The sequence below is a fragment of the Brevibacillus sp. HD3.3A genome (assembly GCF_013284375.2).
GTDB lineage: Bacteria > Bacillota > Bacilli > Brevibacillales > Brevibacillaceae > Brevibacillus > Brevibacillus parabrevis.
Genome location: NZ_CP085874.1, coordinates 4,469,827 through 4,527,497, shown reverse-complemented (window position 1 = coordinate 4,527,497; position 57,671 = coordinate 4,469,827). Strand labels below are relative to the sequence as shown.

Here is a 57,671-nt window from a genome sequence, read left to right as displayed (position 1 = left end):
AAAACGTTGAAAGACCGCGGCAAACCAGTGTATCTGGTCGTGAACATGATCGACAAGCACATTGACTTTGAGCTTGATTTCGAGAGCTACAAGGAAAGTGTGGAGGAAGCGTTTGCGACCTGGAACATTCATCCGGACGGCATTTTTTACACGTCCCTGGCTGAGCCTGACCACCCGGAAAATCAGTACGTGGAGCTGAAGCAAAAGCTGCTCTCGCTGATTGCCGGACGCGAAGAACTGGTAGCAAAAAGCGTGCGCAGTGCCGCCGAGCATCTGATCGAGGAGCACGTGCAGGCAGTGAAGGCAAGCCATGCGCAAACGCGCCAGGAGCTTGAGAACAAGCTGGACAGCCTGAATGTGGCGGATGTAGACAGCCGCGATGCACATGCTGTCGCCGCTGCGCTTGAACAGGCGCAGGCGATCATGCAGTCGCTCGGCAACCGTGCGGCAGAAGCGCGTGCCCAGATGGAAAAAGAGTTGGGTGTTTTGCTCGACAACGCCCGCTTGACCTACTACAGCACGAGCGAAGCAGCGGCAAGCTACCTGGAAAGCCGCAAGCCAGGCTTCAAAATGGGCTTTTTGTTCGCAGGGAAAAAGACGGAGGAAGAGCGTCAGCGCCGCGAGGAAGCACTTCTGGCCGAGTTCCGCGAAAAGGTGGCGGGCAATCTCGACTTCCATTTCAAGGAATTGATGAGCAAACAATTGCAAGCGTACGAGCTGCGCGACGAAGATTACCACGCACGCGTCCATGCGACCGAGATTGTGATTACGGGCGAGTTTCTTGCCAAGCACATCAAGGATGGAGCGGCTTCCCGCGAATATGTGATGAACTACTGTACAGATGTCGCAAGCGCGATCAAACTGGAGTACAGACGCGCTGGCCTTGCGTTCATCGAGGAAGTCACCGCGCGCCTTGCGACCAACATGCAGGCGGAGAGCGCTTCGCAGCAGGAGCGTCTCGACGTGCTGCGCGAGATGGCCGCGGTGCACGGGCAGTTGGCCAGCTTTACTGCAAGCGAGGAAAACATAAGAGAGCGATTGCAGGCAATCATGCGTGAAGGAGAACAAGAATCATGAATCAGCTACGAGACAAATTAGTTGCGGCAGCAGAACGTCTGCGGCGCGCGAGTCACGAAATCGTTTCCGTACCAGGGATGCAAGCACAGGCGCAGGCGATGCTGGATCGCGCAGACCGTCTGACAGCGAACCGCTTCACTGTTGCGCTGTTCGGCGCGTTCAGCGCGGGTAAATCTTCTTTTGCCAATGCCTTGATGGGCGATCTCGTCCTGCCTGTATCCCCGAATCCGACTACGGCAGCGATCAACAAAATCATGCCGCCGAGTGAGGAGCATCCGCACGGCACAGTCCGCGTGGTGCTGAAAAGCAGGGAAGCGATCGAGCAGGATGTGCTGCGCTCGCTCGCTGTTTTCGGATTGCACGCTTCCAGTCTGGAAAGCGCTTTGGCCGAGCTGGACAAGATCGATGTGGCGCAAATTCCGCCGACAGCGAAGCCGCACTATACGTTCCTGAAAGCCGTCACAAAAGGGCTGGGCGAGATGAACGCTCACCTGGGCGGAGAGCTGATTGTCGATATGCAGGCGTTCAAAGGCTTTGTTGCCAAAGAAGAAAAAGCTTGCTTCGCCGAATACATCGAGCTGTTTTATTCCTGCCCGCTGACTGACCAGGGCATCGTGCTGGTCGATACGCCTGGGGCGGATTCGATCAATGCCCGCCATACGGGCGTGGCGTTTGAATACATGAAAAACGCGGACGCTGTTCTGTTCGTCACTTATTACAACCATGCGTTTTCCCAGGCAGACCGCGAATTTTTGCTGCAAATGGGCCGGGTCAAGGACACCTTCGAGATGGACAAGATGTTCTTCATCGTCAATGCAGCCGATCTCGCCGCTTCCCAGGAAGAGTTGCAGGGCGTGATTACGCACGTAGAGAAAAACTTGCTCACTTGTGGCATCCGTTTGCCGCGCATTTATCCGGTATCCAGCCAGACTGCGCTGTTGGCGCGCATGCACGAAAAAGGCAAGCTGGCTGCCTCGGCGGAAAAAGTATACCGTCAACGCACGCAAACAGCAGAAGGCGAGCCGCTCATGGCAGCAGACGAAGCGTTCAAGCTGTCCGGCATGGCTTCGTTTGAGGCAGAGTTCCTGCGTTTTACTATCGAGGAACTGACGCAAATTGCCGTGAACGCAGCGACAGGCGAAATTCGCCGCGCTTTCGACACGCTGAACGAGTTCATGCGCATGGCTCAATCTGGCGAAGACGAGCGCCTCGCGCGCAAAGAAGCGGCGAGCAAGGCCCAATCCGGGGCACTGGCTGCGGTTTCCGCGCTGGCGACCGCTTCGTACGAGCGCGACTTGGCAAAAGAACGCGAAGAGCTGCTCTACTACGTCAAGCAGCGACTGTTCTTCCGTTTTAACGAGTTGTTCAATGTGGCGTTCAACCCGGCTGTTCTGAAAGAAGACGGACGCAACATGAAGCAAGCCCTCCAAGGCTGCATGACCGATCTGTTGCGCTCGATCAGCTACGATCTGGCGCAGGAGCTGCGTGCGACCACGCTGCGCCTGGAGAAGTTTTTGAGCAAGCAGGGAACAGCGCTCGTTTCCGCTTGGCAAAAAGATGTGCATGCTTTCGCGGCAGGCTTGACACTGGCGCCGTACCAGCAGCGCCAGGTAGAGACGTTGAATTTTGCCGAGGAATTGCCTGTAGCGGAAGGGGCATTCCAGCCAGCGCTCGGACTGTTCAAAAACACGAAAGACTTTTTCGAACTGGACGGCAAGCTGAAGCTGCGCGAAGAACTGGAAAAGCGCATGCAGGAGCCTGTAACGGCTTACGTGGCGACCGGAAGCGAACAGTTGAATCAGCAGTTTACGGCTTTGTTCAACGAGCTTGTCACCACGGAGCGCAACCGGGTAGTCGAGCAAATCAACGAATACTTCACAGGATTGTTCGCCGCGCTGGATATGACGGTCGATCTGGACGAGCTGGGAGCGAAAGTAGACCGCGTAGCGGCAGAGCTTTCCTAACATCTCATCAAGTCAAAAGGATAAGGCAAAAGACAAAAGGCAGTTCGCGCTCTCGTCAGGCAAATGACGGGCGTGACTGCCTTTTGTTGTTGGCTGTGCCTGAGCATGGGGGGCGCAGCCTGCTTTCTTTTGGCGATGTGGCTATTGTTTCCGCGCAAGCTGCTCCCATTCCTCGCGCAAAATGCCCATCTTGATCGCATCGTAGTATTCGCCGCGAACGATCCGCGCTTTTCGCACTCTGGCTTCTTCCTGCATGCCGAGTCGAGCGGCGAGCTTGATCATGCGCTCATTGCCCGACCAGGTGCCGATTCCCAGCCGCACCGTATCCATATGGGTGAACAGGTAATCCATCCACATCGCGAACGCTTCCTGCCCGTAGCCATTTGACCAGTAGCGCGAATCGTAAATGACAATGCCGATTTCAAACCAGTTCGTCTCCTGGGATACCCAATATCGGCCGACACTGCCGCGCAGCTCTCCGTCGATCTCGATGATCAGCTGTGTGCGTGGAGCATCTGTGCCGGCCAGCGCGAGTGATTCCGCGTGGCGAGGCAGGGTGCGGTACTCGTCCAGCGTCATTGGATCGAGCGGCTTGTACGGGCCGTTCCAGTTGAGATGCTCCCGGTCTTTCGCTTCGTAGTTCCAGTAGTAGAGCGTATCGATATCCTCATGGCGGATGTCGCGCAACAAAACTTTTTTTCCTTGCAAATGGACGTGCATGATTTTTCTCCTCTCTGCTTGAACAATCTGTTACCATTACTGTACGGGAAAATGTTCTGCATACATAGGGACAGAGTGCGTGTTTTTAATAGGGACAAAAAGGAGGCGAAGCACATGGAGTTTACGCCCACTTTACATAACGATGCCAGTGAGCCGCTCTATCGGCAGTTATACAGGCAAATCAGCAAGCAAATCGTGTCGGGCGAGATTGCGGCGGGCACGCGGATGCCATCGATCCGCCAGATGGCAGAGGCGAGCGGTGTAGCGAAAAATACGGTAGAAGCCGCCTATCAGCAACTGCTTGCCGAAGGTTATTTGACGAGCCGGGAGCGCAGCGGTTTTTTTGCCGCACAGGTGGAAGTGTGGGGGGAGCCGGAGCAGGGAGGGGCGGACATTCGGCAAAAAGCATGGAGCCTGAAAAAGAAAAAGGGCGATCATTTGAGCTGCCGCTTTAATTTTCACGGCTCCGTCGTGGATACGAAGCATTTTCCGTATGCAGCCTGGCGGTCGTGCATGCTGGAAGCACTGGACCGCTATCCGGACGATTTCGCTTTTTACGGAGACGATCAGGGGGAGTGGGAGCTGCGGGAACAGCTGGCGAGCTATTTGCGCAGGGCGCGCACGCTCGCTTGTACGCCTGAGCAAATATGGATCGGAACGGGACTGCAGCAATCGCTCAGCTTCTTGTGCCTGTTGCTTGCGGATCGGCATCGCGTGATCGCGGTAGAAGAACCCGGCTATGCCGATGCGCGGATTGTGTTTTCGCAGCACGGGTATGAGGTAGTTCCGATTCCGCTGGACGCTGACGGGCTATCTATCCAATGCCTTGCGCAGAGCGGGGCAACGGTTGTCTATACGACACCTTCGCACCAGTATCCGTACGGAATGGTCATGCCGATTGCGCAGCGGCAGCGGCTGTTGCAATGGGCGGAGCGCACAAACGGGATCATCATCGAAAACGACTACGATGGGGAATTTCGCTATAACGTGCAGCCGACGCCCTCTTTGCAAGGACTGGATCGGGAGGGACGAGTCGTTTATATCGGCAATTTTTCCAAAGCGTTCTCCCCGGCTCTGCGAATGGACTATATGGTGCTGCCAGCGGAACTGCTTGAGCGCTATTTGCAATCGTTTCAAGCCTATCCCGCTGTGGTGTCGCGCCACCTGCAACGGACGATGCAGCTATTCATGCAAAAAGGGCACTGGGAGAAGCATGTGCGGAAAATGCGCACGATCTATCAGCGCAAGCATGCGATCCTGCTGCAAGCAATCCGCGACTATATGCCACCTACCGTCACGGTGCTCGGCCATTCTGCCGGGCTGCACATTTTGCTTGCGGTACATACGAAGCAGTGCGAGGCAGAGCTGATCGCAGCGGCTTGGGAAGCGGGAATCCGCGTGTATTCGAGCGGGCGCAACTGGATGACGGCCCCGGACATGGAGCTGCCGCGCATCATCGTCGGCTTTGGCGGGATGGAGGAGGACGATATACGGGAAGGGATTCGCCTGCTGGCAAAAGCGTGGTCGGACGCGTAGCGGGCGATTGTGCCCGGAGAATCAGGAATCATCACGATGGGAAGCGGAAAAGCAAGCGCAGGCTGCGCTCGCGACAGCAAAACGCCCAAGCACTTGCACAATCGGCAAGGCTCGGGCGTTTCTTTCATTCACTCGTCCAGCTTATTCCGTTACTTTTTTGTACTGATCGAACTGATCGGTTACTGCTTTGGATGGAGAGCTGGTCAGCTTGCTGACGATCACGATGGCAAGCAGGCTCATCGCAAAGCCTGGAACCATTTCGTACAGGAAGTCTTTCAGCACATCGAAACGCGTCCAGATGATGACGGTCAAGGCGCCGGCGATCATGCCGGAGAGTGCGCCCCACTTGTTCATCCGTTTCCAGTACAGGGAGAGCAGGATTACAGGGCCGAACGAAGCGCCGAATCCGGCCCAAGCGTAACCGACGAGATCGAGAATCGTGTCATTTTTGTCCAATGCGAGCAAAAAGGCGATGACAGCGACGAGCAGGACGGAGAGGCGGCCAACGGTCACAAGCTCCTTGTCGCTTGCAGAGCGTTTGAGAAACGTCTTGAAAATGTCTTCTGTCAGTGAGCTGGACGTCACGAGCAACTGGGACGAAATCGTACTCATGATCGCAGCCAAAATCGCAGCGAGCAAGAATCCGGTGATAATCGGGTGGAACAACACGGTGCCGAGCTGAATGAAGATCGTCTCAGGGTCGGCAATCGTCCAGCCTTGTTTCGAGTACAGGGCGATACCGATCAGACCCGTCAGCATGGCTCCGGCAACCGAGAAGATCATCCAGCCCATTCCGATTGAACGCGCTTTCTTGATTTCTTTTGTAGAAGTAATCGCCATAAAGCGGACGATGATGTGCGGCTGCCCGAAGTAACCAAGCCCCCAGGCGAACAGGGAGATGATGCCGAGCAAGCTTGTCCCTTTGAAAATATCAAGCAGGGACGGGTCCACCGCCTGGATCGTTGTAAAAGTTTCACCCACACCGCCAACGGTCAAAATCGTCACCAGCGGAACGAGGATGAGCGCGATGACCATGATCAGCCCTTGCACGGCATCGGTCCAGCTTACGGCGAGGAAGCCGCCAAACAGCGTGTACGCGATGGTAACGAGGCCGACAATCCACAAACCAGTGTGGTAGTCCATGTGGAACGTATTTTCAAACAGGACGCCGCCAGAAACGAGACCGGACGAGACGTAAAACGTAAAAAAGATCATGATGACGAGAGCAGAGACGAGACGCAGCATGCGGGAGCTATCCCCGAAGCGGTTTTCCAGGTAGGCCGGAATCGTGATGGAGTTGTTGGCTACCTCTGTGTACGTTCGCAGGCGCGGCGCTACATACAGCCAGTTTGCATACGCACCGAGAGTCAGTCCGATGGCAATCCACGATGCGCTTAAACCAGAGGCGAACATCGCACCGGGCAAGCCCATCATCAGCCAGCCGCTCATGTCGGAGGCTCCCGCGCTCAGGGCGGTGACGGTTGGGCCGAGTGACCGACCGCCGAGCATGTAGTCAGTCAGATTGGAGGTACGCTTGTAGGCATAGTAGCCGATGAGCAGCATGCCTAGCATGTACACAATAATGGACGCGAGCAGCATATTCATGGATAGCACCTCTTGTTGTGTTGTATATTTATAAAAATTATAGTAACGTCTTACACATTATCATGCCCAGATATGAAAATCTAGAACAAAACACAGAAAATTGTGTAGAGAAGCAATAAAAAGTTTTTAATTGAACTAAAAAACCCGCGATATCGCTATCACAGGTTCGTTTGCTAATTATTTACTTTTTTATTGGACTTGAATTTGTCCATTGCTGTCGAGACTGACTTTAAACTCCTTCACGACGGTAGGCTCTGCACTTGGATTGTTCAGGTCGTGCTTCAGCACCTGAAACGATCCGTTTGCGGCAAGCTTGCCTGTGTATTCCACTCCGAACGTGTCGGATTTGTAAAAGCTGAAGGTAGCGAGTTCGGTCTTTTGCAACTCGTCGACAAGCAGCTGACCGTCGCCGCTGAACATCGCATTGCGCAGCGACTCAGACGATTCGTACTTTTGCTGGAGGTACGTTTGCAATTGCTGGGCAACTTCCGATTCTGCCAGTTGCTTCCCTGCTTCCACGGCTTGTTTGCCGACTTCAATCGCTTGCTTGCCTGTCTCTACTGCCTGCTGTGCCGTCTGCACCCCTTCGGAAATTTCCGAGCATGCTGTAAGCATCAGCGCGCAGCCAATGATCCATGCTTTTTTCATATAGTGTTGCTCCACTCCTTTCACGCGCTCTTATAGCGTACTTTATTTATTTTACTGTATATCCACTTTCGGCGCATCCGCATATGATGAGGTAAGCGTAAGAGCTGCACTGATTACAGGGAGGAAACGCAATGATTCAAGGGAAAGTGAAATGGTTCAGCAAGGAAAAAGGATACGGTTTCATTGAGCGGGATGGAGGACCTGACGTGTTCGTGCACTATTCAGCGATCACCGGCACAGGCTACCGGAATTTGGAGGAAGGCGAGCAGGTTGTCTTCGAGATTGTGAATGGGCAGCGAGGATTGCAAGCAGCCAACGTAGCGCGCAAAAGCTAGGGCACAACTTTTTCAGTCACTTACAAACAGCAGATGACCTAAGCCGTCATCTTTCCATTCTGGACGCCGTCATACCCAGCCAGGGCAGACGGCGTCTTTGTTGATCATCCATTCGATTCCATTCGCAACAGATTGGCGTTGTCAGACTTATACATTGTATAGAAATACAGCCAAAGCAATGACAAGCATCGACGTAATACATCCGTATATGAGCAAAAGGTTGCGCGAACGTTGCTTGAAGCTCAGTTGCTTGCCTTCCGTCGGTTTCAAACCGATCAGGAACGTGGCGACAAAAGCGATGACCACGAGGATGATGACGGCAATAATAAAGGGATAAATACTCATGACGGTCAATCGTCCTTTCTGTATCACTCTGCTTTGATCATATACCGTCAGTCAAAAAAAGGGGCCATCCACTTGGCTGTTTTTTTGCTCATCCACTTGCGGCAAAAGCTTCCGCAAACCGTTCCACAGCAGCAGGAATTTGCGCAAGGGAAGCTCTGCCAAAAGTAAAGCGTACGTGGCCCGGCTCTGCTCCGAACAAGTGGCCGGGTACGAAGACCACGCCGCGCTTGACCGCTTCCGTCAAAAGCTGCTGCTCACTCCATGTTCCGGCAAAGCGGCACCACAGATGAATGCCGCCTTGTGCACCTGCCATGGCGACTTGCTCGCCGAACTTGTCCTCTAGGGAAAACAGCAGCTGATCGTGGCGCAAAGCCAGTTGGGTGCGCAACCGATCGACGTGCTGGGCAAAGTCAGGCGAAGCCAAAAAACGGTCCGCCAGCCACTGCGGGAAAATGCTGTGTCCAAAATCAAACTGCTGCTTCGCATCCGCCAGCCGCTCGATAACCGTCTGCGGCCCGACGATCCAGCCGATGCGCAAGCCGGAAGCGACGATTTTGGTCAGCGAGCTGATATACAAAACCGTGCCGTGTTTATCCAACGATTTGAGGGTAGGGATCGGCTCTTTGGAAAACGAAGTCAAGCTGTACGGATCGTCCTCGATGATCGGGATGCCGTTTTCGGCGGAAAAAGCGAGCAGCTGTTGCCGCCGGGCCAGCGACAGCAAAGTGCCTGTCGGATTTTGAAAGTTCGGGTTGAGAAACACCATTTTGATCCGGTGCTTGCGATGCAGTTCAGCCAAATGGTTCGGATCGATGCCGTTTTGCTCTACGGGCAGCGAAAAGGTGCGCAGTCCTGCTGAATGAAACAACGGCAGGGAGTGACAATACGATGGCGCCTCGATCGCCACGGCGTCACCTGGCTTGAGCAGGCATTGCACGACGAGGTGGAGGGCTTGCTGCGCTCCCGATGTAATCATGATCGACGTGGCAGGCGCTTCGATGTTTCGCCATTCTTTCATGTGTTTGCCGAGCGTTTCGCGCAGCGACCAGTTGCCCTGCGGATGCTCATAGCCGAGGTGATCGGGAAAATCGTCCGGGCTGATCAAGTGCGACAGCGTGTGGCGGGGAACGAGGTCAGGCGAAAGCTCGCCGCTCGCCAGATCGATCAGTTCATTTTCCTGCGTCTCCCTGCGGATTTTGCGGATGAGCGGCAAATTGGGCCTGAACGACCCGGTTTCCGTCAAATGCCGCCAGTTCGGCACACGCGTGCGAGCCAGCCCCCAGATGTCCTGACTGACGAGTGTTCCACTCCCTTGCTTGCGCTCTACGATCCCGGCGGCCTGCAATTCATCATAGACGGCGACGATCGTCGAACGGTTGACCCCGAGTTCTTTTGCTAGTGAGCGCTCCGAGGGCAGACTGCTGCCCGGGCCGAACTCGCCGCTGCTGATGCGCTGCTCGATCTGTTCGGCAATTTGTTTATATAAAGGCTTGTTTTTTGGCCCTGCTGTCTTGTCATCCATGCCAATCCTGCTTTCTGTACGTGGTCGTTTCCGGTTTTCAAAAGGTTTCCAAACGGTTCCAAAACCAAAATCATCCAGCCTATTATACCACGCAATGGAAGGCTTTCCTTTTCGAGCAGCTTTGTTTAGTATAGAGAACGGAAGGAGTGGTGGGGATGAAACAATATTTAGACTTGTGCCAGCGCATTTTGACAGAAGGCGTGACGAAAGAGGATCGGACAGGCACAGGAACGATTAGCATTTTTGGACACCAGATGCGTTTTGACCTGAGCGAGGGCTTCCCGCTGGTCACGACGAAAAAACTACATATGAAATCGATCATTCACGAGTTGCTGTGGTTTTTGGCCGGAGACACGAATGTGCGCTACCTGCAGGAAAATGGGGTGCGGATTTGGAATGAGTGGGCGGATGAAAACGGCGACTTGGGACCCGTCTACGGAAAGCAGTGGCGTTCTTTTGTCGGGCGCGACGGCAAGACGGTCGACCAAATCCAGTGGGTGATCGACGAAATCAAAAAAAATCCCGACTCAAGACGCCTGATCGTCAGTGCGTGGAATCCGGCTGATCTCGCGGAGATGGCCTTGCCGCCGTGTCATTTGCTGTTCCAGTTTTATGTGGCAGACGGCAAGCTGTCGTGCCAGTTGTACCAGCGCAGTGCCGACACGTTTTTGGGGGTGCCGTTCAACATCGCTTCCTATGCGCTTTTGACGCATATGGTTGCCCATGTGACAGGACTTGAGGTGGGCGACTTCGTTCACACGCTGGGAGACGCGCACTTGTATACAAACCATATCGAACAAGTGAAGCTGCAACTCACTCGCGAGCCGAAGCCGTTGCCTAAGCTGCAGCTCAATCCAGAAGTGACGTCCATTTTTGACTTCACGTATGACGACATTGAAATCGTCGATTACGAGGCCCATCCGCACATCAAAGGCGAGGTGGCTGTATGATCAGTCTGATTGTGGCCTACGCGAAAAATCAGGTGATCGGCAAAGATGGCGACATGCCGTGGAGCCTGCCCGCCGATTTGAAAAACGTCAAGGAAATCACGACAGGGAACACGATTGTGATGGGCCGCAAGACGTTCGAATCGATCGGCAGACCGCTGCCGAACAGACGAAATGTCGTGCTGACGAGAAGCCGCGACTTTCATCCGGAAGGTGTCGATGTCGTCCATACGAAGGAAGAAGTGCTCGCTCTGGGCGACGTCATCATTTTTGGCGGCGCCAACATTTACGGGCAGTTCCTGGACGTGGTAGATCGCATGTACATTACCGAAATCGAGCTGGAAACAGAGGGCGACACGTTTTTCCCTGCGTGGGACAAAGACGCGTTTGTGCTTGTGGACAAGCGCGAAGGTGTTGTCGATGAAAAGAATGCCTACCCGCATACGTTTTACGTGTATGAACGCAAAAATGGTTAGCCCTTCCCGTTGAAACCGGGCAAACTGCCTCCTGAACATCAGGGGGTTTTTTTGTGCAAAACGTCTCGGCGTTTTTCATGAAATTGGATGTGACCGTCTTGTTGTATCCAGATCGAAAAGTCCCGGACAAGCGGCTCGCAGCCTGGGAGGAACGACACAGAGCCTTCATACATATCCCGGCGGTTTCGCGCATACAAACAGTAGAAAACGGTTGGACAAACCGCAGGGGGGATGGGATGAAAGTCGACTTTCATGTGCATCTGGAAGAGGGACCGTATTCGCTGGACTGGTTGGTCGGGCAAGCGTGCGCACTGCGGCCGCTTCTGGACGAAAAGCAAGAGAGCGGAAGCAGGGGCTGGGCACACGAGCTGGTCAAGGGGCTTGCCCACAGGCTCCAAAGAGGGCCTTACTCCAGGGAGTGGCTGGATTTGTACCGGGCGCGGGCGAAACAAGCTGGCATCTCGCAAGTGTGCGTCGTCGAGCATTTGTATCGCTTTGCCGATTTTCGTCCTTATTATGAGCAATTTATTCACGTGGGGCACGACCGTTTAGGCAAAGCGCAGCGGCAGTGGCTTGGACAGATGGCGAACGACTCTTTGCCAGCTTATGTGGCGTTTCTTGCAGAGGAGCGCGAGCGGTGGGCGGAAGATGGGGTGGCGCTTCGCATCGGGATCGAGCTGGATTATTTTCCGGGCGGGGAAGGCGAGCTGCGCGAGGTGATCGAAAAATATCCGTGGGACGTATGCATGGGAGCCGTCCATTTCCCTGGCGGAAAAGGCTATCTCGTTCGCAATCTCCAGGAGCAGCTGGAAGTGCATGCATCACCCGGATGGTTCGTGCGTTATTTTGATGTGGTGGAGCAGGCGATTGACAGTGGCCTGTTCGATGTTTTGACGCATCTGGACGGGGTCAGGGCGTTTGACCCGAAAGCGGATGAAATGACGCTGTTGCCGTACTATCAGCGGATCGCCCGGGCATTGCGGCGGATGGATACGGCAACCGAACTGAACACAGCGTGCGTGCGCGGACAGACGCAGCGGGAGTTTTCGCCGAGCTATCGCTTTTTGCAAATATTGGCGCAGCATGAAGTGCCGATTACGCTGTCCTCCCATGCGACAGCTCCTGATCAGGTCGGGCAGCATCTCGCAGAAGCGCGAATGCAGCTGAGGCGCGCAGGATATGCCAGCTTAGCCGTTTTTGCTGACAGAAAAAGGAGCCTGATGGAGATTGAATAGCAGACTTCCCCGCTAGGTGCGCTTTTTTGCTATGATAGAGACAAGCGTATAAATATGCATCCAGCGGGAGGAGAACACAGCATGTCGTTGCAGGAACGTTTGAAATCGTTGCTCAAAGAGGTGGAGCCGCAAATGATCGCGTGGCGCCGCCATCTTCACCAATATCCGGAACTGTCCTTTCAAGAGGAAAAAACTCCGGCGATGATCGCGGAAATTTTGCGTGGCCTGGAGTTTGACGAAGTAAAGACAGGAGTGGGCGGCCGCGGGGTCATCGGAGTGCTCAAGGGCAGCCGTCCGGGCAAAGTCGTCGCTTTGCGGGCTGATTTCGACGCGTTGCCGATTCAGGATCAAAAAGATGTTCCGTACAAATCGACGGTTCCTGGTGTCATGCACGCCTGTGGCCACGATGCGCATACCTCCGAACTGTTGGGCTTGGCGAGTGTGCTGGCGGCGCATCGCGACCAGTTTGCCGGGGAAATCCGTTTTTTGTTCCAGCACGCGGAAGAAGAATCGCCAGGCGGAGCGATCCAGATGACAGCGGATGGCGCAGTCGACGGCGTAGACGCTGTATTTGGCGTCCATCTCTGGTCCATGCTGCCAGTAGGCAAAGTGTTCATCAGCGGTGGCCCGATCATGGCGAATACAGATGACTTCGTGATCGAAATCAAGGGCCGCGGCGGTCATGGCGCTGTTCCTGAGGAGACAGTCGATTCGATCGTGGTCGGCTCGCAAATCGTAGGAAATTTGCAGACGATCGCCAGTCGCAACGTCAGTCCGTTGGAAAGCGTCGTTGTGACGGTCGGTACGTTCAACGGCGGTGACAACAACAACATCATCGCAGACAGCTGTCGCCTGACGGGAACGGTGCGTTCGTTCCTGCCGGAAGTGCGTGATCGCGCAGAGCTTCGCCTCACGGAAATCGCTGTCGGCACGGCTGCCATGATGGGCGCAGAGGCGAAAGTGTCGTACGAGCGCGGCTATCCTGCGGTCATCAATCATGAAGCGGAAGCGCAAATCGCCCGTGAAGCGGCGCTGGCTGCCTTTGGTCCGGAGCGCGTGGAACCGATGAAGCCGCTCATGGGAGGAGAAGACTTCTCTTACTATTTGGAAAAGGTTCCCGGGGCGTATTTGTTTGTCGGGGCCGGCAACCCGGAGAAGCTGGCGAAGTATCCGCACCACCACCCGCATTTTGACATCGACGAAGACTCCATGCTCATCGCCGGAGAACTGCTCGGACGAACAGCCCTGCTCTATCTGGAAAAAAACGAGGGGTAGTATAAACCTTTCCCTTGCAAAGATGCGCTTTTGCCTAGCAGTGGCAATGGCGCTTTTTTGGCGTCTTGCCATAAACTGTTGAAATGAGGCATCGCATACCGCACACGGCAATCAGATGAGCAAAGGAGGGGGCTGCCTCCAGTGAGAAAACGGATCGGCATACTGACCTACCGGGGAGAATCCGGCTTTATCGAACCGGGATTTTTTCGCCGTCTGGTCAAGGAAGGGAGAGAGCTGGGCGCCGACGTCTTTGTTTTCGGGCCGCAGGATGTGCATGTGTCCGAGCGGAAAATCAAAGGCTTCATCCCTGCCGAAAAAGGCTGGAAGAGCGAATGGTTTGAGTGGCCGGACATTGTCATAGACCGTTATCGGTATTATCCGTTGGCGAAGCATAGCCACTATCCGCCGTTTCGCAAGCAAAACTTGTTCCGCTATGCCAACAGCCGTTTTACGAATAAATTCAATCTCCATCAAATTTTGCTGGAAGACCCGTTTTTGACGAAATGGCTGCCCGAGACGTTCGCTTACGCAAGAAGCACGCTGGTTTCGATGCTGAAACGCCATCGCCAGGTGTATCTCAAGCCGACAAACGGCTCGGGCGGGCGAAGCATTTTGCGCGTGGAAAAAACAGAAGAGGGCTATTTGCTGCATGGCAGAACCAAACAGCAGGCGAAAAGCAGGGAAAAGCTGTCCTCGATCAGCAAAGTATGCGAGCGGCTCGAAGCGTGGATGGAAAAAGAAAAGAACGGAAAAGAGCAGTTTTTTCTCCAGCAAGGTTTGCAATTGGCTCTGGTGCCTGGGCGAACCGTCGATGCCAGGGTGCTTGCGCAAAAAGACGGAGAAGGCATCTGGCGGCTGACAGGTATGGGCATACGCATCGGTTCGACGCGCTCTTCGACGTCCAATTTGCACGGCGGCGGGACGGCGATGCCAGCCATTCCTTTTTTGGCGAGCCGCTTCGGACAAGAAGCCGCCAAAAGAATCGTGCTCGAATGCAAAGAGCTTGTCATGCTGACTATCGGCAGAATCGAGCAGCACTTCGGGCAGATGATGGAGTTCGGGTTTGACTTAGGCATCGATGTGCACGGCCATGTGTGGATTATCGAGATCAATCCGAAGCCTGGCAGGGAAATATTCCGGCAGCTCGGGGAGCATCGGCGCTATCGGCAGGCCGTGCGCAGGCCGTTGGAATACGCCTTGTATTTGATCGAAAAAAATGAGCGGATGAAAGACCAGCGATTCGGACTCGGGTGAAAAGGCTCTCCACAGCTTGGAGGGTCTTTTTCATTTCTTTTGCGCAAGGCATGCGGCATAATAATAGCCAGGTGGATGCGTGCTCCTTGACGGCGTGCAAGGTTCACAAACAAAGGAATGGAGGAGATGAGCATGAGACAGGAAGCTTTTTCGATTGAGTTGGGCGAAGGCTTGACGCTTCGGGGGAATGTACATACAGACGAGGCAGCGGGTGCCGACCAGCCGCTGTTGCTGTTTTGCCACGGGTTCAAAGGCTTCAAGGATTGGGGCAGCTTCCCCTATGTGGCAGACGAGCTGGCGAAGCGAGGCGTGACGACGATCCGCTTTAATTTTAGCTGCAACGGTGTGGGCGAGAGCTTGACCGAATTTGACGAGCTGGAAAAGTTCGGCCGCAACACGTACGCGCGTGAGCTTGCCGACCTGCAAGCGCTGGTCGAATGGATCGATTCCGGTGAGTTTGTCTGGCCAGACTATGTGGACAAATCCAGACTGTACGTGCTTGGACACAGCAAAGGCGGCGGGGATGCCATCCTGTTCGGAGCGGGCAATCCGCGCGTGGCGGGAATCGTGACCTGGAATGGAATTGCCGATGTCAATTTGTTTGATGCGGGACTGCGCAAGCAAATCGCGGAAACGGGCGTCGGCTATATCGCCAATGCGCGCACTGGGCAAGATATGCCGATTACGCGGACGGTGATCGAGGATGTGGATCAAAACCGGGAAGCGTATGACATTTTGGCGAAAGTGTCTTCGATGGAAACACCTTTGTGCATCTTGAGCGGAGAAAAAGATTTTGTCCGTCTGGTAGAGGGTGCCAAACGGATTCATCAGGCGGCGAAGCACAGCGAACTGCACTGGATAGAAGGCGGCGACCATACGTGGAACACGCGTCATCCGTTTGCAGGAACTTCTCCGCAACTGGAAGCGGTCATTGAGCAAACGGCGGCTTTTGTCCGTACCCCGCGGACATAGAAAAAGCCTGGATTTTCCTGCGTTTTCAATCCATTTGGGCTATGGTATACTGGGTAACGTCAAAAGATTCAAATGATGTGACTATTCAGAAAATACCAGAGATAGGTGGAGAAGAAACATGAACAGCAAGGTGTATCTGTACGATACCACCCTGCGAGATGGTACGCAGGGAGAGGGGATCAGCCTGTCGGTGGAAGACAAGATAAAGATCGCACTGCGGCTGGATCAGTTCGGAATTGATTTTATCGAGGGCGGTTGGCCTGGAAGCAATCCAAAGGATATGGCGTTTTTTGAGCGCATCCGCGAGATTCCGCTACAGCACGCCAAAGTGACGGCTTTTGGCAGCACCTGTCGTCCGAATGTGGCAGTAGCAGCAGACGACAACTTGCTGGCGCTGATCGCCAGCGGTGCCGAAGCTGCGGCGATTTTCGGGAAGTCATGGGACTTGCACGTGACGGACGCCTTGAAGACGACTTTGGAAGAAAACGTGCGCATGGTCGCTGATTCGGTGGCCTTTTTGAAACAGAACGGTTTGACGACACTCTTTTTGGCGGAGCATTTCTTCGACGGCTACAAAGCAAACCCGCTGTATGCCCTGCGGGTGCTTGCGGCTGCCGAAGAGGCGGGTGCCGACTGGATTGTCCTTTGCGATACAAACGGAGGAAGTCTGCCACACGAAGTATACGAGATCGTCAAGGCGGCTGCCGGACAACTTCGTACGCCGCTGGGGATTCATCCGCACAACGACAGCGGCGTAGCTGTGGCGAACGCTTTGGCCGCGATTCAGGCGGGAGCCAAGCAAGTGCAAGGAACGATCAACGGGATCGGGGAGCGCTGCGGCAACGTCAACCTTATTTCCGTTGTGCCCAATTTGCAGCTCAAGCTCGGCTACGAGTGCGTGAGCAGCGAGCAGTTGCAAGAGCTGACGCAGCTTTCGCGCTATGTGGCGGAGATCGCCAACATGACGCTGCCGAACAACCAGCCTTTTGTCGGACACAGCGCTTTTGCCCACAAAGGCGGAATCCACGTCAGCGCCGTATTGCGCGATCCGAAAACGTACGAGCACATCGAACCGGAAAACATCGGCAACAAGCGCCGCGTGCTCGTCTCCGAGCTGGCCGGACAGAGCAATCTGCTCGCCAAAATGGAAGAGCTGGAGATCGATCTGTCGCTGGATCGGGAAAAGACCCGCGAGATTATCACGCGCATCAAAGAGCGCGAGTTCCAGGGCTACCAGTACGAGGGCGCGGAAGCTTCGCTCACGCTCATGCTGCTTGAGGCTGCCGGCAAGCTGAAAAATTTGTTCACGCTCGATTCTTTCAAGATTTTGATGGAAAAGGCGGCCATTCAGTCGATCACGTCCGAGGCGACAGTCAAGCTGCGGGTAAACGGGGAGAGCGTACATACAGCCGCGGATGGCAACGGTCCTGTCAACGCGCTGGACAACGCCATGCGCAAAGCGCTGGAGAGCTACTACCCCTGTATCGCCAACATGCACCTGGCCGACTACAAGGTGCGTGTTCTGGATGAAAACGGAGCGACAGCGGCAAAAGTCCGCGTGCTGATCGAGTCGGCAAGCAACGGGGAGAAGTGGAGCACGGTCGGGGTGTCTACCAACGTAATCGAAGCAAGCTGGGAGGCGCTCGCAGACAGTATTCGCTACTTGTTGTGGCGGGAAGGCTGCGAGGAAGCGGGACATTTGTCCGCAGCAGAGGCGCGGGTCGGAATCGTCAATCATTAGTTGGAAACACCCCATGTAAAGGGAACAAAAATGCAAGGAAGCGTGGCATGTTTGCACACACGCACGCTTAAAAATGACCAGCTACAGTTCAGCGAATTGGCCCTCCTGTTGTGAGACAGAGCGAACAGGAGGGGCTGTCCGAATGAGCGTGGGCTGGTCTTTTTTGCGTTGCGCGTGCCAGCTCAGTCTGGCGTCTCCGCAGCGGGGCGGTCCATCAGCTGGCGCAGCTTTGTTTCGGTCGACGATTGGGGGTCCGGGGTATAAATGCTGCAACGCAAGTCAGCGCTGCCCTGTACTTGCAGGGAGGTGAGGTGAAACTGCATTTTTCCGGCTCTGGCATGGCGAAACTCCAGCAGCACCTCAGGAGCCGTGCTGACGTCGCTCTGTTCCCACAGCCGATGAAAGTCGGGGTGGACGTCTCTCATTTCGCGCAAAAAGTGCTCATACCATTCGTCTTCCACGTACTGTCCGTAGTACGCGCGAAAAATCGCGAGAAAGCCGCTGACGAAGTGCTCCCAGTTGACGGCGAGCCGCCGCAGCTCTTTTCGCGTGAACAACAATCGGATCAGATTGCGCTCTTCCACTGGTATTTGCTCGAAATCGAGAAAGACGTGCGCCGCCGCTTTGTTCCAACCGACGATGTGGAGTCGTCTGTCCGAGATGATGGCAGGACAGGAGTGCAGCTCGTTCACAATTCGCTCCAGGGCTGGACTGATCTGGGGCGACTCGTCTTTGTGCAGCGTGGTGCCGACAGTTGTGCCGCTTTCCAAGGCGAGCGCGTACAAATACTTGCGCTCGTCGACAGTCAGTTGCAGTGCTTTGGATACGGCATCGAGAACGGAGGGGGATACTTTGATATCCCGGCCTTGTTCCAGCCACGTGTACCAGGTGGAGCTTACCCCTGCCAATTGTGCCACTTCTTCCCGGCGCAGGCCAGGCGTCCGCCGCCTTGTGCCAGGAGCAAGCCCGACGGACTGAGGCAAAATTTTTGCTCGCTGCGCTTTTAAAAAGGACGAGAGTGCTTGCAGGCGTGTCTGATTGTTCATGCGGACTTCCTTTCCAAGTCGAAATGGGTAAAACTGTTACTTATTATACTAGGATAAACAACAACTTGTAATAGGATAAATCATGTGACAAGATGGTTTCCATAAGGGCTTGTAAAGGAGGATAATGATGGAGAAAGTAGTGGTTACGGGGATGGGCGTCATTTCCCCTATCGGAAGCAATGTCGAGCAATTTTGGAGCAGCCTGGTTGAAGGAAAGCCAGGCATCTCCCACATTGACATATTTGATACATCCCGATTTAAAACGAAAATCGCGGGTCTTGTCCGGGATTTTGACCCGGAGGCGCGATTCGGGCGCAAAGAGGCGAGAAGAATGGACCGCTTTTGCCAGTTTGCGATTGCAGCGGCGGACGAAGCGCTGGCAGATGCAGGACTCCGGCTCGACGATTGCGATCGCGAACGGATAGGCGTCTATGTCGGCTCTGGAATTGGCGGCGTGCAGACGTTATTGGACCAGTACGACACGCTGAGAAGCCGCGGGCCGGAGCGGGTCAGCCCTACGCTGGTGCCGATGCTGATCTCCAATATAGCAGCAGCAATGATCAGCATCAAATACGGCATATACGGCCCGACGATGTCGCCTGTCACGGCCTGCTCGATTGGCAATACTTCGATCGGCGAAGCGTATCGGCTGATCCAATCGGGCAAAGCTGACGTAGTGATTGCCGGAGGAACGGAAGCCGCGATTAACGAGGTATCGCTGGCGAGCTTCAGCAATGCGACTGCCTTGTCCACGCGAAACGACGATCCGGCTGCGGCGAGCCGCCCTTTTGATGCCAAGCGTGACGGGTTTGTCATGGCGGAGGGAGCGGGTATCCTGATTGTGGAGTCTTACTCGCATGCAAGGAAGCGTGACGCTCGGATTTACGCGGAAGTAATCGGCTACGGAGCAAGCTCCGACGCCTACCATATGGTTGCTACCCATCCGGAAGGGCTTGGCCCATACCGGGCGATGAAATGGGCGCTGGAGGAAGCGGGAATCGAGCCTGCGGAGCTGGATGTGATCAGCGCTCACGCTACAGGTACGGAAGTCGGTGACCGTTCGGAGACGCTGGCGATCAAACGTCTGTTGGGCGACCACGCCGGGCGCATCCCGATCACGGCCAACAAGTCGATGACAGGGCATATGTTCGGGGCGGCAGGCGGCGCGGAGGCGATTGCGCTGATCAAGAGCCTTCAGGAGGGAGTCGTACCGCCGACGATCAACCAGGACGAGCGCGATCCCGTCTGTGATCTGGACTATGTGCCAAATACAGCCCGGCGCATGGCGCTGAACGTGGGGATGTCCAATTCCTTTGGCTTTGGTGGACACAATGCGGTGATTGTGCTGCGGAAGTACGAGGGGTAAGGAAGTCAGAAAGTTAGAGTGAGGGAGTCTTCCGGGGTGTTTGGGGAGGCTCTTTTTTTTTGCTTGATTAGAGATCAGGGAAGCGGACGCACGTTGCCGCCTGAAAGCGTGTTTTCCTTTTTCGCCTGCGTCTCGGTAAGAGTCCCAAAGCCCTTTCGCTTGTTCCCCTGTTTCCTCGGCCGACGTGTAGCTTTGGTTGGATAGTGCTTTTTGAAAGTTGATCAGGGATGAGAAATCTCTTTTTTGGCGTGTTTTCGCTTTTCCCCGGAGCCGTGCAGTGAAGTCAACAGGGGGTATCCCAAGAAGCTACAGCGATTCGTCTCTTTCCTCGCCACGCCTAAAGTACCGACGAAGCAGACTACGAAGCGCCATCTCAAACAAAGCTTTCAATCATTCAGCCTTTTCTTTAAAACCTCCGCCGACCACAACCAGCCCCAGACGAGAAAGAGACGAAATCCGCGAAAGCTCTTTGGGATACCGACCGAGGCTGCGAGGAAAAAGCGAAACACGGTTTTAAGCGTCAACGTGCCCTCGCTTCTGTGAGATGCTGCTTTTGACGCGGTTTCGCTTTTTCCCCGGAGCCGTGCAGTCTAAGTCCACAGGGGGTATCCCAAGAAGCTACAGCGATTCGTCTCTTTCCTCGCCACGCCAAAAGTACCGACGAAGCAGACTACGAAGCGCCCCCCCAAACCAATCTTTCAATCCTTCATCCTTTTCTTCGCGATCTCCGAAGTTTCGAAATAAAGCAGACTCCAAAGCACGATCCCAAGCAATCTTTCAGTCATTCACCATTCCGCCTAGAACCCCCCGCCAACTCCAAGAATGCCCCTAGGAAAAAGGCAGCATACTAACAAAAACCAGAACCAAAAAAGGGGAATCATTCATGACGAACGAGCAGGGAGCGACAGAAACAAACATCCAGCGGGCACCGATTCTCGGCGTCATTATTGCCGGAGCGATAGCGGCCCTGCTGAACCAGACACTCCTCAACGTAGCCCTCCCCAAGCTGATGGAGCAATTCCACATCACTACCTCCACAGCCCAATGGGTCATCACCATTTACATGCTGGTCAACGGCGTCCTGATCCCGACGACGGCTTTTCTGATGGAAAAATATACGACCAGACAGCTGTTTATTTCCGCAATGAGCCTTTTTGCCGCAGGAACGCTCATCTGCGGCATTGCCCCCAGCTTCTCGATCATGTTGATCGGACGCGTGGTGCAAGCAGCGGGGGCAGGGATTCTCATGCCGCTCATGACCAATGTCATTTTCAACATGTTCCCCGCTGATCGGCGCGGTTCCGCGATGGGCATCGTCGGGATTGCCATGGTCTTTGCCCCGGCGATCGGGCCGACCTTGTCCGGGTGGATTGTCGAGCATTACTCGTGGCGCTTGCTGTTTTTCGTCGTCCTGCCGATTGCGCTGATCGTGCTGGTCACGTCCTTTTTCGTCCTGAAAAATGTGACCGAGACGCAAAATCCGAAGCTGGACTCATGGGGAGTCGTCTTGTCGACGATCGGCTTCGGCGGGCTGCTCTACGGCTTCAGCTCCGCAGGCGCGGCGGGCTGGAGGAGTGCAGAAGTCATCGGCATGCTGCTCGTGGGCTGTATCAGCTTGGGGGCGTTTGTCTGGCGGCAGTTGTCGATTGACCATGCGATGCTGGAGTTTCGCATCTTTCAAACTCCGGCCTACACGTTGGCCGTCCTGATCAGCCTGATGGTCAACATGTCGCTCTACTCGGGGATGATTCTCCTGCCTGTCTACGTGCAAAACATCCTGCACTTCACACCTGTGCAATCAGGCTTGCTGCTTTTGCCGGGGAGCATCATCATGGGCATCATGTCTCCGATCACAGGCAAGCTGTTTGACAAGTTTGGCGCAAAATGGCTCGCCCTGATCGGACTCATTATCACGATCGTCACGACTTACGGCTTCACGAAGCTGAGCCTCTCGACAAGCTACAGCTACTTGGTGACGCTTTACACCGTGCGCATGTTCGGACTGTCGATGCTGATGATGCCCGTCATGACGTCAGGCTTGAACGCCCTGCCATTGCAGCTCAATCCGCACGGGACGGCGATGTCCAACACGATCAACGCGATAGGGGGAGCGCTCGGCACAGCGTTGTTCGTCACGATCATGACGACGAAAAGCGCAGCCCACACGGCGGATATCGTCCGAAGCCAGCACCTCAACCCGGCTGACCTCGCCCAGATGCAGCTGGCGACGAAGCAAGGAATTGCCATGGGCACAAACGATGCCTTTATGATCGCCACGCTGTTTACCGTCATCGCGCTCGTTTTAGCGCTGTTCCTCGGCAACAAAACGCCGCGAAGACAAGAGGCTGCCGCACAAAAAAGAGTACCCCAGCCGTCGTAAGCAAGCGCAGTCCGCCAAAAGCCATAAAAAAACCAAAAACCATAACATAAAAAAAAGCGCCGCTTCCGCAAAAGGGAGGCGCCGCTTTTTGACGCGTGCTGCGTACTAGCCTTGTTTTCTCATAGCCCCTAATTCTTCGACGATCGCCGTCATCTCATTGATGCCAAACGCCGTTTTTTTCTGCACCATGTTGTACAGGTACAAAAGGTCTTCGTAGTGGGCGAGGTCAAAATCTTCCGGGCGCATAACCGCTGTGTTCGCCATGTTGAGCTTGGCTTTGATGCCCTCGATCAGAACCGCCAAATTTTCCTGGGTTGCCTCTTTCAAATCTGCCATTGCTTGGTCTCCTCTCCAAAAACGCTGCTTGTTATTTGGTCAGCTGTCCACGCGTGACGCCGAGCTGGTTGGTCGCTTTCAGCGTGCGCCATACGTGTGTGCCGCTAACTTCTCCGCGCAGAGCCTTACGATACAGGCTGATGACTTCACGCACGCGCTCCGGTTCTTCTTCCAGAAACTCGATGCGGTAGCTGCCTACATTCAGGGAGCGGAACTCTTTCAAATACTCCGCGCCAGACTGGTCGATGGCGTTGTACACCGTGTTGCGGCAGCCGGTATCTACCCGCACCGGATGCGAGAAGCCGACGCGATCCTTGAGCGAGATGCGAGAGGTTTCGCATGGGGTTCCGCAGTTGGTATGGTCGGTTCCCTCACTCATGAACGTGCAGTATACGCAGTGCTCGGTATGGAACATCGGCATATGCTGATGGATGACCAGCTCCATGTTTGCTGCGTTGGAGCGGCTGAGCAAGTCCACCATTTGCTGGATGTTCAGATCATACGAAGGCGTGACCCGTGTCAGGCCAGCTTCGAGGAACAGCTCGACCGCTTTATGGTTGGCCACGTTCAGGGAGAAATCGCCGATCAGCGGGATGTCGATCTCATCCTTGCGGGACAGGTAGTAGTAGAGTGCCCCTGTATTGCGCACCAAAATCGCGTCCGGCTTGCTTTTGGCAATCAGGGCGAGCACGCCGTTTTCATCCGGCATGTGGATGCGCATCGTGGCAATCCCGATTTTCTTGCCGTATTTGTGCGCCAGCTTGACGCCTTCCGGATACTGTTTGACAAATTCGAAGTCCGCGTAAAGGAAATCGACGTCCGTCTGCGCCGCAGCTTCCAGTTGTTCCAGCGAGCGGCACAAAGCCGTCAACAGCGGCTTTTCCACCGGCTGCGAACGAGGCACGTCCGCATACACATTCACATCGCGATGCTGGTAGACAGGCGGCTTGGAACGCAAGTACACAAGCTGCTCTACCGCTTCACGGCGCATCCGGTTCAGCTCGCTGACCGGAACGATCAAGTCTCCGGCAAGGTCAACCGTCAAATCGTGAGCGTCCAGATGGTAAACCGTTCCGCCCAGACGGCTGAGCTGATCATGCAAAAGCTCGTGCGTCAGCGGTCGCTTCACGGCAGATTCCAGCAGCTTCTCCGACGGAACGGTGACAGCGTGGTTCGCCTGTTTGTCCACCCAGGTGATGCAGAGTTTATCGCCCAGCTTGCCGCTGACATGCACCGACAGTGGGAACGTGCGGTACGGCTTTTCCGTTTCAAACGTTTTGCGCAGGCGGCGGTCAAGCTCGGGATCGCTTGTTTTCCAGACGCGGTCGCCTACGTGGAGTCGTTTCAGGTTGACGTCGTTTCGGCCCATCACGATCTCGTACACGCCTTTTTCCACTTCGCCCTCGATCTTTTTGCCGCGGGACAAAATATCGTAGACGCGTCCGCCTTCTTCTTTTTGCGTCGGGTCGCCCGCGTCGAATACGATGCCGTCACCGCGTTTGACAGGAGCAGCAATTTCCACGAGCACGCTTGTGCCCAACAATTTTTTCACTGTGCCTAAAAAGACGCCGCGGCTTTTCGGGAACGATCCATCTATGAGCTGCTTGTTGTTCGTTCCTTCCAAAAATCCGTGGGTGAAACCACGGGAAAAGCTTTGCTGCAACTCGCGAATTTCTATTTCCGACGGGCCTGTGTCTTGTCCGGCAAAATAGCGCTCGATTGCCGCGTTGTATTTGCTGACCACGTTGGCTACGTACTCCGGAGATTTCAGACGCCCTTCGATTTTAAAAGAAGTGACGCCTGCCTCGATCAGCTCGGGAACCAGGTCGACGGCAGCCAGATCTTTTGGCGAGAGGACGTAGGCGATGTTGCCCATATCCTTTTGCACGCCGTCCACGATCAAATCGTACGGCAGTCGGCAAGCCTGGGCGCACTCGCCGCGGTTGGCAGAGCGTCCGCCCCACATTTCCGAAGTCAGACACTGACCGGAGTAGGAGACGCACAAAGCGCCGTGGACAAAAACTTCCATCGGCAGCTTCGCTTTTTCGCCGATCTTTTTGATTTCCTTCAAGGAATTTTCCCGGCCCAAAACGACGCGTTCCATGTCGAATGGTTTCGTAAATTCGACAGCTTCCGGGGAAGTGATCGTCATCTGCGTGGAGCCGTGGATCGGGAAGTCAGGGGAGATTTCGCGAATCAGCTTCACCAGACCGAGGTCCTGGACGATAACCGCGTCCACCCCGGCGTGAATACAGGCGTCAATCAGCTCGCGGGCATCCTCCAGCTCGTTTTCGAATACGAGAATATTAAAGGTAAGAAAACCTTTTACACCGTACATATGCAAGTAAGCCATAATCTCAGGCAGCTCAGCCATTTGAAAGTTCTCCGCGCGTGCGCGTGCGTTGAACTTTTCTACACCGAAAAAGATGGCGTTGGCACCATTCGCGACGGCGGCTTTCAAACAGTCCCAGTTGCCTGCGGGGGCCAACAGCTCAATATCTTCACGCTTTATGTTGTTTCGCATGTGTATGTCATTACCTCCAAGGTCTTTAAAAAAAGCTCTTCTTCATCATAGGGAAATGTCCTTGCTCCCGCAACAAAAACCTCCACTTCTCCAAATGTTGAAAATTGTCGCTTCCAGTAAGTGTGAGTTTGATGGTATTCTGTAAGAAAAATCAAAAGATTCCACAATGGAATGATCAGCCAAATCGACAAAATTCGTGGATTTTTTTGAGCAACAAGCTTCCCCACCATTATAGCCATCGTTTGCACAGCTTATAGCTCGGCTCGTGATCTAGCCGAATGACAACTGGCAACAGCAGCGCAGAAAGGAGGCGAACATGGCACAGGACCAGGAAATGTGGGACAAGCTGTTTCATGAGCTTGCCTGCATCAAAAGCGAGTTAAAAGCGTTTAAGCTTGAAACCCGGGCAGAACTATACCAAATCAAAGACGAGCTGAAAGAATGGCAACAGCAGAATGGACAACAACGGCTCCCTAAAAAAGGGGAATAAACGATGATGACAGCAAACAAGAACAGCAACTGGTGGAATAAAACGGTCAAAGCGGTACTCGCGACAGGCTTGACCGTATCTCTGGCGGCGTGCGGACAGGCACCGGAAGCCGCAAAACCAGCCCAGCCATCGCAACAGGCGACAACTCAGCCGGCACCAGCGAAGGAAACCAAACAGCCTGAGCAGGTGCTCCGACTGAACAACTTTACGGAGCCGCTTTCTCTGCATCCGGGAATGATTACAGATGTATGGTCTTCCAATGTCATTTTCCAGACGTTTGAGGGACTGACACGAATCGACAAAGACGGCGTGCCACAACCGGCGATTGCCCAAGAAATCAAAGCGTCCGACGATCTGCTCACCTATACCTTTACACTGCGGGACAACGCCAAATGGTCAAACGGTGATCCGGTAACGGCACACGACTTCGAGAACGCCTGGAAATGGGTATTGGACGCGAAAAACGGTTCCGAATACGCCTACCAGCTCTTTTATGTGAAAAATGCAGAAGCGGCATTCAGCGGAAAAGCAAAGCCGGAAGAGATCGGGGTAAAAGCGACGGATGACAAGACACTGGTCGTCCAGTTGGAAAACCCGACGCCGTTTTTCCTGGAGCTGACCGCTTTCTACAGCTACTTCCCGGTTAACACAAAAGTAGCGAAAGAGCACCCGGATTGGGCGAAGGACGCAGGTCCGAACTACACTTCGAACGGACCGTTCAAGCTGACTTCCTGGGATCACAAAAACAAGCTGGTGCTGGAGAAAAACGAGAACTACTGGGATGCTGGCACAGTCAAGCTGACGAAAATCGAAATGAACATCATCAATGACGCCAATACCGAGTTGTCCATGCTGGAGAACGGCGATCTGGACTGGGCAGGAGCGCCTACCGGAAACTTGCCGCTCGACGCGATGCAGACGCTGAAAGAAAAAGGTCTTCTGGAGATTACGCCGAAAGCAGGAACGTACTGGTACGAGTTCAATACGCAACAAAAACCGTTCAATAACAAAAAAATTCGCCAAGCGTTCGCACTGGCGATCAGCCGCCAAGACATCGTCGACAACGTGACGCAAGGCGGCGAACTGGTTGCGACAGCCGTAGTGCCTCCGACCATGTTTGCAGAAAACACGCAAGGCTTGTTCAAGGACAACGATGTGGAAAAAGCGAAACAGCTTCTGGCAGAAGGCATGAAGGAAGAAGGATACGCGAGCGCCGACAAGCTGCCGCCAATCACGCTCTCCTACAACACAGAAGAAGCGCAGACCAAAATCGCGCAAGCCGTGCAAGACATGTGGCAAAAAAATCTCGGAGTACAAGTGAAGCTGGAGAACCAAGAGTGGAACGTGTACTACGAAAACGTGAAAAACGGCAAGTTCCAGGTAGCCCGCATGGGTTGGACAGGCGATTTCAACGATCCGATCAACTTCCTGGAAATTTTCCGCACGAAAGAAGGCAACAACCACACCGGATGGGAAAGCAAGGCATACGCCGAGCTGCTCGCCAAGTCTTCCAAGGAAAAGGATGCTGCCAAACGCAAGGCGATCTTGCAGGATGCAGAAAAGCTGCTGGTGGATGAAATGCCAGTAATTCCGTTCTACTTCAAATCCACAGTTTACGCGAAAAATCCGAACCTGAAAGATGTCGTCATTTCCGGGCTGGGCAATGCACAGTACAAATGGGCCTATTTTGAATAATCGTTCCTAACAAAAATGTGAAGGGCTGGTCGCTTGGATTAATCCACGACCAGCCCTTCGAATACAATCGAGACCTTCTCTTCCATTATTTCTTCCAGCGCCCAGGCGCCTTCGCTGCGCACCCAGTCATACAGCGCGTTGTAGTAGATGTTTTCCAACATGTTTGCCGCCACGAGCGGATTGAACTTGGCCTTTAGCTGTTGCCGATCCTGCGCTTCTTCGATCAGGTCTGCAAAAAGCTGGCGCAGCTCAAAGTACATGTTCTTTTCGTTCTCCAGCACTTTGCGATGCTTCATGGACGATTCCACGACGACTTTGATGAAATCAAAATTGGTGATCGTCACTTCGTTCATGATTTTGTAAATCCGCAGAACCTTGGATTTGCAATCGTCCCCGTAGTCCCACTCCGCACGGCGTTCTTCGATTTCGTGAAGCCGTTCATATCCCCAGTTGGCGAGGATTGCTTCCTTTGACGTGAAATGCAGAAAAATGGTGCCGCGAGCGACATCTGCTTCTTCCGAGATCATGTCGATGGTCGTTGCTTCAAAGCCGTGCTGCTTGAACAGCTTGATGGCAGCGTTGAAGATTTTTTCGCGTGTTTCCCGCTTTTTTCTCTCCCGTCTCGTCGTCAAAAAGGTAGTACCTCCTCTGCTCGTTTGTATGATTATAACATAACACTTACTTACAAAAGAATTTTCCGTACATTTCAGGAGCAAAAGGGCAAAAAAAGGGATAGACTTCTGTGCGAGTCGAATGTATATTTATATACTATAATGAATAAATATTTAATCATACCGAGCTGTTAGAGCATGGGGTGGAGGAGAGTAAAATGAGCGTTGCAAAAGCGCTGACAGTACGTCAGGCAATGATGAAGGACGTCGATGCCATGTTGGAAATCATTAATGAATATGCACAACAGGGATTGATGTTGCCGCGAACGAAACTTTCTGTCTGTGAAAATTTGCAGTCATTTATCGTCGCTCATGATGGAGATACAGTGGTTGGCGTTGCCGGACTGCATATTTTATGGGAGGACCTGGCGGAAATCCGCTCCCTGGCGATATCGGAAAAAGCAAAAGGGATGGGCGTGGGCAAGCATCTCGTCCTTCATCTCGTAGACCAGTGCCGCAACCTGGGCATTAACCGTGTGCTTGCGCTAACCTATCAAAAAGTGTTCTTTGAAAAGTGCGGATTTTGGATCGTAGCGAAGGAAACGTTGCCGCAAAAAGTGTGGAAAGACTGCATTAACTGTTCCAAGCTGCCCATGTGCGACGAAATCGCAATGATTTTCGAGACTGCCTGATACATTTGGTATAGCCTTCCTTTTTTCTTTTCTGGTACTATATTCGTAACAATAATAAAAATATAGAGAATATTGAATCAGAAAAGATGTTCGAATTGGGGGGCTTTCCATGAAGCTGGGCGCGCGCGTACTGATCGTGCTCCTGGTCGCGAGTATCGTACCATTGACCGCGGCAGGAGTGTTTGCTTACCAAGAGACGAAACAGGAATTGCTGAATGGCAGTGCAGCCAAGCTGGAAGCGTTGCGAATCAGCAACAAGGAGCAGGTGGAGAATTACTTGCGGGAGCGCACGAAAAACGTCGATACGCTGGCGGCCTCCGGAACAGTAATCTCTGCCGTTTCTGTCTTTTCCGAGTTGTGGCAAGGAGGCAGGGAATCTGCCGCCTACAAAGAGGCAGAGCTGTCCTACGCCAAAGAGTTGAAGATGGAAGTCGCGCGCTACGGGTTTTCCAACGCCTTTTTGCTCAGTGAAACAGGCGAGATCGTGTACGAGACAAAGCCGCAAGCGGATTTTGGCACCAATTTGCTGACAGGCCCGCATGCAAGCTCCGTATTGGGCAAGACTGTTCAGCAGGTCGTGAAGGGACAGAGCGCCGAGGTGTCTGATCTGGGCAGGTATGAACCGTCAGGCAATGTGCCAGGTGTCTACATTGCGGCTCCGATTTACGAAAAAGGCTATATGATGGGGCAGCTCGCGGTCGAAGTGCCGCTCGATTACATCTCCCGCCTCTTGAACCAGAGAGAGGGCTTGGGCGAAACCGGAAAAATTTATCTCGTCGGGCCGGACAAGCTGATGCGTTCGCAGTTGGGAAGCGGCGAGGAGACGATTCTCAAGCAGGTCGTAGACACGCCGATCATCGGGCAGGCTTTCCAGTCCGAAGGGTTTTCAGGGACGCAGGAGAGCGTCGATTATCGCGGACAGCCCGTTCTCGTTTCCTATGACCAGATCAAAGTAGCGAAGCATACATGGGTCATTCTCGCCGAGATGGACATGACGGAAATTTTGGCGGGGCCAAGCCGGATTCAAACGGCGATGGTCGTTTTCAACGGGGCGGTTCTCTTGCTCATCGTGGCGATTTCGCTCTACACGGCAGGCTGGCTGCGCCGTTCTTTCAGCGGAATGCTCCTGGCCGCAGAACGGATCGGAAAAGGCGACTTCACGACCTCGTTTCCAAGCAAACTTTTGAAGCGCAAAGACGAGCTGGGCGAGCTTGCCCGTTCGCTGTCGGCGATGCAAAAGCAGCTGCAAGGCATTCTTTTGCAAGTCGGACAAGCGGCAGCATCTGTGGCACACGCCGTGCGGGAAATTCACGGGAATACGAACGAGATTGCCGCATCGAGCCAGCAAATTGTGCAGGTGGTCGATCAGGTGGCAGCTTCGAGTGAGAACCAGATGGAGAAAATGGGGCAAACGCTGAATCTGGCCGTGGACTTGACGAATGACGTAGCGGGGGTCACGCAAAATGTGCAGCAAGTCACGCTGTCCTCGACCGAGATGAAGCAGCACGCAGAGGAAGGCAGGGAAGCAGTGACTGCGGTCATTCTCAGCATGGAGGAAATCAACCGCTCGGTAGAAGCTGCCACCTCTGTGATCCACGTCCTGGAGCAGCGCTCGCAAGATATATCGCGCATCATTGCGGTCATTACGGAAATTGCCAGACAGACGAACTTGCTGGCTTTGAATGCGGCGATCGAGGCAGCGCGTGCCGGAGAGCACGGCAAAGGCTTTGCAGTCGTCGCCGGAGAAGTCCGCAAGCTGTCCGAAGGCACGAACGAGGCTGCGCAGCAAATCGTGCGCATGATCAATGACGTACAAAACGACACGGCGATCGCGGTGGCAAAAATGGCCGAGGGAGCCGAGACGACGGCGCACGGCATGAAAACCGCCCGCCAGTCGGGGGAAATGTTCCAGCATATCGAGCAAAACATTTTGCGCGTGTCGGAGGAAATCCGGCGGGTCAGCGACGCCTTCGCGCGGATGGCCCCGGATGCGCAGCAAGTCGTCGTCGTCGCCAAAGAAGTTTCGGCTGCTTCCGTACAAGCTACGGCAGGCGTGCAAAGCATCTCTGCTGCGGTGGAGGAGCAAAGCGCAGCGATGGAACTGATCGCGCAATCTGCCGATCAGCTGGCGAAGCTGGCCGACGATTTGCGCGGCTCGCTGGCCGCATTTGTCCTCAAGTAACCAGGCGGGGAAAATCGCATAACGTTGCCGGGAAATGTTCGTTTTCCCGGCTCTTTTTGCATTTTGGAAGGATATCTCACACAAAATGTTGAATGATAAGGACGATGGAGAGTTTCGGGCCGGAGGGACGTAAGCGTGCACAAACTAGATTGGGAACTTTATTTGCTGCCGTTCGAGCAAGCTGTAGAAGAGATCAAAGTCAAAATTAAAAATATCCGCAACGAGCTGCGCAAGCGCAAGGAGCATTCGCCTATCGAGTTCGCCGTGGGCCGGGTCAAATCGATTCCGAGCATCTACAACAAAGCAAACCGCCTGCAATTTCCGATTGATGAAAATATATGCTGGGAGATCAGGGACATCGCGGGCGTGCGCGTCATCTGTCAGTTTATCGACGACATTCCCGCGGTGGTGGAGATGATCCGCAAGCGCGGCGACATGCGCGTCTATTTGGAAAAAGACTACGTGTCCACGCCAAAAGAAAGCGGTTATCGCGGCTATCACCTGGCGGTCGAATACCCGATCATGATGGCGGGCGGACAAGTGACGATCCCGGTGGAAATCCAAATTCGTACACTCGGAATGAACTTTTGGGCAACGATTGAACACTCGCTGAATTACAAATACGAAGGAATCATTCCGTCGAACATTCGCCAGCGGCTGTTTGAGGCCGCCAAAGCTTCGTACAAGCTGGACAGCGAGATGAACAACATCCGCGACGAGATCAAGGAAGCACAGGCCGAGTTCACGAAAAAGGAAGTGCCGATGGAATCGCTGCTCTCGCTGGTGGAGCTGGACCTGGACATTGACGCTGGAATGATGGAAAGCAGCGCACACGAAAGGAAAGAAAACGAAAATGACGACCATTAATTGGCTGGAAGAAACGAATAAACTCAAGGATGAGCTGATCGCGACGACGCAGGACTTTTTGCGGATCAAAAGCGTGCTCGACCCTGCTACGGCTGGCGAAGGAGCGCCTTTTGGCAAGGGCATTCGCGAAGCGCTGGACTTTGCCCTGGACGTATGCAAGCAAGCCGGAATGACGACCAAGGATGTTCGCGGGTATGCCGCTCACGCCGAGTTCGGGCAAGGGGAAGAGCTGGTCGGCATTTTGAGCCACGTCGATGTCGTGCCGGAAGGGGATGGCTGGAGCACTCCGCCGTACGCCGCCGAAATCGTAGACGGGAAGCTGGTCGCGCGCGGAGCGATTGACGACAAGGGGCCGACCATGGCGGCGATTTTTGCAGCCAAAGTGGTGCTCGGACTGGGACTGCCTCTTTCCAAGCGCGTCCGCTTCATTTTCGGGACGGACGAAGAGTCCAGCTGGCAATGCGTGAAAACGTATTTTGAAACGGAAGAAATGCCGACGATGGGCTTCACGCCTGACGCCGATTTTCCGCTGATCTATGCCGAAAAAGGTTTGACTGACTTGACGCTGTCCCAATCGTATGAAGCGTTCCAAAAGCTCGGCGCTTCGGCTGTCGAGCAGGCAGACGCCAAGCTCGTGTCCTTCCAATCCGGCCTGCGCATGAACATGGTGCCGGACAGAGGAACAGCGAAGCTGGCGCCACAGGGACTGGACAGTCAGGCGATTGTGGAGCGTTACGAGAAGCATTTGGCACAAACAGGCTTGAAGGGGCAGGCGGAAGCAAAAGACGGCTTGGTCGTGCTGCATATGGAAGGCGTCTCTGTCCACGGCATGGACCCGAAAAAAGGGGTCAACGCAGGTACGGAGCTGCTCCACTTCCTGCACACACTGACATTGGACGCGCGTGCGGCTGTGTACGTTGCCGCAGCAGATCGCTACTTGCACAAGCAGCATGACGGACAAGCGATCGGCATCGCCCATGACGACGAGGAGATGGGCGCGCTCACATTGAACACGGGCGTGCTGGAGTATGAAGCGGAAGGAGACGCGCTGTTCCGCTTGAACATTCGCTATCCGCACTCGATCTCGTTCGAGAAGTGGTCGACGACTCTCGCAGACCGATTCGCTGCGGCTGCTTTTGACTTGCAAGTCGTGGAGCACCTGACTCCGCACCGCGTCGACCCGAATCACCCGCTGGTCACTACCCTGCAAAAGGTGTACACGGAACAGACAGGGGAAGAGGCAGGCATTATCGCCATTGGCGGTGCCACCTACGGCCGCTCCCTGGATGTGGGCGTAGCGTTTGGCCCGCTGTTCCCGGGACGCCCGGACAGTGCCCATCAGCGCGATGAGTACATTTTGGTCGACGATCTGGTCAAGGCGACAGCGATCTACGCTCAGGCGATTTACGAGCTGGCAAAATAATCGACAGGATGATCCGGGGATGCGGCGATTGGCTGCATCCCCTTTACAATTTGTGGGAGCGCGGTTTATACTTTGGAAGTACGATTGATTGAGTAATCATCCATGAGGAGACGTGTTTGCATGGCCCTGTCCGATTCGCAAGTCCAAAAAATGAAACAGAAGCGCGAGACGATATTGGAGCAAGCCACTCTGATGTTTGCCGAGCACGGCTATAACGATACGACGATTGCGAAAGTAGCGAAGGCGTCAGGCGTCAGCTTTGGCAGTGTGTTTACGTATTTTGAAAACAAAGACCAGCTCTTTTTCGCGGCAGTCGTGGAGCCGCTGCAAGTGTACGCACCTAAGCTGCTCGACTTTGATCCGAACGCCAGGCAGCCGACGCAAGAGCTTTGGAACATGGTGGCAAAGCATATCAAAATCTTTTCGAGCTTCGGCCCGTACTTGCGGCTGGTCGTGCAGGTCATCGGCTATCACAACCGCTTTGCCGAAGCGTTTGCCGAGCTGGACGCTTTTCACAATACGTTTCGGGCGAAAATCGGCGAGCTTGTGAAAAGCGGCCAGGAGCGGGGCGAGCTGCAAATCCAGGATGCCAAGTACGCTGCGACTGCCTACACCAGCTTTTTGATCGGCCTGCGGGTGAATCTCATCGACTCGCCAGACAGCCAGATGTGGGAACAATTTGTGCCGTTTGCCATGCAGCTTTTTGGAGCGAAGACCGACTAACCGTGTTCGCTCTTTTTATGACCAATAAATGATTGATTGATCAATCGTAAAAAGGAGGAATCGCGCGTGGGCATTTTCGCGTTTGACCGAACGATTCGCATTCGGATGGTCTTGCAATTTTGGACGAATCTGGCGGTGATGTCTGTTGTGCCGTACTTGATCGTCTTTTTCTCCAGCCAACTGGGGACGGCCGTCACGGGAATGATGTTCATCGGGGTCATGGCGGCGAGCATTCTCGGGACGTTTGCCGGGGGATATGCAGCGGACCGGATCGGCCGGAAAAAAGTGATCGTCACATGTGAAGCGGTTATTTTTGCAGGTTTTAGTGCGGTTGCCTGGGTAAATGCGCCGGGGTATCAGCTGCCGTATGTGACGTTTGGCTTGTTTGTGTTCATTCAGCTGTGCACAGGCGCGGCGGGACCTGTTTACCAGGCGTTGATTATCGATGTCAGCCGTCCCGACAATCGGCGCGCGATCTTTACGGCTTTGTACTGGCTCAACAATCTCGCGGGTGCGGCTGGCGGCATGATCGGAGCCTTTTTGTTCAAGGAGCATCACTTTTGGCTGTTTGTCGGAGTCGCTTGCAGCACGGCTATTTCTTTGCTCATCACGATTTTGTACATTGGCGAGACGTATGCGCCGAAAAGCCAAAGCCAGCCCGGCAAAAAGGAAGCGCAGACAAGAGGCGGCGAAGGGCGGAAGTTCAGTCGGATGTTGACGGCGTACGCGAGCGTTTTTCGCCATAAATGGTTCATGCGGTTCGCCCTGGCAAGCTTGCTGATCATCTCGGTGGAAGAACAATTGACGAACGCCATCGGGATTCGCCTGGTGAAGGAGCTGGCGGAACCGCAAGCGCTCCTGCCGTTTCTCGCCTTTCAGGTAGACGGAATGAACATGCTGGGGATACTGAGATCGGAGAATACGCTCCTGGTTGTATGCCTGACCGGACTCGTCTCCCTGCTGATGAAAAAGGTCAAGGAGCGCGCCAGCTTGCTGTGGGGTCTTGTGCTTTTTTTCAGCGGCTACACGGTGATCAGCTACAGCGCCTCGCCATGGCTGCTGCTGTTCGCGATGCTTGTAGCGACGATCGGCGAGTTGATGCACATTCCCACAAAGCAAACGATGCTGGCGAACATGGTGCCAGATGATGCGCGAAGCACGTACATGGCGGTTTATTCCTTGCTCAACATCGTGGGAGTCAGCAGCGCCGGCGTGTTTATTCTCATCAGCGCCTGGGTGCCGCCGCTGCTTCTCAGTGCCGGATTTGCCTGCATGGGAGCTGTCAGCGTGGGCATGTTCGCAGTTATCACCAAACGGCTTGCGCAAGAACCCGAGACTTCTGCCGCCCCGATCCAGACCGGAGCCTGAGCTTGCTTTCTCTCTGTCTAGCGTTCAAGGGAATTAGCTGGGCTGTCGCGAAAAAGAATAAAGAAAAAATTGATTTTCCAATAGGAGGAATTTTTCTGATGGATGACATCACCAAATTGATCAAGGAACTGACAGAGGTGGACGGCGTTCCCGGACACGAGCGCGAAGTGAGAAAAAAGATGGAGGAGCATTTGGCGCCGCTTAGCGAGCAGCTCGTAAAAGATCGGCTGGGCGGAGTTCTCGGTGCGAAAACGGGGGATGCGGGCGGCCCGAAAATTTTGCTGGCGGGACACCTCGACGAAATCGGCTTCATGATTACGCAGATTACGCCAAAAGGCTACTTGCGCTTCATGCAGCTTGGCGGCTGGTGGCCGCACAATTTGCTCTCGCAGCGAGTGAAGGTCAAGACGCGAAAAGGCGAATACGTGGGGATCATCGGCTCGAAACCGCCGCACTCTCTGGAAAAAGAGGAGCGGGAAAAAGTGATGAAGCTCAAAGATTTGTACATCGACATCGGGGCTAAAAACGAGGAAGAGGCGAAAGCGATGGGCGTCCGCCCCGGCGATTGGGCTGTTCCGGCAAGCGAGTTTACGACGATGCGCGACGGAGAGTTGTGGGTAGCCAAAGCGCTGGACAATCGGGCAGGGTGCGCGCTCGCGATTGAGGTTCTCAAGCGTTTGCAAACAGAGGAACACCCCAATGTCGTATACGCCGGGGCAACCGTGCAGGAAGAGGTCGGCTCTCGCGGAGCAGGTACGGTCGCCCATTTGGTGCAGCCAGACATTGCCTTTGCCCTGGATGTAGGGGTCGCCTACGATACGCCGGGAAGCGAGTCGCATCCGTTCACGTGCAATATGGGCGACGGCCCGCTGATTTTCCTCTACGACGCGACGATGATTCCGCATACCGGACTGCGCGATCTCGTCATGGATACGGCGGAGGAGCTGGGAATCCACGTGCAAGTCGATGCGATGGCAGGCGGGGGAACGGACGCCGACAAGTTCCATACGAGCGGTGTCGGCTGCCCGTCCTTGGTCGTCGGTTTTGCCACCAGGTACATCCACAGCCATAATTCGATCATGTCCAAAAAAGATTTTGAACAGGCTGCCGAGCTGTTGACGTCGGTGATCAAAAAGCTCGATCATGATACGGTAGCGCGATTGATCGACTAATTTCCAGCAGAAATCACCTTCCTGACCACGGCAAAAAGCGAAGGCGTGTCGAATGGTTTGGTTGTATTTTTCAAGCGACTCCTATAGTATAGGTAGGATAGGATTTCGCAAGGGTACAACCTGCCTGGGATGATTCACACCCGCTGTCCATGCAGCCAAGGGTGTACAGAACGGGACCGCGTGTGATGTGAAAGGAAGTGGATATGATGGCAAAATCGTTTGCGTCTTTTGGCTTTCGACCGGAGCTGATGCAAGGGATTCAAGACCTGTATTATAAAGAACCGACGCCGATCCAGGAGGAAGCGATTCCGCTGATTCTGGAAGGGAAAGATGTGATTGGACAAGCGCAGACCGGAACCGGAAAAACAGCAGCGTTCATGCTGCCGATCCTGAACCGTCTGGAGGAAGGAAAGCGCGACATTCAAGCGCTGATTTTGACCCCGACGCGCGAGCTGTCCATTCAGATTGCCAAAGAAGTGGAGAAGCTGGGCAAGCACCTCGATGTGAATGTGCTGTCTTTGCACGGCGGAGCGGATATTGACAAACAGCTGAGCAAGCTGAAAGCGACGGTACATGTGGTCGTCGGGACGCCAGGCCGCGTACTCGATCACATGAAGCGCGGTTCGCTGCATTTCGGACGGATTTCCACGCTTGTCTTGGACGAAGCGGACAAGATGATGGAGATGGGCTTTTTGGAGGATGTCGAGCAAGTGATCGTCCACACGCCATCGCAGCGTCAAGTGCTGCTCTTCTCCGCGACCATGCCCGATTTGGTCAAGCGGCTCGCTCATCGCTTCATGAAGCAGCCGCCGCATCTTAAAATCGAGGGCAAGCAAAAGACCGTAGAGAAAATCGAGCAATTTTACTACGTCGTCAACCAAAGTGACAAAACAGATGCGCTCGTCGATGTCGTGGAGCAGGAACAGCCGTTTTTGACGATTGTGTTCGCGAACACGCAAGTCCGCGTGCAGCAGCTCACGGCTCGTTTGCAGGAAAACGGACTGTCCGCGCAAGCGCTGTACGGAGATTTGTCGCAAAGCAAGCGCGAGCAGCTGATGAGACAGTTCCGCGAGATGCGCTTCCAGTACCTGGTTGCCACCGATATCGCGGCGCGCGGGCTGGACGTCGAAGGCATCACGCATGTCATCAACTACGATTTGCCCAACGACGTCGACAGCTACATTCACCGCGTAGGCCGTACAGGACGTGCGGGACAGAGCGGAAAAGCGATCTCGCTCATTTCCCCGCGCCAGAAAAACTTGATGGGCCGCTTTGCCAAAGCGACGAAGGCGTCGATTGAAGAGCGCATTCTGGAGCCAGGCCGCCATCTGGATGCAGGCCGTCGCGAACGTGCGCAGGAGCGTGAGGCCCACTTCATCGAGCTGCGCGCCCAACAGGCGAAAGAACAGCAAAAGGAAAAAGACAAAGAGTTCGCTCCAGTGCGCGAAGCTTTGAAGAAAAAAGCGAAAGTAAAGCCAGGCTACAAGAAAAAGCTGGCGCGCGAGCTGGGCGAGCTTCAGACGCAGTATGAGAAAAACCGCAAAAAGGCAGAAGCGATTGCTGCCAGAAAAGCAGGGAAATCGGCAAAGCCGGCAGATGCCAAAAAAGCGGGAAAAGGCGGAGCAAACCGCTCTGCCAAAGGGGCAAGACCGTTCCGTCAAGATTCGGGCAAGTCCAGAGGGTAATGCAAGCATAAGAAAAGGTCCAGATTCGCTTCGTGCGAGCTGGGCCTTTTTCGCGTGTGTCCGATGGCGAGTTATTGTTGGAATTATTTGAACCATAAAACAAAAGTGCAAAAATATTAATTCTGATAAAACATATCGGAATAATGTTGAATAAAATCTTTTTATCGATTAGACTCTAACCTAAGTTCGCAATTTAAATCATATTATTTTTATCTGATTAGTTGTAGTGGGGAGGAAGCGATTATGTGGAAATACATGCTCAAGCGGTCGCTGTCGATGGTCATAACGTTATGGCTCATCGCCACATTGACGTTTGTCATCATGCACCTGATTCCCGGTGATCCGTTCGCGACGGAAGCGCGCATGCTGCCGGAAGAGGTGGTGCAGAACATGCGGGAGCGATACCACCTCGATAAACCGCTGATTGAGCAGTATGTCCAGTATATGAATGGACTGATTCATCTCGATCTCGGCCCTTCGATTCAACAAAAGTCGCAGGACGTCACGACGTTGATTCAAAGCGGCTTTCCAGCGTCAGCCGTACTCGGTTTGCAGTCGCTGGTGATCGCCCTGACCGGGGGCATCGCGCTCGGAGTCGTTGCAGCTCTGTTTCACAACCGCCTGATGGATTATGCGGCGATGTTTTTTGCCATCCTCGGCATCTCGGTTCCGAGCTTCATCCTGGCTCCTTTACTCATCAAGTATTTTGCGGTGAAGTGGGAGCTGCTTCCGGTAGCGTCCTGGGATGGCTGGGAATACTCCGTGCTCCCTTCCGTTGCGCTGGCGATCGGGCCGCTGGCGATTATTGCCCGCTTTGTCCGCACCAGCATGATCGAGGTGTTTGACCAGGACTACATGAGCACGGCGGAGGCAAAAGGGCTTTCGACTTTTCACATCGTGTTCCGCCACGGTATCCGCAATGCGATTCTTCCGGTCATTACGTTTATCGGCCCGCTGTTTGCCAACCTGATTACGGGCACATTTGTCGTCGAAAAGATTTTCGCGATCCCGGGCATCGGCAAATATTTCGTGGAAAGTATTTTCAATCGCGATTATCCGGTTATTCTCGGAACTTCTGTCTTTTACAGTGCCGTCCTGATTTTGACCTTGTTTGTCACCGACATTTTGTACCGATTCGTCGATCCGCGAATCAAATTAGCCAATGGAGGGGAATAGCGCGATGGCAGAAGTATCACAAGTGCCAGATGAACTTTTTCGCCCGCTTGATCGCAGCCGGTTCGACAGTCACAACGCCATGCGGCCGAGTGCGAGCTACGGCCTGGAAAGCATCCGGAAAATTTTTCGCAACAAGCTGGCGGTTCTGGGCTTTTGTTTGCTCGGGGCAATCGTGATCTTGTCCGCTTTTGGGCCGGGCATGCTTCCTTACTCCGCCAGCGAGCAATCTCTCGTCTCGGGCAATTTGCCGCTGTCAGCCGAGCATTGGTTTGGAACGGACGACCTCGGCCGCGACATGTGGGTGCGCACCTGGGAGGGAGGGCGAATCTCCCTGTTCATCGGAGTCGTTGCCGCCCTGATCGACTTGGTTATCGGCGTAGTGGTCGGCGGGTTGTCGGGTTACATGGCGGGTCGCGGCAAATGGGGCGATCGCATTGACAATTTCCTGATGAGGCTGGTCGAGATCTTGTACGGAATCCCGTATTTGTTGGTCGTGATTTTGCTGATGGTCATTATGGAGCCTGGACTGGCCACGATTATTACGGCGTTGTCGATCACGGGCTGGGTCGGGATGGCTCGGCTGGTACGCGGGCAAATTTTGCAGGTAAAAGGCCAGGAGTACGTGCTGGCGGCGGAAAAGCTGGGAACGCCGCACGCGAAAATCATTTGGCGGCACCTGATTCCGAACGTCGCCGGGATTATTATCGTCAACCTGACCTTTACGATCCCGCAGGCCATTTTTGCCGAATCATTCCTCAGCTTTCTCGGCTTGGGCGTGCAGGCTCCGACCGCGAGCTGGGGCACGATGGCAAACGATGGGTTAGCCGTGATTTTGAGCGGGCAATGGTGGAGGCTGTTTTTTCCGGGGGTCATGATTTCCTTGACGATGTTTGCTTTTAACGCGATCGGAGACGGATTGCAGGACGCCTTCAACCCGAGGGGCGGCAAAGCTTGAAGGAGGAACGACAGATGACGAATGTGCTGGAAGTGGAAGATTTGCATGTCTCCTTCCGAGCTTATGGCGGGGAAATCCAGGCGGTTCGCGGCGTGAGCTTCGCCGTGCGGCCAGGCGAGACACTGGCGATTGTCGGGGAGAGCGGCTGCGGAAAAAGCGTGACGGCGCGGGCGATTTTGGGCATGGTGAAAGCGCCGCGGGGCCGCGTGAAGAAAGGGAGCGTGCGTTTGCAGGGCAGAGAGCTGTCCTGTCTCGGGAAAAAAGAGCTGCAACAAGTGCGCGGAGCACAAATCGGCATGATTTTTCAAGACCCGATGACTTCGCTGAATCCGACGATGAAGATCGGGACGCAAATCGCGGAAGTGCTGATCAAGCATCAAAAGCTGGCCAAAAAGCAGGCGCGCGAAAAGGCGATCGAGCTGCTGGCGGCGGTCGGCATCCCGGAGCCTGCCCGACGGTACGAGCAGTATCCTCACGAATGCAGCGGAGGGATGAGACAGCGGATCGTGATCGCCATAGCCTTGGCCTGCGACCCTGAGCTGATCATTGCGGATGAGCCGACGACCGCTCTGGACGTGACGATCCAGGCGCAGATTTTGGCTCTATTGAACGATTTGCAGCGCACAAAAGGCACGTCGATCATCATGATCACGCACGACTTGGGCGTGGTGGCGGAAGTGGCCGATCAGATGGCGGTCATGTACGCCGGGATCATCGTCGAGCAAGGGCCAGTAGAGGAAATATTCGACAACCCGCAGCATCCGTACACAAAAGGGCTGCTGCAATCGGTGCCGCGCCTGGATCAGCCGAGCGAGGAACGGCTCATTCCGATCCAGGGCGCACCGCCCGATCTGTTTGCGCCGCCTGCGGGCTGCCCGTTTGCCGCCAGATGCGATCACGCGATGGAAGTGTGCGCGCAGTACATGCCGAAAAGCACGGCGTTTTCAGCGCAGCATCAGGCCAAATGCTGGCTGCACGATCGGCGTGCGCACTGCGTGGAGGAACTGGTGAGTGCAGGGAGGGAGCAGCATGTCTGACATATTGGTACAGGTAAACGAACTGCGCAAATATTATTCGATCGGCAACGGCAGACAGGTCAAGTCCGTAGACGACATCTCGTTTTCGATCCGCAAAGGCGAGACGCTCGGACTGGTCGGCGAGAGCGGCAGCGGCAAGTCGACGCTCGGCCGGACCATAGTCGGCCTGTACCCGCCGACGAGCGGCTCGGTCAGCTTTGCGGGAACCGATCTGGCTACGGCACGCGGCAGGCAAAAGCGCGAGATCAATCGCCAGATGCAGCTCATTTTTCAAGACCCGCAATCTTCGCTCAACCCGCGCCTGCGAGTAGGCGAAATCATCGCGGAAGGAATCGAGGCCCACGGCTTGGCAAAAGGCCGCGAGAAAGCGGAGCGGGTGCACCAGTTGCTGGAAAAAGTCGGCTTGCACCCGGACCATGCGAAGCGGTATCCGCACGAATTTAGCGGCGGACAGCGGCAGCGGATCGGAATTGCCCGGGCGCTCGCTGTGCAGCCCAGCTTCATCGTGGCGGATGAGCCGATTTCCGCCCTGGACGTCTCGATTCAGGCGCAAGTGGTGAATTTGCTGGCCGATTTGCAAGCGGAAAGCCAACTGACGTATTTGTTCATCGCCCACGATCTGGCTATGGTCAAATACATCAGCGACCGGATCGGCGTGATGTATTTGGGCCGCATGATGGAGCTGGCTGAAAGCGATGACCTTTTTGCCAAGCCGCTGCATCCGTATACGCAAGTGCTGCTGTCTACGATGCCGGTATCTCATCCGAAGCATCGTGCAGAACGCGAACGCATTGTCATCGGCGAACCGCCAAGCCCGATCAATCCGCCAACAGGCTGCCCGTTTCAGACGAGATGCCCGCAGGCTATGGGCATTTGCAAACAAATCGCGCCAACCTGGAGGGAGGTGGAGGCCAAGCACTGGGTAGCCTGCTTTTTATACGAGTAATTGAGAGAGAAACATACGGAGGAGAGAGACATGAAAAAGAAACTACTTACCGCTGCTGCTTTGCTGATGCTGGTTGTTCCAGGGTTGGCCGCGTGCAGTAAGGACACGCCAGCAGCTTCGGATACAAAGACAGGCCAAACGACTACGCAAGCGGCCGCCATCAAGCAAGAAGTGACCGCCAACCTCAAAGGAGAGCCGTACACGCTCGACCCGGCGTTCGCTTCCGACTCGACTTCGTACTGGGTGATCGACCATCTGTACGAAGGGCTGTATCGCTATAACGACAAGGGAGAACTGGTGGAAGGCGCAGCCGAAAAAATCGAGATTTCCCCGGACGGAAAGACGTACACTTTTCACATTCGCAAAGGCTTGAAATGGTCCAACGGCGATGCGTTGACCGCTAAAGATTTCGAATTTGCCTGGAAGCGGGTACTGGACCCGCAAACAGCGGCATATGAGCCTTCTGCCCTGTACTACATCGAAGGCGCCGAGGAGTACAACACAGGAAAAGGCCCGCTGGACAAGGTGAAAATCTCGACGCCGGATGAATATACGCTCGTCGTCGGCCTGAAAAATCCGGCAAGTTTCTTCCCGAAAGTGGCGATTGGCCGCCCGTACTTGCCTGTGAACCCGAAAGTCGTGCAAGCGGACAAAAACTGGGCAGGAGAAGCGAAAAGCATCGTGACAAACGGCGCATACAAAGTTGGCGCCTGGGAGCACAACAACGAACTGACGCTGGCGAAAAACGACCAGTATTGGGAAAAAGATGCCGTGACGATGGAAACCGTGCATTTTAAAATGGTCAACGATGCCACGACCGCTTATCAAATGTACAAGACAGGCAAGCTTGATCTGATCGATACGTTGCCAACCGATGTGATCGAACAGGAAAAAGGCAAGGATGAGTACAAGGCAGTCGCTGACTTTGGCGTGTATACATACACGTTCAACACTTCCGCAGAGCCGTTCAACAACGCGAAAATCAGACGGGCATTCACAATGGCAATTGACCGCGAGGCGATCACCAATAACATCACCAAAGGCGATCAGAAAGCGGCCTACGGCTACGTCGCTTACGGCGTGACCACGCCATCCGGCAAAGACTTCCGCGATGAAGTAGCGCCTTATTACAGCAACGATCCAGCCGAAGCGAAAAAGCTGCTGGAAGAAGGCATGAAGGAGCAAGGCTGGTCGACGCTCCCTGCCGTTACGTTGAAATACAGCACAGGAGAGACGCATAAAAAAGTAGCAGAAGCTCTGCAAGAAATGTTCCGCAAAAACCTGGGCGTAGAAATCAAGCTGGAGCATCAGGAGTGGAAGACCTACATCGATACGTACAAACAAATGAACTTCCAGATCGCGCGCATGGGCTGGACCGGATCGTATCTGGACCCGCTGGCTGTGCTGGAACTGTACACAAGCAAAAGCTCCAGCAACTTCACCAAATGGGAAAATGCGAAGTACGACCAGCTGATCGAACAGGCGAGAGTGGAGCAGGATCAGGAAAAACGCAACAAGCTTTTGCATGAAGCAGAAGATGTATTGATGGCAGAATTGCCGATCATTCCGGTCTACTTCTATACACAAAACTACTTGAACAGCAAAAAAATCGAAGGAATCCAGTACAGCGTAACGCGGGAGCCGGATTTCCGCCAGGCGAAAAAGGTAGCCGAATAAATCGTGCCCGCTGGCCCGGGACACGCAAGAAAACAAGGGGAGCCTCTCAAGTCAGGGAGGCTCCTTTTTCCTATGGAACAGACAAGCAGAGATAAGGCAATGTTGTGAAATAGTGTTTTCCTCCTAGTAGAATGAGGGTAATATATAGGTAGATAGAACCGTGTGCGAGAAAGCAATGGATCGTAGAGGGCGTGAGGAGAACGAGTGATGATGGATACGTGTTTCAAATGCGGAAGCAAAATGAATCCGAACGAATATAGCTGTCACGTCTGTGGTCAAAACGAAATGGAAGACTATCGGATGATTCGCAATTACGTGCGGAGTTATCCCAATTCGAATGCGATGCAAATTGCCAACGCGACGGGCATCTCCGTCTCGAAAATATTGCGCTACATCAAAAATGGCTCCCTGACCGTCGTGGACAATCAGTCGCGCAGAGGACGGCGTTTTGACTGAACCGGAGATGGACGAAAAGCCCGCACGCGGCAACATGCGTAAAAGCATGTGAGCGTGCGGGCTTTATTGTGCTGAAAGCAAATGGTGTCCAGCAGCTTGTAAGAGCATGCCAGTAAGTATCTCATATGAATGTCAATCGTGCTTGCCTCCACATGCCCTCGGAAATGGGCTGTTTTTTATTTTGCTCAGGTTACATACGGTATAATTTCATGTGGTTTAAGATGACTTTTAGTTACTTTTAGGGGTATTTGCTTGAAAAGGATGTCATTTGTGTTTAATTAACAAAGTTTAAGGTTTATAATTAGGAGGAGGGAATAATTTACACTCATATAATGGAATATTTTAGATAATTCAGGGGTGATTACATGAAATTAAAAGCAAATGAAGTATTTATTCCGGGTGCTTTCCCTAAATATACGTATATTTCTCGGCAATCGTCCGAATTTGATATTTCCTATGAATTTCGATTAAACCAATCTTTAAACACAGTTGGCTTTCTTACCTCAATTGTCGGTCCTTCGAAGACGGGTAAAACCGTATTGTGTGAAAAAGTAATAGGTATTGATAAAATGAAGGATTTTTCAGGAAGTGATTTCAAGGAATCCGAAGACTTTTGGGTAACAATTGCAAAAAGAGTTGGATTGCCACTTGAGAGTGACCAAACAGAGCAAAGGACGATACAAGGACAGGGGATCGCTGGTACTAGAGAGGGTGTAGCATCTTCAATAACAGAAAAGTATCATTCAAATAAAGACAAAGTCATTCAATATTTTCTCGAAAATGATTGGGTGCTGGTTTTAGATGATTTTCATTACGCTTCCCCAAATATGCAAATGGAAATAGCTTATCAGCTAAAAGACGCCATACGCAAATATTTTAAGACAGTGGTCATTTCCTTACCCCATCGATCTGATGATGCGATTAGAAAAAACTCAGATTTGAGCGGTAGATTGAATTTGATTAATATTGAACCTTGGAATACGAAGGAATTGCGAGAAATCGCCGTAACTGGATTTGGTAAACTTGGGCTAAATATAAATTCTGCTTTAGCGAATAACATGGCGCAAGAAAGTTTGTCTTCACCACAGCTCATGCAATCCATTTGCCTTAATCTCTCCCTGTTGCTTGATATAGACAACAAAGATAATCCTAAACTCGATTCATCCATGCTGAAAAAAGCATATGAGATGACTTCTTTGAACCTTCTTTCTTACAGAGAAGTTGCTAGAAAGCTCAAAAATGGCCCCAATCCGAGAGGACAAAAGCGGAAAACGTACACCATTAACAGTGGTAATCAAGTTGATATTTACGAATTGCTTTTAAAGGCATTAAGTGTTGATCCGCCGAAGGTAAGTCTTTTTATCGATGAAATGAAAAGAAGAATGGATGCATTGGTAAGTGATACAGATAAACCGGATCGATTAAAAATCAAAACGACAATTGGTCAAGTGCAGTCAATTATGCAAACCAGTGAACCAATGTATCAAGTATTTGAATATAAAGACGACGAGGTTTATATACTAGAGCCTCTTTTCCTTTTCTATTTGCGGTGGGGAAGGCTTGACTGAACGTAGCAGGCACAGGTTTATTCAAAGGGGGGATTATCTTGACTAAGTTAATTCAAAGTAAAGCTGATGCCATTAGAGCAATACAAGAGCTGATAGACGAAGGGCGGAAATTAACTCTGGAGGAACAATTTTCTTCTTGGAAAACGACCACCGCCAGAGGTTTAGAACGCTTATTTTCTGATCAGACAATCGGACAGTCTTTTGCAATAAGCGTCTTTGGGTCAATGAAGAGGGATTCCCATCTACTTGGAGTATCTTATCTTGAAAGCTTGATTCGTGATATAAATAAAGGTTTATTCGAACCTAATGGAACCCGAGATGAAATTGACGCGGAGCATTTTCACATCATTATTCGGAGAATCCTTGCCAATTTTTATAAGCATATTCAGGAAATGTATCAAAAGCCTGTGCATGGCAGAGGGACATTGACAAAAGCGGACTTACAGAAGATTGTTCTCGGGAATGAGTACGATGTGCAACGTATGCTTTATTCATTAATCCGCCCGATTTTCCCTGATGCAAGAGTTGAAATCTACGGGGATGGTGGATATAAAAGTTATCGCTATGATATTTTTTTTGATGCATACGAAACGGTTATCGAAGTCAAATGCTCCCGGCCATCGATGCAAGAACGTGAGCTAACCGAGCAAATCGGATCGGATGCTTTTCATTATCAAGAAAAGTACATTTACTTCTTTATTTACGATAAGCATGGAGTAATAGCAAATGTCGATGCTTTCTGCAACACATATAGGAAATCGCTGGATACACACGAAAAGCAAATCGAAACGGTTGTTATCCAGCCCATTACTATTTAAAAAGATCCTCCAGCGTGTTTACGCACTCTTTCGCAGTACAAAGACGGTGTGTGGACAAATTAAAAAGAGGCCAGAGCTGTGCACGCAGCTTGGCCTCAGTACATGAAGACGGTCGTTTCCGAAAGGTTCGGTTCAATAGGTTGCAGCAAATGACTGCCCGTGCTCTGCATGCATAAGGGTGGTCATTTTTTGTGTAATCAAGATTCAGACTTGATTGTGCCAGTGTAATGATGACAGTGCTGGCTACAGCCACCGCAGTCCTTTCGGATAATGATTTTTCAACTGCCCCTCGGACTGTTTGCCCCAGCCGAGCGAAAAGCCGTCGACGGTGACAAGTGTCCAGCCGTTTGCTCCGTCTCTTGCGAGGGCTTCGCCTTTCAAATAGCGCACGACTTGCGGATCGTCCGAAGCGTAGGAGGCTACGCGGGCTGCCTGTGCGGGTGTGCTGGCGAGCGCGAGCGCATGGGCTGGCTCCAGCCGATTTTTTTTCACGGTGCCGAGGTGGAGTCCGACGCGTGCGACCTTCAGCTTGTCCCAATCAAAGCCAGGCAGCGGCGAGTAGTAAAGCTGTTCGCCAAACAAAAGAAATGCGGACTCGTCCGCAAACTCGGCGAGAAGCTCGGGCATCGCTTCCTCGGCAAAGGCGCGCCAGGCCAAGAGCGCTTCCTTGCGTCCGGCGGGAGCGGTTTTGGCTTTTGCCGCGCGTTTGTCCTTGCGCTTTTCTGGTAGCTCGCTGGAGTCGGCATCGCGGCTTTTTTGCAGCTTGGCGAGGTAATGACCTTCCCCTTGCAAAAGGTGCGGCCACAAGCGCGCTGTCTTGCCGAGCGGCTCGCAGCGAGGATTGGCCCAGTCGGGTTGCCCCGGTGCAAACCATCCTGGCTCAGGCAGCTCCACGACCGTAAATTCCGGGTGACGGGTCAGGAAATCGACGAGAGACTGCTCATTTTCCAGCGGCGCGAACGTGCACGTCGAGTAGACCAGCGTTCCCCCGGGCTTGAGCATGGCACTGGCAGCGTCGAGAATGTCTTGCTGCATGAGGTGGCATTCTGTCACTTTGTCGGGCGACCAGTCTTCGATGGCTTCCGGCAGCTTGCGGAACATGCCTTCGCCCGAGCACGGTGCGTCCACGAGAATCTTGTCGAAAAACTGCGGGAAGCGCTCTTGCAATTTTTCCGGTGTCTCGTTGGTCACAACCGCATTTTTGACGCCGCAGCGCTCCAGGTTTTCCGCCAAAGCCTTGACGCGAACCGGATGGATTTCGTTGGCAACGAGCAAGCCCTGACCGTTCAGGCCCGCAGCGAGCTGCGTCGACTTGCCTCCCGGAGCGGCGCACAGGTCGAGAATGCGTTCCCCTGGCTGGGCGTCCAGCGCTTCGGCCGCAGACATCGCGCTTGGCTCTTGCAAGTAATACAACCCAGCGGCGTGATACGGATGTTTTCCGGGACGCTCCTGGTCTTGGTAGCGAAACCCGTTCACACACCAGGGTACCGGCTCCAAAGCAAAAGGCGAGCGGGACAGAAACTGCTCGCGCGCGACTTTGAGCGGATTGACCCGCAATCCGTGCGTAACAGGCTGGTCGTAGGATGCGAGGAACGCTGCGAACTCCTGGTTCAGCAGGCTTTTCATACGTTCTGTGAAGAGTCCGGGTAGATTTTGTGTCATAAATGCCTCCGTTGTCAGATTTTGGCCGCAAGTAAAAGGAAAAGCTAGAATCATGGCGAATCATAGAAAATGAGGTGAGAGCTTTTATGAAGGGATCCCGTGCAGAACGCTACCGCTCCCGGCGGAGGAACGACTCGGAAGTCAGCCGGTTTTGGATCATGGGGTTGCTTTTCTCACTGCTGGTGCTCGCTTTTGAATTCTTCATCGAAATTCCCGCCGATGCAGATTGGCTTGTGGATATGGAGATGGCTTTGTTTTCGGCCAGCTTTACTTTGCTCGCCTTTTACCTGCTCGGGCTTACCTTTGCCTTTTCCCGCCATCAAAAGGCAGGGAAGATCAATCACCAGATCATCATCTATGTATGGTTGGGGGCGATCTTGTTTCACCTGTTCCTGCTCATCAGCAACTTGTCCAATCAGCATGTGTACAAGGCAGGGATCATTCTATTTTTAGGGCCTTTGTTTTTGACTGTCTACCATTTTATCACGTACTTGTCCGCTTTGCGCGAGGAGCGTGAGGAGCAGGAGGCAGCTACGGCTGCTTCGCTGGAGCGCACGGCCTACCAGATGATTTTGGAGGGCGGCAAAGTGTACAGCGAAATCAGCCGGTTAAAAACAGAATATCCAGAAGTGGATCAGATGCTTCGAGCCAACGATTTTCACGATAGATTGGAGCGCTATGCCCTGGAAATGCAACAGTATTTGCAGGTCAAGCAATTTGAGCGCAAAGACGTGGAGTTGTTGGAGGGACATTACTATTTCTTGGAGAATTTGCTGAGTCTCGCCAAGCAGCACCCCGGGATCATCGAATCCCGCGCGTATTCTCGGCGAAAAGACATGTAAAGCGAAAAAGGAGAGGGAAAGCGGATGTTTTGGAAAAAGGACAAAGGACTTGCGGAAAAAGAAACAGCAGCAGCGGCAGCAGTGACAACCGTGACAAAAGAGAGCGCAGCACACCAGGCAGACACGTGGAAAAAGGAACTTCGCGGGTTATACGAGCAGATGGGCGCCATCATTTCGCAGCACAATGAAGTAAATGCCCAGCATGATGGGCTTGCCCGTCTGGCGACACAAATGAAAAACGTCGTAGAAAAAATTCAGGCCATCAACGAAAAAGACGATGAATCCGCCAACCAGCTCTCCATTCGTGGCGAGCGGTTGACGGCTATCTGCAAAGAGTCCGTAGAGCGTTCCGATGCGGGCAAAAAGGCGATGACAGAAGTCGTAGATGTCATGAGCCAGCTGGAAAAGGAATCGACGAACACATCCCGCTCCATGAGCCGTCTCGAAGAACGTTCTTCGGAAATTACCAGCATCGTCAAAGTGATCAGCGACATCGCCAACCAGACGAATTTGCTCGCGCTCAACGCAGCCATCGAGGCGGCGCGTGCGGGTGAACAAGGCCGCGGCTTTGCCGTAGTAGCGGATGAGGTGCGCAAGCTGGCGGAAATGACGGCCAATTCGACCAAGACGATCGCTGATTTGATCGGCAAAATCCAGGAAGAGACGAAGGAAGCGCTCGCCAACAGCGAGAAGAGCGGCAACGCGATCAAAAGCGGACTGTCCATCAGCAAGGAAGCATCGGAGAAAATGGAGGGCATCGCGCGTGCTTTCCACGAAGTCAACGGCGAAGTGGCAGGCGTGATGCAGATCATCCAGCAGCAAAAACGCTTTGCCGATGAGGTTTCCGGCCAGGTCAATGAAGCGCGGGACTTGCTGGACGGCTTGAACGACGATTTGATCGGGCACGTCAAAGAAGCGGGTGTGGTCGATCATCTTTTGCAGGCAAGTTTGAAGGAACTCAAAAAAGTATTGTCCTAATTCATTTTTTTAGAAACGAAAAGTCCCTCACCACAGTCTTTAAAGGTGAGGGATTTTTTTTATGGAAAAAAACACCTGGCAGTGTACGCCGAGCCGATCCAGCTTGGCAGCCATTCGTGATAGGCGGATATGGTTGGGCGCTGGCTTGCGGGAATAGGGTAAGCGCCAGTCGGAACTTGATCGAGTTGCTCAGGACGGCTGTTGTTGAGTCTGTGTGACGCGACATCGTGGGAGTGCTTTCGCGTTAGATGGTATCATTTTCAAGCTGATACAAGAAATGTTTGATTCGCAAGTATGAAATGGAGGAGTTTTTTTCAAACAGGAGGATGAGATGGTTAAAAAATTGAGCTTCTTGACTCTATTGATGGTGACGATTGCCGTATCTTCGTTTCTTTACGGTTCGGCTACGGCGCAGTTTTGGCAAAAGCCTGCTGAAAAAGCAACAACGAGCAAAGTAAATGGCGGTACTCTTTCCACGCGGGAGTTTGTCTTCGGCGAGGGCGAAGTGTATTGGAGCCAGCAGATCACGGGCAAGCAAGATAAGCAGCCGCACGTGATTACCGTTCCGATCCAGGGCAACAGCCAGAACATGCTGTTTCGCTATCGAGCCTACACGGAGGATAAACAGCCATATTGGCAATCCGTTTCGCTCGATCAGGTAAAAGAGCTGCCATTGGCTGCCGGATTCGTGGAAACAGAAGGGCGGTATATTTGGCTGGGAATGCCGACAGTATATGCCCACTTAGGCCAAGGCACGATCCAGGAACATATCGAGCTGGCCCTGCCAGTTGAAGTCAAACAGAAGGCAAAAGGGGTCGAGCTGGAAATCAAGCTGCCGATCAGGGCGGGGTATACAAGCGAGATGTGGGCGCTTGACTCCAGGGAACCGCTCGTGCCGTGGGGCGAGAAACATTATGACAAAATTTGGCTCGCACTCGATGTTTCGCAAAATGCGAAATGGTTGCAGGACGGCTATTACTATAAAAGTCCGTCCACCTATGTACCGACTTCGGATACTTCTTATTGGCGGATTCCAGAAAATTATGTATTGCGCTCCTTTTTGTACACGGGCGGTGCCAGAGCGGGAGAAAACATGGCATACGTCATGTTGAAGGCGAGCATGTTGCAGCAGGAGCCGGAGGGAGATTGGAAGACGCTGCCTCTTTCCCAATGGCTGAGCGACGATTACGGGATTCCCGAAGGCTTTTTTGACACGCGGTTTAACACAGGGGCAGCCGAATTGATGCTGCGGGGCTGCCAGAAATACAACGAAGAACAATTTTGCCAGGCGGCGCAAAAATATAGCGCGTATTTCCATAAATACGCGGCTGAACATCATTATTCCGCAGCAGGTGTAACGGAAGGCTGGCTCGTGGCCGATTATGCCCATCCGGCCAAGCCTGGCATTCAGACGCATGTGTCGCTCAACCATCAGCTGGCGGAAATCAATTACTTGTACAGCAGCTACCAGCAATTCGGCAATCCGACAGACAAAGATTTGGCTGATGTTATGCTGACAGGGGTCATTAACCTGGGAAGCAAATGGATTCTTCCCAACGGCGACTTGCACTATGCCTACTTCCCGAACGGAACTTTCGGAAGGCGGGACTATCCGACTTTGACTTACAACGACTTGGTAGAAACCCAGCGCTTGTATCAACAGCTTCACGGCATGGAGGAACCAACCATCGCTCAGCTGATCGCGAGCAAGCAAGTATGGATGCAAAAAAACAACATCGCGTATTCCCAGTAAGACACGGCAAAAAGGCTGTAGGAGAGGTTAGCTCCCGCAGCCTTTTGCTATGGAATCCTGCCTATTGCTTCTGAAGGGCAAACAAAGTCAGAAAACTGACAGCTTCTCGCAGCTCCACGCTCAAGCGCCCGGCGATATCCGGGGTAATGCCTTCCTTGTACACAGGCTCCTCCGCAAGCAGCACAAAGCCGTTTTCAGCCGCAAGCTGCTTGGCTTCCCACGGCATCATCGTATTTTGAATCGTATTTTCTTCATACAGCCGCCGATAGCTATGGGCGCGCGGGCCTGCTGTCGGGCCTAAAATACCGAGGATGAGAATCCCGCCTGGAGCGAGGACGCGATGCAGCTCCAGCAAAGCTTGCAAGGGAGCGGGCGCAAATTCGACGACATTGATGGACATGACTGCTGCAAACGTGCCGTCTGCAAAGGGAAGCTTGCTGATATCTGCTGTCTGGAAGCGGACATTTTCCGGGAAAGCGGTTTGCCTACTTTGGGCGAGACGAATCATTTCCCCGGCAATGTCGACCCCTTGGACCTGATATCCGTACTCGGCCAGCTTGCAGCTTGCGTAGCCATCTCCGCAGCCTGCATCCAGAATCGGCCCTTGTTCTGCCGACACATGTCGCTGTAAAAACGGGAGAATCGTGCTGCGGCTTCCTTTTTCCCACATCTGCTCGCTTCTTTTGTGCCAGTCGGCGGCAAACTCATCCCATTGTCTGGCAGCTTCTTTGCTCCATTGACCTGACAACTCTTCCACCTCCTAATGAAAGTGTGAACTGGCTTTATTGTACCAAGCGGGCGCTCAATTGCGTACTTTAATTGGTGAAAGCGTTTGAGCGTTTTCGCGTTGTTCCGTGTTCTTGCACGAGGAAGCGCTTCCAATGTAATCTCAATATAACGACAAAATAATCCCAATAAACCAAAAAGTAATAATTATTGAAAAAGAAGGAAAGCGGAGGGGTAGGCAATGAGCAATACCGATTTTTTCCCGATTCAGGACTGGGACTATTTGGAATTTTATGTAGGGAACGCTAAGCAGGCCATGCATTATTTTATAAAAGCGTTCGGCTTTGAAGCAGTAGCGTACGCCGGGCTGGAAACAGGCTCGCGCGAAAAAGTTTCCTATGTACTCAAGCAAAAGCACATGACTTTTGTCATCAGTGGCGCTCTGACGCCTGACAGCCCCATCGCCGATTTTGCGAAAAAGCATGGAGACGGCGTCAAAGACGTTGCCCTCCGGGTGGACGACTGTGAGCAAGCCTACCGCGAAGCCGTCTCGCGCGGTGCGATCCCGATCATGGAGCCAACCGAGTACACCGATGAATTTGGTACGGTGAAAAAAGCGGTAATCGGAACATACGGCGAAAACGTGCACTCTTTTATTGAACGGAAAAATTACAACGGTCCATTCCTGCCGGGCTATGTCGCTTATCAGGCTCCGGTCACAGGAGAAAGCACCGGGCTGATCGGAATCGACCACATCGTCGGAAACGTGGAAGTGATGGACGAGTGGGTTGGCTATTATCAGCGGGTCATGGGATTCACCGCTGTGCAAAATTTCAGCGAGGACGACATTTCCACCGAGTATTCGGCTTTGATGTCCAAAGTGATGCAAAGCGGTACGGGACGAATCAAGTTCCCGATTAACGAGCCGGCAGAAGGACGCCGCAAATCGCAAATCCAGGAATTTCTTGAGTTCTACCAAGGACCAGGCGTACAGCACATTGCCGTGTTGACCAACGATATCATCGAAACCGTCTCCAAGCTGCGCGATAATGGCGTAGACTTCCTCACCGTGCCAGACACGTACTACGAGGATTTGAAGGAGCGTGTAGGCGAGATCGACGAAGATATCGAGGCGCTGAAAAAACTGGGCGTCCTGGTGGACAGAGACGATGAAGGCTACCTGCTGCAACTGTTCAGCAAGCCAATCGTCGACCGCCCGACTTTGTTTATCGAAGTGATTCAGCGCAAAGGAGCGCGCGGCTTCGGCAACGGCAACTTCAAGGCGCTGTTCGAGGCATTGGAGCGCGAGCAAGAGCGCAGGGGCAACCTGTAATACGTTCCATCGCCCAAGAAAAGCCATCTGTTGTGCACAAAAGCACGATGGATGGCTTTGTTTGTGTCTCGTTCTTTTATTCTGCCTAATCAGCCTACTCTGACAATTGTCTTGACCGCATCTTTGCCCGCTGTAGATAATGGAGCAAAGGCGGACGAGCCGGAGGTGGCCCCGTCCTGACGCGAGCGAAGAGGGTGAGCAGATGGATGTATTTTTGATGATTCCACTGGCGGAGCGTACAGCAGTTCTGATCGTAGTCGCTTTGTTGTTTACGCGCGTGCGGGCTTTCCGCAGCATTTTGAACCAGCAGGCGACCTGGCGGGAAAAAGCCGTGATGGTCGTGATTTTTTCCGCGATCTCGATTCTCGGGACGTACAACGGGATCTGGTATCAGGACGCGATCGCCAATTCCCGCGTGATCGGCACGGTGGTAGCCGGACTGCTGGCAGGGCCAGGGGTAGGGCTGATGACAGGGCTGGTTGCCGGCATTCACCGCTACTCGCTGGGAGGCTTTACGGATTTGGCCTGCACGATTTCGACGATCAGCGAAGGCGTAATGGCCGGATGGATTTATCAGTTTCGGCGCAACCGCAATCAGGAGATCGGCTGGACAACGGCGCTCGTCGTCGGGTTTTTGGCGGAGTGGATGCAGATGGGCATCATTTTGCTCGTCGCCAAGCCGTACGGGGATGCGCTTGCCCTCGTGCAGTCGATCAGTGTTCCGATGTCTGTGGTCAACTCGTTCGGCATCGCCATTTTGATCATCATTATTGACCTGGCGAAAAAAGAAGAAGACCGGATCGGGGCGCTTCAAGCGCAAAGAACGATGCGGGTAGCGGACAAGACGCTTTCCTATTTGCGGGAAGGATTGACCTACGAATCCGCGCGAAAAGTAGCAGAGGAAATTTTGCGCACGACGAGAGTGGCCGCTGTCGCGATCACCGATACACGCTGCGTGCTTGCCCATGTAGGGGCAGGCTCGTCGCATCATGTGGTGGGAGAAGGCATCACGACGAAGGCGACCAAGGAAGTGCTGGAAAGAAAAATGCTGATGATCGCCCGGACAAAAGAAGAGATCGGTTGCAAGGAGTCGAACTGTTCGCTGCGCTATGCGATTATCGTCCCGTTGATGCGCAGACAGGAGGTTGCGGGCGTGCTCAAGCTGTATCAGGATCGCTCTCGCATGCTGTCGGCAGTCGATTTGGAGCTGGTGCGCGGACTGGGCAACCTGATTTCTACCCAGCTGGAGCTGGCCGAGCTGGAAAAGCAGTCGCGGCTGCTGGCAGACGCCGAGATCAAAGCGCTGCACGCGCAAATCAACCCGCACTTTTTGTTCAATGCGCTCAACACGATTGTCTCGTTTATCCGCTTCCGGCCCGAGCAGGCTCGCGAGCTGCTGATCCATCTCGGCGAGTATTTTCGCCGCAACCTGCACGATTCCAGCGGCTATGTCAGCCTTGCGGGGGAGCTGGAGCATATTGAAGCGTACTTGGCGATTGAACGGGCGCGCTTTGGCGAAAAGCTGCACGTCGAATACGACATCGAGGACGGGGTGGAACGCTATACAGTGCCCGGACTGATTTTGCAGCCGCTGGTGGAAAATGCGGTTAAGCACGGGCTGCTGCCCAAGCGCGAGGGCGGGACCGTTCAAATCCGGGCGCGAAAAATTCAGCCGGATACGCTCGAACTGACGGTGGCGGATGACGGAGTAGGGATGGATACCGACCCGTTTTTACAGGCGAAGACGCCAAACAGGGAGCGGCGGCGTCTGTCGGGAATCGGTTTGGCGAATGTGAAAAGCCGGCTTGCCTCCATATACGGCGAGCCATACGGAATCGTCATCCAGAGCAGTGCAGGGAGCGGGACGACGTGTACGATACAATTGCCAATAGGAGTGAGTAGTAGTGCTAAAAGTGTTCATCGTGGATGACGAGGCACCTGCGCGAGAAGAGTTGCGCTATTTGCTGGAGCAATTTTTTGAGGTGTCGGTGATTGGCGAGGCTGCCAGCGGCGAGGAAGCGATCGAGTCAGTCATGCAGCTGGAACCGGATGCCGTCTTTTTGGACATTCACTTGCAGGATCGCGATGGCGTCGACGTAGGACAGGAGCTGTTGGAGTCGATGGTGAGGCCGCCCGTGATCATTTTTGCCAGTGCGTACGAGATTCATGCCGTTCGCGCGTTTGAAACAGAAGCGGTCGATTACATCGTCAAGCCGTTCAGCGAGGCGAGATTGGAAAAGACGGTGAACCGCGTCCGGAAAATGCTGCGGACGATGGAAGCGCCTGCCGAGGCGGTCCGCTTTTCCGAGGAGCAATTGCAAAGCCTGCTGCAAACCGTGCTGGCTGATCAGCAGCCCCGCCGTGTTCCCGTCGAGAAGAACGGGAAAATCATGCTGATCGATCCGAACGAGATCGTCTTTGCCACACTGGAAGGCAGGTATGCGAGCATTTACACCCATTGCGAGCAATACGCCACCAGCTTTACTTTGCAAGAATTGGAGAGCAGGCTGTCGCGCCAGCAGTTTTTTCGGACGCATCGGGCGTTCATCGTCAATTTGGCCAAGACGGCCGAGCTGGTTCCGTGGTTCAAAGGCTCGATTCATCTGGTCATGCAGGACAGCCGCAAAACAGAGGTGCCCGTCAGCCGCAATGTCGTGAAGGAGTTGAAGAAGCGGTTGGGGTTTTGACGCGGCGAGCAGAGGGCGTAGCGATCATGCGCCATACAATCGGGTGAGCGCAAGATGGTGCCGCTATCTACCTGTCGTCAGGTACGTGCCACAAAGCACTCCATCGCAAGACGCGAGGAACTGGCGACAATCGTCCGTATACTGCTCAAGTCGGCTGGCGCCTGGACTGTCGTTCGGGCGAAGTGACAGCCGGAGCTTGCAAAAAAAGCCCCCTCTCCCGCACGGAAAAACGTGTCGGGCAGAAGGGGCTTTTTGGCAAGCGGAAATGCTTGTTTAGAACGGTTGTTGATCCTGCTTCTTTTTCGTCAGCAGGAAGCCGCCGACGAGAATCAGCAAAAGTCCGATAGTTCCTCCGATTTGCGTCGACAGGAAGTTGGCCATCAAAAACACGATCGCAACAATCGTCAGGATGGCGATGGGAATGAGCAGCGCTGCCCTGCGGCCGCCAAACACGTACAGCTCGAACAGTCCCAGCGCCGGCCCGAGCAAGAAGAAAGGCCACGTATGGCTCATGTCTCCGTCCGCAAACACCGCGCTGAAAAAGAACAGCGGGGCATAGACGAGCAAAATGCCGCCGGGAACGAGCAGCCCGGCACGATGAGGCTTGGGGTCCATGAAGAAAAACAGATGAAAGCCGATAGCAGGGATGAGCAGAAAGGCAGGCCACAGCTTGTCAATGGCCAGGGGGATGCCGAGGTAGGTCGTCAGTACAAAAATGGCGCCGATTCCAATCAGCAAATAGCCTCCGATTTGTCGCATGAACGTGTTCTCCTTTTGGGTGGGAATGGCAATTATGTCTAAGTGTAACACGATTGGCGGGAGCGTGGATCGGCCTTGCGACGGAG

At 53.6% G+C, this 57,671-nt stretch carries 49 protein-coding genes (1 of these 49 running past the window's edge); 37 read left to right on the top strand and 12 right to left on the bottom strand.

Annotated features, from left to right (window positions below; genetic code table 11):
• Positions 1–1,077, top strand: the 3' portion of a protein-coding gene (locus HP435_RS21100) for a dynamin family protein (RefSeq protein WP_370641082.1). The gene continues 573 nt to the left of window position 1, outside the view; the window shows 1,077 of its 1,650 coding nt (coding positions 574–1,650); the start codon falls outside the window, past its left edge; it ends in the stop codon at positions 1,075–1,077.
• Positions 1,074–3,041: a dynamin family protein gene (locus HP435_RS21095; protein WP_122963843.1), complete on the top strand. Its 1,968-nt coding sequence runs from the start codon at positions 1,074–1,076 to the stop codon at positions 3,039–3,041. Before HP435_RS21100 ends, HP435_RS21095 begins: the two co-directional genes overlap by 4 nt.
• Positions 3,042–3,182: 141 nt before the next feature.
• On the opposite strand, the gene HP435_RS21090 is transcribed toward HP435_RS21095, so the two are convergent.
• Positions 3,183–3,761, bottom strand: coding sequence for a GNAT family N-acetyltransferase (locus HP435_RS21090; protein ID WP_173596803.1), 579 nt, complete (start codon positions 3,759–3,761; stop codon positions 3,183–3,185).
• A gap of 114 nt (positions 3,762–3,875) precedes the next feature.
• On the opposite strand from HP435_RS21090, the gene HP435_RS21085 reads away from it, so the two are divergent.
• Positions 3,876–5,297 carry a MocR-like pyridoxine biosynthesis transcription factor PdxR gene (locus tag HP435_RS21085; RefSeq protein ID WP_173596804.1) on the top strand — a complete coding sequence of 474 codons (1,422 nt, stop codon included), beginning with the start codon at positions 3,876–3,878 and terminating at the stop codon, positions 5,295–5,297.
• Between the two features lie 141 nt (positions 5,298–5,438).
• On the opposite strand, the gene putP is transcribed toward HP435_RS21085, so the two are convergent.
• Together putP and HP435_RS21075 are read right to left on the bottom strand one after the other, a co-directional pair.
• Positions 5,439–6,902 carry a sodium/proline symporter PutP gene (putP, locus tag HP435_RS21080; RefSeq protein ID WP_173596805.1) on the bottom strand — a complete coding sequence of 488 codons (1,464 nt, stop codon included), beginning with the start codon at positions 6,900–6,902 and terminating at the stop codon, positions 5,439–5,441.
• A 189-nt stretch (positions 6,903–7,091) separates the two neighbouring features.
• Entirely contained in the window at positions 7,092–7,550 is a 459-nt protein-coding gene (locus tag HP435_RS21075; RefSeq protein WP_122963847.1) for a hypothetical protein, read from the bottom strand.
• A gap of 131 nt (positions 7,551–7,681) precedes the next feature.
• Between HP435_RS21075 and HP435_RS21070 the strand changes: the two genes are divergently transcribed.
• The gene (locus HP435_RS21070) at positions 7,682–7,885 is read left to right on the top strand and encodes a cold-shock protein (RefSeq protein WP_063227950.1); all 204 of its coding nucleotides are present in this window, start codon (positions 7,682–7,684) and stop codon (positions 7,883–7,885) included.
• 147 nt (positions 7,886–8,032) lie between these two features.
• On the opposite strand, the gene HP435_RS21065 is transcribed toward HP435_RS21070, so the two are convergent.
• The gene (locus HP435_RS21065) at positions 8,033–8,230 is read right to left on the bottom strand and encodes a hypothetical protein (RefSeq protein WP_063227951.1); all 198 of its coding nucleotides are present in this window, start codon (positions 8,228–8,230) and stop codon (positions 8,033–8,035) included.
• Between the two features lie 88 nt (positions 8,231–8,318).
• Complete coding sequence (locus tag HP435_RS21060; RefSeq protein WP_122963848.1) at positions 8,319–9,752, bottom strand: MocR-like pyridoxine biosynthesis transcription factor PdxR; 1,434 nt, start codon at positions 9,750–9,752, stop codon at positions 8,319–8,321.
• 155 nt (positions 9,753–9,907) lie between these two features.
• Between HP435_RS21060 and HP435_RS21055 the strand changes: the two genes are divergently transcribed.
• From HP435_RS21055 to cimA, 7 genes are all read left to right on the top strand, one after another.
• A complete protein-coding gene (locus HP435_RS21055) occupies positions 9,908–10,702 on the top strand; it encodes a thymidylate synthase (protein ID WP_173596807.1) in 795 nt (264 codons plus the stop codon).
• Entirely contained in the window at positions 10,699–11,175 is a 477-nt protein-coding gene (locus HP435_RS21050; RefSeq protein ID WP_122963850.1) for a dihydrofolate reductase, read from the top strand. The genes HP435_RS21055 and HP435_RS21050 overlap by 4 nt, the downstream gene beginning before the upstream one ends.
• 236 nt (positions 11,176–11,411) lie before the next feature.
• On the top strand, positions 11,412–12,410 hold the full coding sequence (locus tag HP435_RS21045) for a PHP domain-containing protein (protein ID WP_173596906.1): 999 nt from the start codon (positions 11,412–11,414) through the stop codon (positions 12,408–12,410).
• 81 nt (positions 12,411–12,491) lie between these two features.
• Complete coding sequence (locus HP435_RS21040) at positions 12,492–13,685, top strand: M20 metallopeptidase family protein (protein WP_173596808.1); 1,194 nt, start codon at positions 12,492–12,494, stop codon at positions 13,683–13,685.
• A gap of 141 nt (positions 13,686–13,826) precedes the next feature.
• Positions 13,827–14,939, top strand: coding sequence for a YheC/YheD family endospore coat-associated protein (locus HP435_RS21035; protein WP_173596809.1), 1,113 nt, complete (start codon positions 13,827–13,829; stop codon positions 14,937–14,939).
• Positions 14,940–15,071: 132 nt separating this feature from the next.
• The gene (locus HP435_RS21030; RefSeq protein ID WP_122963853.1) at positions 15,072–15,911 is read left to right on the top strand and encodes an alpha/beta hydrolase; all 840 of its coding nucleotides are present in this window, start codon (positions 15,072–15,074) and stop codon (positions 15,909–15,911) included.
• A 118-nt stretch (positions 15,912–16,029) separates the two neighbouring features.
• Entirely contained in the window at positions 16,030–17,652 is a 1,623-nt protein-coding gene (cimA, locus tag HP435_RS21025; protein ID WP_173596810.1) for a citramalate synthase, read from the top strand.
• A gap of 182 nt (positions 17,653–17,834) precedes the next feature.
• On the opposite strand, the gene HP435_RS21020 is transcribed toward cimA, so the two are convergent.
• Positions 17,835–18,698: a helix-turn-helix transcriptional regulator gene (locus tag HP435_RS21020; RefSeq protein WP_173596811.1), complete on the bottom strand. Its 864-nt coding sequence runs from the start codon at positions 18,696–18,698 to the stop codon at positions 17,835–17,837.
• 127 nt (positions 18,699–18,825) lie between these two features.
• Here HP435_RS21020 and fabF point away from each other — a divergent pair, with 127 nt between their 5' ends.
• Both fabF and HP435_RS21010 read left to right on the top strand, forming a co-directional pair.
• Complete coding sequence (gene fabF / locus HP435_RS21015) at positions 18,826–20,064, top strand: beta-ketoacyl-ACP synthase II (RefSeq protein ID WP_173596812.1); 1,239 nt, start codon at positions 18,826–18,828, stop codon at positions 20,062–20,064.
• Between the two features lie 883 nt (positions 20,065–20,947).
• Positions 20,948–22,444: a DHA2 family efflux MFS transporter permease subunit gene (locus HP435_RS21010; protein ID WP_122963857.1), complete on the top strand. Its 1,497-nt coding sequence runs from the start codon at positions 20,948–20,950 to the stop codon at positions 22,442–22,444.
• A gap of 105 nt (positions 22,445–22,549) precedes the next feature.
• On the opposite strand, the gene HP435_RS21005 is transcribed toward HP435_RS21010, so the two are convergent.
• Positions 22,550–22,780 (bottom strand): DUF1128 domain-containing protein, encoded by a 231-nt coding sequence (locus tag HP435_RS21005; protein ID WP_063227962.1) that lies wholly within the window; start codon positions 22,778–22,780, stop codon positions 22,550–22,552.
• A 31-nt stretch (positions 22,781–22,811) separates the two neighbouring features.
• Positions 22,812–25,304, bottom strand: a complete 2,493-nt coding sequence (locus HP435_RS21000; protein WP_173596813.1) for a U32 family peptidase — start codon at positions 25,302–25,304, stop codon at positions 22,812–22,814.
• A gap of 316 nt (positions 25,305–25,620) precedes the next feature.
• On the opposite strand from HP435_RS21000, the gene HP435_RS20995 reads away from it, so the two are divergent.
• Both HP435_RS20995 and HP435_RS20990 read left to right on the top strand, forming a co-directional pair.
• On the top strand, positions 25,621–25,794 hold the full coding sequence (locus HP435_RS20995; protein ID WP_167470274.1) for a hypothetical protein: 174 nt from the start codon (positions 25,621–25,623) through the stop codon (positions 25,792–25,794).
• Between the two features lie 3 nt (positions 25,795–25,797).
• Positions 25,798–27,489, top strand: coding sequence for a peptide ABC transporter substrate-binding protein (locus tag HP435_RS20990; protein ID WP_370641081.1), 1,692 nt, complete (start codon positions 25,798–25,800; stop codon positions 27,487–27,489).
• A gap of 38 nt (positions 27,490–27,527) precedes the next feature.
• Here the strand turns inward: HP435_RS20990 and HP435_RS20985 are convergent, their stop codons facing one another.
• Positions 27,528–28,121: a TetR/AcrR family transcriptional regulator gene (locus HP435_RS20985; RefSeq protein ID WP_063227964.1), complete on the bottom strand. Its 594-nt coding sequence runs from the start codon at positions 28,119–28,121 to the stop codon at positions 27,528–27,530.
• Between the two features lie 197 nt (positions 28,122–28,318).
• On the opposite strand from HP435_RS20985, the gene HP435_RS20980 reads away from it, so the two are divergent.
• The 16 genes from HP435_RS20980 to HP435_RS20905 all read left to right on the top strand — a co-directional run bounded on the left by HP435_RS20980 (position 28,319) and on the right by HP435_RS20905 (position 46,845).
• Positions 28,319–28,792 carry an N-acetyltransferase gene (locus tag HP435_RS20980; protein ID WP_122963860.1) on the top strand — a complete coding sequence of 158 codons (474 nt, stop codon included), beginning with the start codon at positions 28,319–28,321 and terminating at the stop codon, positions 28,790–28,792.
• Positions 28,793–28,901: 109 nt separating this feature from the next.
• Entirely contained in the window at positions 28,902–30,974 is a 2,073-nt protein-coding gene (locus HP435_RS20975; RefSeq protein ID WP_122963861.1) for a methyl-accepting chemotaxis protein, read from the top strand.
• Positions 30,975–31,109: 135 nt separating this feature from the next.
• Positions 31,110–31,841, top strand: a complete 732-nt coding sequence (locus HP435_RS20970; RefSeq protein ID WP_122963862.1) for a GTP pyrophosphokinase — start codon at positions 31,110–31,112, stop codon at positions 31,839–31,841.
• Positions 31,828–33,264 (top strand): dipeptidase PepV, encoded by a 1,437-nt coding sequence (gene pepV, locus HP435_RS20965; protein ID WP_173596814.1) that lies wholly within the window; start codon positions 31,828–31,830, stop codon positions 33,262–33,264. The genes HP435_RS20970 and pepV overlap by 14 nt, the downstream gene beginning before the upstream one ends.
• Positions 33,265–33,384: 120 nt before the next feature.
• A complete protein-coding gene (locus HP435_RS20960) occupies positions 33,385–33,987 on the top strand; it encodes a TetR/AcrR family transcriptional regulator (RefSeq protein WP_173596815.1) in 603 nt (200 codons plus the stop codon).
• Between the two features lie 66 nt (positions 33,988–34,053).
• Positions 34,054–35,355: an MFS transporter gene (locus HP435_RS20955; RefSeq protein ID WP_173596816.1), complete on the top strand. Its 1,302-nt coding sequence runs from the start codon at positions 34,054–34,056 to the stop codon at positions 35,353–35,355.
• A gap of 98 nt (positions 35,356–35,453) precedes the next feature.
• Positions 35,454–36,527: a M42 family metallopeptidase gene (locus HP435_RS20950; protein ID WP_173596817.1), complete on the top strand. Its 1,074-nt coding sequence runs from the start codon at positions 35,454–35,456 to the stop codon at positions 36,525–36,527.
• A gap of 206 nt (positions 36,528–36,733) precedes the next feature.
• Complete coding sequence (locus HP435_RS20945; protein WP_122963867.1) at positions 36,734–38,212, top strand: DEAD/DEAH box helicase; 1,479 nt, start codon at positions 36,734–36,736, stop codon at positions 38,210–38,212.
• Between the two features lie 243 nt (positions 38,213–38,455).
• Positions 38,456–39,388, top strand: a complete 933-nt coding sequence (locus HP435_RS20940) for an ABC transporter permease (RefSeq protein ID WP_122963868.1) — start codon at positions 38,456–38,458, stop codon at positions 39,386–39,388.
• Positions 39,389–39,392: 4 nt separating this feature from the next.
• Positions 39,393–40,343, top strand: coding sequence for an ABC transporter permease (locus tag HP435_RS20935; protein ID WP_173596818.1), 951 nt, complete (start codon positions 39,393–39,395; stop codon positions 40,341–40,343).
• A 14-nt stretch (positions 40,344–40,357) separates the two neighbouring features.
• The gene (locus tag HP435_RS20930) at positions 40,358–41,380 is read left to right on the top strand and encodes an ABC transporter ATP-binding protein (protein WP_173596819.1); all 1,023 of its coding nucleotides are present in this window, start codon (positions 40,358–40,360) and stop codon (positions 41,378–41,380) included.
• Positions 41,373–42,326 carry an ABC transporter ATP-binding protein gene (locus HP435_RS20925; RefSeq protein ID WP_173596820.1) on the top strand — a complete coding sequence of 318 codons (954 nt, stop codon included), beginning with the start codon at positions 41,373–41,375 and terminating at the stop codon, positions 42,324–42,326. The genes HP435_RS20930 and HP435_RS20925 overlap by 8 nt, the downstream gene beginning before the upstream one ends.
• A 30-nt stretch (positions 42,327–42,356) precedes the next feature.
• The gene (locus HP435_RS20920; protein WP_173596821.1) at positions 42,357–44,003 is read left to right on the top strand and encodes a peptide ABC transporter substrate-binding protein; all 1,647 of its coding nucleotides are present in this window, start codon (positions 42,357–42,359) and stop codon (positions 44,001–44,003) included.
• A gap of 207 nt (positions 44,004–44,210) precedes the next feature.
• Positions 44,211–44,459: a hypothetical protein gene (locus tag HP435_RS20915; protein WP_217365125.1), complete on the top strand. Its 249-nt coding sequence runs from the start codon at positions 44,211–44,213 to the stop codon at positions 44,457–44,459.
• A 365-nt stretch (positions 44,460–44,824) separates the two neighbouring features.
• On the top strand, positions 44,825–46,027 hold the full coding sequence (locus HP435_RS20910; RefSeq protein ID WP_173599083.1) for an ATP-binding protein: 1,203 nt from the start codon (positions 44,825–44,827) through the stop codon (positions 46,025–46,027).
• Positions 46,028–46,065: 38 nt separating this feature from the next.
• Positions 46,066–46,845, top strand: coding sequence for a PD-(D/E)XK nuclease domain-containing protein (locus HP435_RS20905; protein WP_173596823.1), 780 nt, complete (start codon positions 46,066–46,068; stop codon positions 46,843–46,845).
• A 243-nt stretch (positions 46,846–47,088) separates the two neighbouring features.
• Here HP435_RS20905 and HP435_RS20900 read toward each other — a convergent pair whose 3' ends face one another.
• Positions 47,089–48,507 (bottom strand): RsmF rRNA methyltransferase first C-terminal domain-containing protein, encoded by a 1,419-nt coding sequence (locus HP435_RS20900; protein WP_173599084.1) that lies wholly within the window; start codon positions 48,505–48,507, stop codon positions 47,089–47,091.
• 86 nt (positions 48,508–48,593) lie between these two features.
• Between HP435_RS20900 and HP435_RS20895 the strand changes: the two genes are divergently transcribed.
• The 3 genes from HP435_RS20895 to HP435_RS20885 all read left to right on the top strand — a co-directional run bounded on the left by HP435_RS20895 (position 48,594) and on the right by HP435_RS20885 (position 52,080).
• Positions 48,594–49,349 carry a hypothetical protein gene (locus tag HP435_RS20895; RefSeq protein WP_173596825.1) on the top strand — a complete coding sequence of 252 codons (756 nt, stop codon included), beginning with the start codon at positions 48,594–48,596 and terminating at the stop codon, positions 49,347–49,349.
• A gap of 24 nt (positions 49,350–49,373) precedes the next feature.
• Entirely contained in the window at positions 49,374–50,327 is a 954-nt protein-coding gene (locus HP435_RS20890) for a methyl-accepting chemotaxis protein (RefSeq protein ID WP_122963876.1), read from the top strand.
• 331 nt (positions 50,328–50,658) lie between these two features.
• Positions 50,659–52,080, top strand: a complete 1,422-nt coding sequence (locus HP435_RS20885; protein WP_122963877.1) for a hypothetical protein — start codon at positions 50,659–50,661, stop codon at positions 52,078–52,080.
• Between the two features lie 61 nt (positions 52,081–52,141).
• On the opposite strand, the gene HP435_RS20880 is transcribed toward HP435_RS20885, so the two are convergent.
• Complete coding sequence (locus tag HP435_RS20880) at positions 52,142–52,828, bottom strand: class I SAM-dependent methyltransferase (RefSeq protein WP_173596826.1); 687 nt, start codon at positions 52,826–52,828, stop codon at positions 52,142–52,144.
• 219 nt (positions 52,829–53,047) lie between these two features.
• Between HP435_RS20880 and hppD the strand changes: the two genes are divergently transcribed.
• From hppD to HP435_RS20865, 3 genes are all read left to right on the top strand, one after another.
• Positions 53,048–54,139: a 4-hydroxyphenylpyruvate dioxygenase gene (hppD, locus tag HP435_RS20875; protein ID WP_122963879.1), complete on the top strand. Its 1,092-nt coding sequence runs from the start codon at positions 53,048–53,050 to the stop codon at positions 54,137–54,139.
• A gap of 202 nt (positions 54,140–54,341) precedes the next feature.
• Positions 54,342–56,069 carry a sensor histidine kinase gene (locus HP435_RS20870; RefSeq protein ID WP_122963880.1) on the top strand — a complete coding sequence of 576 codons (1,728 nt, stop codon included), beginning with the start codon at positions 54,342–54,344 and terminating at the stop codon, positions 56,067–56,069.
• Positions 56,044–56,826 carry a LytR/AlgR family response regulator transcription factor gene (locus HP435_RS20865; RefSeq protein ID WP_122963881.1) on the top strand — a complete coding sequence of 261 codons (783 nt, stop codon included), beginning with the start codon at positions 56,044–56,046 and terminating at the stop codon, positions 56,824–56,826. The genes HP435_RS20870 and HP435_RS20865 overlap by 26 nt, the downstream gene beginning before the upstream one ends.
• A 273-nt stretch (positions 56,827–57,099) precedes the next feature.
• On the opposite strand, the gene HP435_RS20860 is transcribed toward HP435_RS20865, so the two are convergent.
• Entirely contained in the window at positions 57,100–57,585 is a 486-nt protein-coding gene (locus tag HP435_RS20860) for an LPXTG cell wall anchor domain-containing protein (RefSeq protein ID WP_122963882.1), read from the bottom strand.
• Between the last annotated feature and the right edge of the window lie 86 nt (positions 57,586–57,671).

Bases quoted from the DNA above. Each gene is read 5' to 3' on its own strand.
- HP435_RS21040 (WP_173596808.1), top strand. From the start codon at position 12,492: ATGTCGTTGCAGGAACGTTTGAAATCGTTGCTCAAAGAGGTGGAGCCG.
- HP435_RS21090 (WP_173596803.1), bottom strand. From the start codon at position 3,761: ATGCACGTCCATTTGCAAGGAAAAAAAGTTTTGTTGCGCGACATCCGC.
- HP435_RS20980 (WP_122963860.1), top strand. From the start codon at position 28,319: ATGAGCGTTGCAAAAGCGCTGACAGTACGTCAGGCAATGATGAAGGAC.
- HP435_RS20945 (WP_122963867.1), top strand. From the start codon at position 36,734: ATGGCAAAATCGTTTGCGTCTTTTGGCTTTCGACCGGAGCTGATGCAA.
- HP435_RS20885 (WP_122963877.1), top strand. From the start codon at position 50,659: ATGGTTAAAAAATTGAGCTTCTTGACTCTATTGATGGTGACGATTGCC.
- HP435_RS20950 (WP_173596817.1), top strand. From the start codon at position 35,454: ATGGATGACATCACCAAATTGATCAAGGAACTGACAGAGGTGGACGGC.
- HP435_RS20895 (WP_173596825.1), top strand. From the start codon at position 48,594: ATGAAGGGATCCCGTGCAGAACGCTACCGCTCCCGGCGGAGGAACGAC.
- fabF (WP_173596812.1), top strand. From the start codon at position 18,826: ATGGAGAAAGTAGTGGTTACGGGGATGGGCGTCATTTCCCCTATCGGA.
- pepV (WP_173596814.1), top strand. From the start codon at position 31,828: ATGACGACCATTAATTGGCTGGAAGAAACGAATAAACTCAAGGATGAG.
- HP435_RS21055 (WP_173596807.1), top strand. From the start codon at position 9,908: ATGAAACAATATTTAGACTTGTGCCAGCGCATTTTGACAGAAGGCGTG.
- HP435_RS20975 (WP_122963861.1), top strand. From the start codon at position 28,902: ATGAAGCTGGGCGCGCGCGTACTGATCGTGCTCCTGGTCGCGAGTATC.
- HP435_RS20930 (WP_173596819.1), top strand. From the start codon at position 40,358: ATGACGAATGTGCTGGAAGTGGAAGATTTGCATGTCTCCTTCCGAGCT.
- HP435_RS20910 (WP_173599083.1), top strand. From the start codon at position 44,825: ATGAAATTAAAAGCAAATGAAGTATTTATTCCGGGTGCTTTCCCTAAA.
- HP435_RS21005 (WP_063227962.1), bottom strand. From the start codon at position 22,780: ATGGCAGATTTGAAAGAGGCAACCCAGGAAAATTTGGCGGTTCTGATC.
- HP435_RS20935 (WP_173596818.1), top strand. From the start codon at position 39,393: ATGGCAGAAGTATCACAAGTGCCAGATGAACTTTTTCGCCCGCTTGAT.
- HP435_RS21010 (WP_122963857.1), top strand. From the start codon at position 20,948: ATGACGAACGAGCAGGGAGCGACAGAAACAAACATCCAGCGGGCACCG.
- HP435_RS21050 (WP_122963850.1), top strand. From the start codon at position 10,699: ATGATCAGTCTGATTGTGGCCTACGCGAAAAATCAGGTGATCGGCAAA.
- HP435_RS21060 (WP_122963848.1), bottom strand. From the start codon at position 9,752: ATGGATGACAAGACAGCAGGGCCAAAAAACAAGCCTTTATATAAACAA.
- putP (WP_173596805.1), bottom strand. From the start codon at position 6,902: ATGAATATGCTGCTCGCGTCCATTATTGTGTACATGCTAGGCATGCTG.
- HP435_RS20960 (WP_173596815.1), top strand. From the start codon at position 33,385: ATGGCCCTGTCCGATTCGCAAGTCCAAAAAATGAAACAGAAGCGCGAG.
- HP435_RS20990 (WP_370641081.1), top strand. From the start codon at position 25,798: ATGATGACAGCAAACAAGAACAGCAACTGGTGGAATAAAACGGTCAAA.
- HP435_RS20870 (WP_122963880.1), top strand. From the start codon at position 54,342: ATGGATGTATTTTTGATGATTCCACTGGCGGAGCGTACAGCAGTTCTG.
- cimA (WP_173596810.1), top strand. From the start codon at position 16,030: ATGAACAGCAAGGTGTATCTGTACGATACCACCCTGCGAGATGGTACG.
- HP435_RS20915 (WP_217365125.1), top strand. From the start codon at position 44,211: ATGATGGATACGTGTTTCAAATGCGGAAGCAAAATGAATCCGAACGAA.
- HP435_RS21075 (WP_122963847.1), bottom strand. From the start codon at position 7,550: ATGAAAAAAGCATGGATCATTGGCTGCGCGCTGATGCTTACAGCATGC.
- HP435_RS21095 (WP_122963843.1), top strand. From the start codon at position 1,074: ATGAATCAGCTACGAGACAAATTAGTTGCGGCAGCAGAACGTCTGCGG.
- HP435_RS20920 (WP_173596821.1), top strand. From the start codon at position 42,357: ATGAAAAAGAAACTACTTACCGCTGCTGCTTTGCTGATGCTGGTTGTT.
- HP435_RS21000 (WP_173596813.1), bottom strand. From the start codon at position 25,304: ATGCGAAACAACATAAAGCGTGAAGATATTGAGCTGTTGGCCCCCGCA.
- HP435_RS21085 (WP_173596804.1), top strand. From the start codon at position 3,876: ATGGAGTTTACGCCCACTTTACATAACGATGCCAGTGAGCCGCTCTAT.
- HP435_RS20860 (WP_122963882.1), bottom strand. From the start codon at position 57,585: ATGCGACAAATCGGAGGCTATTTGCTGATTGGAATCGGCGCCATTTTT.
- HP435_RS20925 (WP_173596820.1), top strand. From the start codon at position 41,373: ATGTCTGACATATTGGTACAGGTAAACGAACTGCGCAAATATTATTCG.
- hppD (WP_122963879.1), top strand. From the start codon at position 53,048: ATGAGCAATACCGATTTTTTCCCGATTCAGGACTGGGACTATTTGGAA.
- HP435_RS20940 (WP_122963868.1), top strand. From the start codon at position 38,456: ATGTGGAAATACATGCTCAAGCGGTCGCTGTCGATGGTCATAACGTTA.
- HP435_RS20995 (WP_167470274.1), top strand. From the start codon at position 25,621: ATGGCACAGGACCAGGAAATGTGGGACAAGCTGTTTCATGAGCTTGCC.
- HP435_RS20890 (WP_122963876.1), top strand. From the start codon at position 49,374: ATGTTTTGGAAAAAGGACAAAGGACTTGCGGAAAAAGAAACAGCAGCA.
- HP435_RS21030 (WP_122963853.1), top strand. From the start codon at position 15,072: ATGAGACAGGAAGCTTTTTCGATTGAGTTGGGCGAAGGCTTGACGCTT.
- HP435_RS21065 (WP_063227951.1), bottom strand. From the start codon at position 8,230: ATGAGTATTTATCCCTTTATTATTGCCGTCATCATCCTCGTGGTCATC.
- HP435_RS21045 (WP_173596906.1), top strand. From the start codon at position 11,412: ATGAAAGTCGACTTTCATGTGCATCTGGAAGAGGGACCGTATTCGCTG.
- HP435_RS21020 (WP_173596811.1), bottom strand. From the start codon at position 18,698: ATGAACAATCAGACACGCCTGCAAGCACTCTCGTCCTTTTTAAAAGCG.
- HP435_RS21070 (WP_063227950.1), top strand. From the start codon at position 7,682: ATGATTCAAGGGAAAGTGAAATGGTTCAGCAAGGAAAAAGGATACGGT.
- HP435_RS20900 (WP_173599084.1), bottom strand. From the start codon at position 48,507: ATGACACAAAATCTACCCGGACTCTTCACAGAACGTATGAAAAGCCTG.